This window comes from Streptomyces sp. 3330, assembly GCF_031456635.1.
Taxonomy (GTDB): domain Bacteria; phylum Actinomycetota; class Actinomycetes; order Streptomycetales; family Streptomycetaceae; genus Streptomyces.
This window is the reverse complement of the sequence record NZ_JAVDVA010000020.1, coordinates 115,343-172,136: the sequence shown is the minus strand read 5'-3', so window position 1 is coordinate 172,136 and position 56,794 is coordinate 115,343. Positions and strand designations below refer to the sequence as shown.

Sequence of the window (56,794 nt, the reverse complement as noted above, 5' to 3'; positions counted from 1 at the left end):
GCCTCGGGGTCCGAGTGCCTGTGGTGGGTGAGGGAGGCGGCGAGCCGGTCCAGGCTCGAGTAGATGTCCTCGTCGCGACGCTCGACCAGGCCGTCGGTGTACAGGACGAGGGTGGAGCCCTCGGTGAAGCCGACGTGGGCCTGGGGGCGGGAGAGGTGCTCCGGGCGGGCCGCGAGCGGGGGATCGGTGGCCTCGTCGAGGAAGGAGACGGTCCCGTCCCCGTGCACGAGGGCGGGCGGCGGGTGGCCGGCACAGCTGTAGGAGATGGTGTGGCTGTCCCAGTCGATGAACGTCGTCACGACGGTGGTCGCCTCGGCGCCCTCGACGAACCGGGCGTACAGACCGAGGGCCTCCAGGGCCTGGGCCGGGCCGTCGGCCACCCGGCAGGCCGCGCTCAGGGCGCTGCGCAGCTGCCCCATGGTGCAGGCCGCCGCGAGGCCGTGCCCGACGACGTCGCCGACGGCGATCGCGAGGTTGTCGCCGGGCAGGTCGACCAGGTCGTACCAGTCGCCGCACACGTTCAGCGCGCCGACGGCGGGCCGGTAGCGCACGGCGGTGGCGTGCGGCCCGGTCGGTCCGGGCGCGGGCAGCATGGCCGCCTGGAGGGCCAGCGCGACCTCCCGCTCCTGGGCGTGCGCCTGACGGAGCCGCTCGTTGACCTCCTGCAGCTCGCGGGCCCGGGTGTACAGCTCGGCCTCCAGCACCTGGGCCCGGGCCCCGCCGTTCGCTCCTCCACGCGCGTGGAGGAGCTCGGTGACCTCCTCCACCCGGTGCACGACCAGGGCCACCTGCCCGTCGGGGCCGTGGACCGGCGCGTTCACCGGGCTCCAGTAGTGCTCGCGCCACACGCCGGGCCGTTGCGGGTCCTCGATGTCGTAGCGCAGCAGCGCCATCGTGTCGCGCTCGCCGGAGCCGACCACCCGCAGCATCGACTCCCGGGTCTCCCGCATGCCGGCCGCGGCCGGGTCGTTCGGGTTCTCCGGGAAGACGTCGAAGATGTAGCGGCCCAGCAGCTGCTCGCGGGTGCGTCCGGCCAGCCGCAGGAAGTCGTCGTTGGCGTCGGCGTAGATCAGGTCGGGGGTGAGGAGGGCCACCATGCCGGGCAGGGCTCGGAAGACCGCCCTGTAGTCGATCAGTGGTTTCCCCATGTCCCTGCCGCCTGTCTCGGTGCCGAGCGTCACTGTGCCGTTCCACGTCCACGATAGAAGGGAGATCGCGACGGGGCCCGGAAACGGCGTCTCACGACCCCGACGCCTTCCCCGGCCGCGGGCGCCGCAACCACCCGCGGCCGCACGCCGCCGATGCCTCCTCACCTGGGGCGAAAGCCGCCCGGAAGCAGGTCCTGCGAGGTCGCCGCCGACGTTGACGAGCAGAGCGGGAGGCCGTCGGGGACGACGGCGGGACGCTCCCGGGGCCGGTCCCGGACGGCGCAGGGCGTGACAGTGCGCGGAAGGGGCCCACCGGCCGGACGGCGGGTCGCCCTGAGGGCCCGTGGTCGTCGGGCGCACGGCCCGATCGACGCGCTCGACGGGAGGGGACGCCTGTCGGGAAGGGGCCGTCGGGAGGACGCCTGGCGAGACCGGGCCAGGCCCCCGACGGCCCGGCCCTCGCCAGGGGTGACGCGGCGGCGCGCGTCGGGGCGCGGTCGCGTCAGTCCGGAGCCGTCGGCGGCCGTCCGCCCGGCCCGGACCCGGCGTTGCGGACGGCCAGGAGCGCCGCCCCCATGTCGGCCACCGCGCGCGGGTCGGAAAGGGAACGACCCGTCAACTCCTCGATGCGGCGCAGCCGGTAGCGGACCGTGTTGGGGTGGACGAAGAGACCCCGGGCCGCCTCGGTGGCCGAGCCGGCGGCGGCGAACCAGTGCTCCAGGGTCTCCAGCAGGCGGGCGCGCTCCGCGACGGGCAGGTCGACCAGGGGTTGCAGGACCACTCCCACGAGATGCGCCGCCTCCGCCGGAGCGGCGGCCACCACCATGGCGAGCGGATTGTCGTCGAACCGCGCGACGGCCGGACCGGCGTCCCGCAGTCCGGCCAGCGCCAGCCTGGCGAAGCGCAGCGCCTGGGGAGTGTCCCGCAGGGAGACGAAGCGCGGACTGACGCCCACGCGGGCCCGGGCGCTCCGCAGGACACGCAGAAGGACGTCCTCCGCGGCCGGGGTGGGCAGGGCGATGACCCCGATCTGATGGTCGGGCAACAGCCGCCAGGCCGAAGCGAGCTGAGCCTGGCGCAGCTCGGCCTCGATGCCCGCCAGCGGCTCCTGGCCGGGAGCGCCGGACGCCGCCGCGGCCACCGAGTAGGGGCCGTGCTCGGGCAGACCCAGCTCACGGGCGACCTCCCACAGCGTGGTGCGGTCGGCGAGGACACCGGTGAACAGCGCCTCCACGAGTGCCGAGCGCCGGGCGTGGCGCTGCGCGGTCAACTCGGCCGAGGTCTCCCGGTAGGCCGCCGCCACCGCCTCCGCGTACACCCCGAACAACGCCCAGATCTCCGCGGACTGGGACACCAGCTGGTCGTCGGAGACCTCCGGATGGGTCCGCGACTCCAGCAGGATCTCCGTCCACAGCAGTTCGAAGCCGACCCGGTACGCGTGCAGGGTGTCCGCCAGCGGCACGCCCTGCTCGGCGCGCACCCGGCCGGTCTCGCGGGCCGGGCTCGGGTCCGGGGCGCCCGCGTGACCGAGCTGGCTCAGGACGAGGTCCGCGTTGGCGGTGCAGGAGCGGCGCAGCGAGTCGAAGGGGATCAGCGACTCCTCGTCGTAGGCCTCGACGTCCGAGCGGATACGCTGCGCGATCCGCTCACCCAGTTCCGGGAGTCTGGAGTGCAGCGCCGCAGCCACGCCCGAGGTGTCCATTCCCGCAGCTTAACGCCATGGTTTTGTTCTGAGGAACAATCCGGCGGGGGTGGCGCTGTCCCGTCGCCCATGGTCCGCCGCCGCGTGTGGCAGCACGATGTCGCGGAGGTGAACAGCGGATTTCGACGGTGACGTTCGTGGAGGCGGGTCATGGCCAATCTGGCGCAGTTCCTGGTAGAGACGGCAGAGCGGCAGCCGGGACGCCCCGCGCTGCGCCTGGGCGAGCAGGTCACCACCTACGCGGAGCTGGACGAGCGCAGTGCCCGCGCCGCCGCGCTGCTCCGGGCCGAGGGGGTGCGGCCGGGGGACCGCGTCGCGCTGATGCTGCCCAACGTTCCCGAGTTCGTCGTCCTGTACTACGCCGTACTGCGCGCCGGGGCGATCGTCGTACCGATGAACCCGCTGCTGAAGACGCGGGAGACCGCGTACCACCTCGACGACTCCGGGGCGGTGCTGCTGTGCGAATGGCACCAGGCGCCGGGGGAGGGGGCCGAGGGCGCGGCCGCCGCCGGAGTGCGGCGGCTGGTCGTCGAACCCGCCGCCTTCGCGGAGCAGCTGGCCGGGTACGAGCCGCTGTCCGAGCCGGCCGGGGCCGGCGTCGACGACGTGGCCGTGCTGCTCTACACCTCCGGCACGACCGGCCGCCCCAAGGGCGCCACGCTCACGCACGGCGGACTGCGGCACAACACCGAGGTCAACACGGTCCACGTCCAGCAGATGACGCCGGACGACGTGGTGGTGGGCTGTCTGCCGCTGTTCCACATCTTCGGCCAGATCTGCACGATGAGCGTGGCCGTCCGCGCCGGGGCCTCCCTGACGCTGATCCCCCGCTTCGAACCGCAGACGGTGCTGGACGCCATAGCCCGCGACCGGGCCACGGTCTTCGAGGGCGTGCCCACCATGTACGCGGCGCTGCTTCAGCACCCGTCGCAGGCGGACGTGTCGACGCTGCGGATGTGCATATCCGGCGGGGCCTCGCTGCCGGTGGAGGTCCTGCACGGCTTCGAGCGGCGCTTCGGCTGCGCGGTGCTGGAGGGATTCGGGATGTCCGAGACCAGCCCGGTGGTCACCTTCAACCACCCCGACCGGCCGCGCAAGGCCGGCTCCATCGGCACCCCGATCCGGGACGTGCAGGTGCGGCTGCTCGACGACAAGGGCCAGGACGTCGCCCCGGGCGAGGTGGGCGAACTGGCCGTGCGCGGCCCGAACGTGATGAAGGGCTACTGGAACCGCCCCGAGGAGACGGCGGCCGCCGTCCCGGACGGCTGGCTGCGCTCCGGCGACCTGGCGCGGCAGGACGAGGACGGCTACCTGTACATCGTGGACCGCAAGAAGGACATGATCATCCGCGGCGGCTACAACGTGTATCCGCGGGAGATCGAGGAGGTCCTGCACGAGCACCCGGCCGTCGCGCTGACCGCCGTGGTGGGCGTGCCGCACGGTCACCTGGGGGAGGAGATCGCGGCCGCGGTCGTCCTGCGCCCGGGCGCCCACGCCACCCCGGACGAGCTGAGGGAGTTCGTCAAGAGCCGGGTGGCGGCGTACAAGTACCCGCGCGAGGTGTGGCTCGTGGACACCCTGCCGACCGGCCCCAGCGGCAAGATCCTCAAGCGGGAGATCACCGCGCCCGTCGGCCCCGGCCGAGGCTGAGGCAGGGACCGACGGCAGGCCCCGCGCGGGAGACGGGGATCCAGGGCGGGGGACCGGTGGCGGGCTCCCGGCCGGGAGTCCGGTGGCGGGACCGATGCGGAGGAGGGGCCGGGCGGGCGGCGCACTACGCTGCCGCCATGGCTGAACCGGGAGTTGCCGCCGCGGGCCGGGCGGAACCGGCCGCCCCGGCACCTCGGAACCGCACCCCGCGCACCAGGGAAGAGGAACCCCCGCATGGCCGTCGTCCACCGCACTGTCCTCAAGCCGACCAAGCTGGAACTGCTCACCTCCTGGCTGCCCACCCGGCCGTGGTACGCGGGCGGAACGGGCGCGCCGGAACTGGCCAAGGCCGGTGGCTTCCGGCTGGACGACCCGCAGGGCGAGGTCGGGATCGAGTTCCTGGTGGTCACCGACACCGCCGAGGGCCGTCCGGCCACCTCCTACCTGGTGCCGTTGACCTATCGCGGCGCTCCGCTCGACGGGGCGGAGCACGCGCTCGTCGGCGTCATGGAGCACGGGGTGCTGGGACGGCGCTGGGCCTACGACGGCTGTCACGACCCGGTGCTGGGCGCACAGTTGACGGCCCTGATCGAGGGCCGGGTGCAGGCACAGGACCAGAACGTCAGCGATGCCCCCGACCGCGAGGTCACCCGCTCCCGCACCGGTGAGGGTTCGCCCCTCACCGACCTCACGGACTTCGTGGCCGGCGCCGTGGACGACCGGCTGGGCACCGAACTGCTCGCACCACAGGGCATGACGCTCCGCCTGCACCGGGTTCTGCGCCCCGCCCCGGGCGACGAGCCCCTGCCGCCGCCGCAGGCGGCCGGTCACGTGGCCGGTTCCTGGCAGCTGCCGGACGGCACGCGCGCGCGGGGGCTCTTCGTCGTCCTGCGCACCGGAACATCCTCGGCTTACCGCTGATGAAGTGAGCGGATCGGGGTACTGGCCCCCCATGGCACAGAAAACTGATCATGTCGAATCCGTGCGTGCCGTGCGGCAGCTGCGGCGCATCCGCCCTGTCTACGCGGGCGGTGCGGCCCTGTGGGCCGGGTCGGCCGTCTGGACGGGGTGGGACGACCCCGGGAGTCGGCAGATGTGGGTGTCGGTGCTCTTCCTGGTGGTCTTCGCCAGTCTGCTGTCGGTGACATCGCTGTGGCTGTGGCGTCGGCAGACGGCCGGCGAGGGCAGGTCCGTGCACCACGCCGCCCCGCGCAGGACGGCCACGCGCCGCCACGCCAACGCCTGACAGCTGAAGCAGGGTTCACGGGCTCACAGCCCGCCTCGGCCGCTGGGACCGGTCCGCCGCACCCGCGGCGGGCCCGGTCCTGCGCAGGGGCGGGAGCCCGAGCGGTTCCCGGCGGCCCGGCCGCGTCCGCGCCCGACTCGCGGAGCATCGCCGATTGCCGAGCGCGGTGTTCGATGGTCCCATGGGGTCGCGGTGCCGCCACGAGACGGCGGACGGTGCCGCATGGCCTTCGCGCGCGTGCGACTCGACCGATGGGGAGTTCTCATGTCAGGACAGTTCGAAGCGACGGTGGAGGTCGATCGGGCTGTCGAGGAGGTGTTCGCCTACCTCGCCGACGGGCGCAACGACCCGCAGTTCAGCCCCCGGGTGCTCAAGATCGAGCGGATTCCCGAAACCCCGACCGCGGTGGGCACCGTCTTCCGCAGCACGGTCAAGGACGCCGGGATGAAGACCGCCCGGGAGTTCCGCATCACCACGCTCGAAGCCCCGGCGAGGATCCGGTGGACCGAGGTCTCGAAGAACACCGTGGCGGTACGCGAGGGCGGTTACGACCTGGAGCCGCTGCCCGGCGGCGGGACCCGGGTCCGCATCTTCAACGTCCTCGAAGGCCACGGACTGGGCAAGCTCCTCGTCGGTCTGGCGCTCGCCGCCGCCCGCAAGGACGCCCCCGCCTTCGGGTCCCGCATCAAGGCGGCGGCCGAGGCGGCGATCGCGTCGCGCTGACGCCCGCACGCGCCCCCGGCGCTTCCTCGTCCGGGGGACGCCGGTCAGCGGGCGATACGGTGCCTCCTCCCGCCGCGGCGGAACCGCATCGCGACGTAGCAGAGATCGGCGAGGAGAACGACCGCGCCGATGATCAGCAGGTAGAACAGTCCGTGGACCGCGAATCCGATGATGCCCAGGACGAGGGCCACGAGGATCAGAAACAGAAACAGGCTCATGTGGTCTCCCGGCGGCCTCTGGGGGTCAGCGACGGGCGAGGCGTCGCTCGCCGCCGACGCCCGGTGTGTAGTCCAGTTCGTAGTGCGCGAAGACCTTCGGCTCCTCGGGGGCGTGCAGCTCGCCGTCGAGGTCGATCGACGGGGCCTTCTTCACGGCGTTCTTGTCGTGGGCGACCTTCAGATAGCCCGGGCCGACCGTCGCCCCGAGGAGCGGCACGAACACCAGACGGCGGCGGGTGGGAAGACCCACCGTCACCGTGGCGAAGGAGGGCATGTCGGTTCCGGTGTCCACATAGACCGACTCCAGGACGCCGATCTTGTGCCCCTGCGGGTCCACCACGTCATGACCGCGCCATTCACGGATATCACTTGCCTCGAACATGAACTACCTCCGCAGGTGCGGGTACCCGCGTTCGCGTCTCCGATGTCATGCGCACACGGCACGGCCGCGCATCCGGAGCGGCTTCCGCCGGCGGGACCGCATCTCGGTCGCCGGGAGGCCGTCCGGCAGAAGGGCGGGAGCGCCGTCCGGCCGGAACCGCGGGCGGCCGGGGCCGCCGCCTGAGGATGCGTGAACGGGCCGACGGCGCGAGCCTGTGAGGGGCGGCCGAGCCATTCGTATCGGGAGGGCCCGGACTGCGCAGCCTGTTCGAGGAGAACGACATGCCGAAGAAGGACGACCCGCGCACGGGCGACAAGGTCTCGTGGAAGAGCCACGGCCAGAAGGTGACCGGGACGGTGAAGAAGAAGATCACCGATCGCACCGAAGCCGCCGGCCGCACGGTCGACGCCTCGGCCGAGGAGCCCCAGTACGAGGTCGAGAGCGACAAGACCGGACGCTCCGCCGTCCACAAGCCCGGCGCCCTGCGCAAGAAGGGCGGCCGGTCCTGACGGTCGCCTACCGTGCGGTCTCCAAGGTCACCGACGTGTCCGCGAAGCCGTTGCGCTCGTAGCAGCGGACGGTGTCGACGGCCCGGTCACGGGTTCCCGCGTCCTCGCGAACAGGGCGCGGCCGGACGCCACCAGCGCCTCCACGTCCGCCAGTTCCGCGGTCCGGACCACCACCTCACGCAATCGATCACTCATGGGCCGCGACACCATCCGTCACCACTGTCACCGCCACCACGGACGCGTCCACGGACACCGCCGACCCGCCTCCGCGGCGGTCCGCTCACCGGCGGTCCGGTCCGTGTTTCCAGGTCCCGGGGCCGCCGCCGCGCCACTCGATGAGCGGGGACGACTCGACGTAGGCCTCGTCGGCGTCGTCCAGCCCGGTCCCCCGGAGGAACTCGGCGACGTCCAGCAGGCCGTACGCCATCCCCAGGAAGTGGTCGCCGGCGCGCACCCGTCGCCCGCCGTCGGCGGCGGGCGGATAGATCACGACGGGGTACGCGAGGACCATGCCCTCAGCGTGCGCCCTTCGCCGACCCCGCGCCTGCGGGCCGACGGCGGCGCGGGCGCGCCCGGCGCGGTGGGCGGCCCACCCGCGCCAGGCGCGTGCGCTGCGCCGACCGGGTGAATCGCGGGTCGCGCGCATTCGGGCGTCGCATGGCGGAGGCCCCCCGGGGGAGGAAACCGGCATGTGATGCCGCATCCCTGCGAAAGAGGGAGCCCACGGGTGAGCGCAGTCGTCTTCACCGCTGATTTCTCCTCCGACCGTCAATGGGTGGCGGGCCGTTCCTGGGCCTATCCCGACGGCGGCCCCACCAACCCCGGCGACAACAAACTGGACCACCTCACCGACGATCCCTCCTACTCCCGCACCGGCACGTTCCGCGCCACGCGCAGAGCCGACGGGCTGTGGGACGCGGGCCTGCTGACCACCGAGGAGAGCCCCGAGGGCTTCATGGTCCGCACCGGAGACCGGCTCGACACCAGGGTGCGCCTGCCCGGCGGCTCGGGCGCCTGGCCGGCGATCTGGACCTGGCGGGACGGGGGCAACGAGGTGGACGTCTTCGAGTACCACCCGGACAACCCCGACCTCCTGGAACTGAGCAACCACGTCCGCGAGGGGCACAGTTACGTGCGCGACGAAGCCGTCCGCCCGGGCGCCGTCATCGATCTGAGCGTGACGTTCGGCAGGCGCAGCGTCGTCTGGTCGCTGAACGGGGAGCGGATCTTCGCCGACGGACGGGGCGTCGGCTCCTCCTGGCACGCCTACCTCATCGTCAACCTCTCGGTGTGCGCGGGCCGTTACCACCCGCCCCCCGACGACCACACCACCGAGCTGTCCTACGAGGTGGAGAGCCTGGTGGTGCACCGTTCGGTGAAGCGGGGCTCCGGCCCCTGAGGGATCGGGGCGAGGGGGGGGCGGGGACGTCGCCGTGCGGGCCGACGGTATTCCGGGTGCGGTGGGGTAGAGGGACGTCGATCGGCCCCTCACCGGGGCGGCCGATGTCCCCTGTCGAGAGAAGGAGCCGAGCATGACCGACGAGGCCTACCTGTTTCTGCTGGACGACGGCGCCGTGGAGCTCGGGGTGGCCCCGGCCGCCGTCGGCGACCTCGCCTGCATGGACACCACGGCGGTACGCGCCTGGCTCGACGCGCAGGGAAGTGCCGCGACGTCCCCGCGTCTGCGACTTCTGCCGCCGGAGGAGCGGGAGGCCGTCCCCGAGGGAGCCGAACGGCTGCCGGTGCCGCTGAGCGAGGAGGAACTGAGCCGTGTGCGCCACCACATGGCTCCGGCGGTGCACGCCCGGGTCGAGGAGGAACTGCTCGCCTACCGCGACTGCGCCGACGGCAGGGACGATCTGATCGGACGGGCACTGGCCGTCGGCGTGCCGCCGCACCGCATCGTCGAGCTGACCGGTGTGGACCCCGCGACGGTGACCGCTGCGGCGGGCGGCCGGTGACACGACGATCGCCCGCCGCGGTGGGCGGGCGACGGCGGCGGGGCACGGCGGCCGGCCCGGGCCGGGCGCGTGAGGCGGCGCGTCACGCCCCCGGGCCGGGGTCCGGCCGCACGGCCGACGCGACGCCCGCGCGGGCCGCTTCGAGCTGGGCGGCGAACGCGATGCCGAGGAAGAGCGCGACGGCCGTGAGGTTGGCCCAGAGCAGCAGTGCGATGAACGCGGTGAGCGGACCGTACAGGGCGCCGAACGCACCGCTCTTCTCGACGTACAGGGCGAGCAGCCATGTGGCCGCGATCCACAGCATCAGGTGGACGGCGGATCCGAAGGCCAGCCAGGTGTAGCCCGGCTGGGTGCGCCGGGGCGACCACCGGAAGATCACGGCGGAGGCCACCCAGGCCAGCACGAGGCCCACGGGGATGTCGAGCACGCCCCACCAGTGCGGCCCACCGCCCTCCCACCCCGTGGTGTCCGCGATCGCGTCGCCCACGGCCTCGCCGGCCACGAGCACGACGAACCCCAGCCCCAGCGGCAGCCCGGCCGACATCGCCAGGACCAGCGCCCGGCCGTACTTGCGCGGGAAGGAGCGGTCGCGCTCGATGCCGTAGATACGGTTGGCGCCCCGCTCGATCTGCCCCATGGCCGAGGCGAGGTTGAGCAGGGCGAAGGCCAGGCCGAGCCAGAGGGCGAGCGCGCTCCACGCGTCGCCTCGGGCGCTGCGCCGCGTCCCGTCGAAGGCGTCCTCGACGATGCCGGCGCTGGCTCCCGGCACGATGCGGCCGAGGGTCAGCTCGATGATCCGGCCCACGCTCTCCGTGTGCACCGAGGTGGCCAGCCCGACGAGGGCCACGGTGCACGGCACCAGGCCCAGCACCACCTGGAAGGCGAGCGCGCGGGCGTTGGTGAAGCCGTCCGCGTACCGGAACCGGGCGAAAGAGTCGGTCAGCAGCCGCAGCCCTCCGTAGTGGCGCAGCGCGGCGAACGCCTCGTCCCCGGAGAGCTCCTCCCCGATCATGTCCCGGGTCTGGGGGACGTGGACGGTGGTTCCCATGGCGTGGACGCTCCCTTCTCGCGCGGTCGCTTCCTGTCCGATTGCCCCGTTCCCCCCGATCACGCACGGCCGCCGGGACCGGTTCCCGTCCTGAGCGCGGCACATCGAGGCCCCCTGTTCTAGGTAGACTGGCCTACCTAGAAATGAGGAGGGACGCCATGACCGACACCCCGGCCGCCGCCGCGCGACCCGGCAAGGCACCCGGCACGGCGCGGGCGAAGGGGCCGGGCAGGGCGCGCACGCGCCTGCTCGCCGCCGCCGCGCGCCGCTTCTACGCGGACGGCGTGTCGGCGACGGGGATCGACACCATCACCGCCGAGGCGGGCGTGGCGAAGATGAGTCTGTACAACAACTTCTCCTCGAAGGCCGACCTCGTGATGGCCTACCTGGACGCGCGGCACGAGGAGTGGCTCGGCCTGTACCGGCGGCGGCTCGAAGGGGCCCGGGACGGCCGGGGCGGCGTGCTGGCCGTCTTCGACGCGTACGCCGATCACGCCGCCCTCGCCCACGAGCACGGGTTCCGGGGGTGCGGGCTGCTGAACGCGGCCGCCGAGCTGCCCGCCGGGCACGAGGGCCGGGAGGTGGTGCGCCGGCACAAGGAGGAAGTCGAGTCCCTGCTCCGCGGGCATCTGGGGGAATTGCTGCCCGACCGGCCCGAGGAGGCCGGTGCGTGGGCGGAACAGCTGTCGTTCCTGCTGGAGGGCGCCATGGCACGGGCCGGTCTGGAGGGTGCGGGCACGCGGCTGGAGCATGCGCGGACCATGGCGGCCGACCTGCTGGACCGGCTGTGACGCGGTCCACCGGACCCTCGGCCGGCTCGGTGGGTGCGGGCTCGCTGTGCGTACTCGTGGCGTCGGTGCTGTGGGGCACCACGGGCACCGCCGCGACCTTCGCCCCCGACGTGGGGCCCCTCGCCGTCGGGGCCGCCGCCATGGGGCTGGGCGGGCTCCTCCAAGCCCTCGTCGCCGCTCCCCGTATCGCACGGGAGAGGTCCGCGCTGCGCGCGCAGCGGGGATGGGTCGCGCTCGGCGCGCCGGCGGTGGCGGTCTACCCGTTGGCGTTCTACACCTCGATGCACCTGGCCGGGGTCGCCGCGGGCACCGTGGTGTCGATCGGCTCGGCCCCCCTCGCGTCGGCCGTGATCGAACGCGTCATGGACGGGCGCCGCCTGACCCGCCGTTGGACGACGGGCGCCGCTCTCGGCCTGTCCGGAACCGTTCTGCTGTGCCTGGCCGAAGCGGACCGGGCGCCTTCGGGCGCCGGGGCCCATGCGGTGCGGACGACCGTCCTCGGCGTGGCGCTCGGCCTGGTGGCCGGCTTCACCTATGCCGTGTACTCCTGGGCCGCCCATCGCCTGATCAGCCGTGGGGTCACCTCCGGCGCGGCCATGGGCGCCGTCTTCGGGCTGGGCGGGGTGCTCCTGCTGCCCGTGCTGTGGGCCACCGGCGCCCCGTTGCTCGGCTCCTGGTCCGACGCGGCCGTCGGCGTCTACATGGCGCTGGTCCCCATGTTCACCGGGTACGTCCTGTTCGGCTGGGGCCTGACGCACGTGCCGGCGAGCACCGCGACCACGCTCTCGCTGCTGGAACCCGCCGTCGCGGCCGTGCTCGCCGTGCTGGTCGTCGGCGAACGGCTGCCCCTGCTCGGCTGGACCGGCATCGCCTTGGTCGTCGCCTGTCTCGCCGTGCTCACCCTGCCGACCCGCACGGCTGCGCGGACCTGCGAAGCCCCGGCGGCCCGTACGGTTCCGGTCGGGGCGGAGCGGTGAGAGGCGGGGAGACACAGCGCGGCCGCGCGGGTCGTGCGCCCGATGCCGGCCGCGCCGCCGCTCACGACGGCCGCACGACCTGGAACGCCGGTCATGGGGCGGCGTCCCCCTCGGCGGCGAGGTCGGCGACCCAGAAGACGCCGTCGGGATAGCGGTACTCGGCGAGGGAGGCGGCGTGCATCGCGGCGGAGAAGCCCGGGGCCGGCGGCGCGGTGTAGTGGCCGTCGCGGATCACCACCGGTGTGACGAAGTGTTCGTGCAGGTGGTCGACGTACTCGATGACCCGGTTCTCGGTGGTTCCGGACAGGGCCAGGTAGTCGAACATCGACAGGTGCTGCACCAGCTCGCACAGCCCCACACCGCCGGCGTGCGGACACACCGGGACCCCGAACTTCGCGGCCAGCAGCAGGATCGCGAGATTCTCGTTGACGCCGCCGACGCGCGCGGCGTCGATCTGGAGGACGTCCAGGGCGCCGGCCTGGAGCAGTTGCTTGAAGACGATGCGGTTGTGGACGTGCTCGCCGGTGGCGACCCGCACGGGCGCGACGCCCGCGCGGACGGCCGCGTGGCCGAGGATGTCGTCCGGACTCGTGGGCTCCTCGATCCAGTACGGGTCGAACTCCGCGAGGGCGCGGACCCACTCGATCGCCTCGCCGACGTTCCAGCGCTGGTTGGCGTCGATGGCGATGCGGATGCCGTCCCCGACGGCGGCGCGGGCGGTGCGCAGCCGCCGGACGTCGTCCGCCAGGTCGGCGCCGACCTTGAGCTTGATCTGGGTGAAGCCGTCGGCGACCGCCTCCTTGGCGAGTCGGGTGAGCTTCTCGTCGGAGTAGCCGAGCCAGCCCGGAGAGGTGGTGTACCCGGGGTAGCCGCGCTCCAGCAGCACCGCTTCGCGCTCGGCGAGCCCGGCACGCCCGTTCCGCAGCAGGGTCAGGGCGTCCTCGGGGGTGAGGGCGTCGGCGATGTAGCGGAAGTCGACCTGGGAGACCAGCCACTCGGGCTCGGCGTGCGCGAGCAGGTGCCACAGCGGCTGCCCGGCCCGCTTGGCGGTGAGGTCCCACACCGCGTTCACCACGGCCCCGATCGCCATATGCATGACCCCCTTCTCGGGGCCGAGCCAGCGCAGTTGGCTGTCGCCGATCAGATCGCGGCTGAGCGATCCCGGATCGGCGCACAGCTCCTCGACGGAACGGCCCAGGAGATGGGGGCGCAGGGCTCCGATCGCCGCGACCTGGACGTCGTTGCCGCGCCCGATCGTGAAGGTGAAGCCGTGGCCTTCGAGCCCGTCGCCGGCGTCGGTGCGCAGCACCACATAGGCGGCGGAGTAGTCGGGGTCCGGGTTCATCGCGTCGGAGCCGTCCAGTTCCCGGGAGGTGGGGAAGCGGATGTCGTGCGTGTCGACCGAGATGATCCGGGCGGAAGTTCCAGACAAGGGGGTGCCTTTCACGCTTGGCCGAAGGTCTGCCGCCGGCCGCCGAGCCCGCCGAGCCCGTCGATCTCGGGCTCGACGGTGTCGCCGGGACGGAGGTAGGGGGTGCCGGGCAGGCCGAGTGCCACACCCGCGTGCGTGCCCGTGTCGATCCCGTCGCCCGGCTCCAGGACCGTGTACCGGGAGCCGCGCGGCATCGGCACCTCGTCACAGGGGCCGACGACGGTGCCCGGGTCCTTCATGAAGACCAGCGGGCGGCCCGGGATCGCGGCCCCGGTCTCGGCGGCGTGGTCAGGGTGGTTCAGGCCGACGCAGACGATCTTCCCCGGCCGGGCGACGGGCGCGCCGACGCGCAGGCCCTCCGCGTCGACTTCCGGCAGCCCGCCGGCCCCGGCCGCGGCGCGCGCCCGGTCGGCGCCGCCCGAGGAGAGGAAGAGGCCGTCGATCTCGGGGGTCACCGGGCTCAGGTCCAGCAGTCGGCCGTCGTGGGCGCGGACCGCGGGCCGCTCCTCTTCCGGGGGGCCGGCGCGTAGAAGTTTCACTGAGCAACTCCCTTGTCATGGGTGCTTCGTCCGCGCATGCGTCTCCCCGCGCCGCGAAGGGCCGCCGGGCGAGCCGGTGGTCCGTTCGCGCAGGTGACCGGTCGCATCACGCGAACAGTCCGGAATCAACCCGTATTCATCGGAGGACTGGCGACTCCGTGACTGTAAGGGCTTACAAGCGTCCGGGCAATGCAGTCCTCGGATGTATCCGCCGCGATCCGTTCCTCCTCGCCGAAGCGCGCAGGGACTTGTCCCGGTTCGTCGGGGCGGTTCCGTGAGTCCGGCGCGGGCCATCCGACGAATACGCGTCCAGCGTGCCCTGTGCCGGAACCCCGGCCTCTTCTGTACGGCGACGACTGCCCTTGCCCGTAGAGGAGTTCGGCGCGCCCTGCGCGGTGGGGCCGGCGCCGCGGCCTCCCCGGGGCGCCGGTCCCGGGAGCGGGACCCTGGAGACTCGTGCACTCCGGAGCTTCTCGCGCCGTGGCCGGGCGGCGGCGGATCGGCCCAGCTCAAGGGTGGTCGGTGAGGATTGCTCACGGTCGCCGGCCGGGTTCGTGCCCGCGGGCGGTCCGGCGCCGGGGAAATCGTTGAGGAACGGACCCTTGTCAACGTCGGCAACGCCGTCGTAACGTCCACGTCGTCCCGGATACATCGGAGGAATCAGCTTCGATGCCTCCTCCCGGCTGTCCGACTCCGCCTTTCTCGGCCCTCCGCCCGACCTTCGTCCCATCCCCGTCGGCACCTTCCGCGCATGCCCCCGCAGCGGCCGCCTCCCCGGTTCGAGGTCCCGTCCCGCCACCCGGCGCGAACGCCTCCGCCGCCGCCGTGCACCGCCCTGCCCTGGCTAAGGAGAAACACACGGCCATGAAGCTCGCTCGCACCCGCTCCGCCGCCGCAGCCGCCGGCGCCGTCCTCGTGACGCTCGCCCTCGTCACCGCATGCAACCGCGAGAGCACCGGTTCGGGTGCCGCGGGCGGCGCGGACAAACCCGCCATCGGCATCGACCTGCCGCGCTCCGACTCGGACTTCTGGAACTCCTACGCCGACTACGTGAAGAAGGACGTCAAGGCGGACGGCGTCAACGCGCTGCCGCTGAGCAACTCGCAGAACGACGTCACCAAGCTGGTCGCCAATGTGCAGGTGTTCCAGAACACGGGCGCCAAGGCCGTCGTCATGGCCCCCCAGGACACCGGCGCCATCGCCTCCACCCTCGACGCGCTCGCCTCGAAGAAGATCCCCGTGGTCAGCGTCGACACCCGCCCCGACAAGGGTGACGTCTACATGGTCGTACGCGCCGACAACAAGGCCTACGGCACCAAGGCCTGCGAGTTCCTGGGCAAGCAGCTCGGCGGCACGGGCAAGGTCGCCGAACTCCAGGGCGCGCTCGACTCCATCAACGGCCGCGACCGCTCCGAGGCCTTCGCCGCCTGCATGAAGGAGAAGTTCCCGAAGATCAAGGTTTTCGAGCTGCCCACCGACTGGAAGGGCGACGTGGCCTCCGCCAAGCTGCAGAGCCTGCTCGCCCAGCACCCCGATCTGAACGGCATCTACATGCAGGCGGGCGGCGTGTTCCTGCAGCCCACCCTGGCGCTGCTGGAGCAGAAGGGCCTGCTCGAGCCGGCCGGCCGGGAGGGGCACATCTCGATCATCTCCAACGACGGCATTCCGCAGGAGTTCGACGCGATCCGCAAGGGACAGATCGACGCGACGGTCTCCCAGCCCGCCGACCTCTACGCCAAGTACGCGCTGTACTACGCCCGGGCGGCGGCCGACGGCAAGACGTTCAAGGCGGGGAAGACCGACCACGACTCCACGATCATCGAGATCCCGAACGGTCTCGAGGACCAGCTGCCCGCCCCGCTGGTGACCAAGGACAACGTCGAGGACAAGACGCTGTGGGGCAACAACGTCGGCTAGCGACCGGCCCCGAGGGCTATCGCGCGGAGGGCCGGCGCACCCCGTCCCTCCGCCTCCTCGTCCGTGTCCGTACCCCCGCATCAGGACCAGAAGGACGGTATTCACCATGGCGGACTCCGCGACCGCCCCGGCGGCAGGCACCGGGAGCCGCGCCCCGGTGGCCGAGGCGACCGGGATCAGCAAACGGTACGGCGCCACCGTCGCCCTGCGCGACGCCCGTATCACCGTCGCCGAGGGCGAGTCGCACGCCCTGGTCGGACGCAACGGCGCGGGCAAGTCGACGCTCGTGTCCATCCTCACCGGGCTTCAGCAGCCCGACACCGGCACCCTGCGCTTCTCCGGCGAACCGGCACCCGCCTTCGGTGACATCGACGCCTGGCGCTCCAAGGTCACCTGTGTCTACCAGCGGTCCACGATCATCGGCGAGCTGACCGTCGCCGAGAACCTCTTCCTGAACCGGCAGAGCGACGCCGCGCTGCGCCCCATCCGCTGGAAGGACCTGCGGCAGCGCGCCGAGCAGCTCCTGGGCGAGTACGGAGTGGACGTCGACCCCTCTGTCCGGGCCAGGCATCTCACCGTGGAACAACGGCAGTTCGTCGAGATCGCACGGGCGCTGTCCTTCGGCGCCCGGTTCATCGTGCTGGACGAGCCGACCGCCAAGCTGGACGCCCGCGGCATCGACCGGCTCTTCGGCAAGCTCCGGGACCTCCAGCGACAGGGCGTCGCCTTCCTCTTCATCTCCCACCACCTGCAAGAGGTCTACGACCTGTGCACCACGGTCACCGTCTACCGCGACGCGGCCCACATCCGCACCGCGGCGGTGGCCGGACTCGGCAAGCACGAACTGGTCGAGGCCATGACCGGCGAGTCCGCCACGACGCCGGGCGCCGACGACACGCGGACCGCCGCCCCGGACGGCGGCCGGGAACTGCTCACGGTCGACGGGCTGACCCTGACGGGCGCGTGCCGGGACCTGTCGCTCGCCGTCCGCACCGGTGAGGTGGTCGGTCTCGCGGGCGCGACCGCCAGCGGCAACGTCCAGGTGGGGGAGGCCGTCGCCGGACTGCACCGCGCCGAGGGCGGCAGGATCTCGGTCGCCGGACGGGCCGTCCGCACCGGCAGCGTCCCGGCGGCCCTCGGCGCGGGCGTCGGTCTGGTGCCGGAGGACCGGCACGCCCAGGGACTCGTCGGCAACCGCAGCGTCGCGGAGAACGCGACCCTCACCGTCACCGACCAGCTCGGTCCGTTCGGCATCGTCCTGCCGGCCCGCACCAGGACCTTCGCCCGGCGCATGATCCGCGATCTCGACATCAAGACGCCGGGTGCGGGCACCCCGGTCGCCGCGCTCTCCGGCGGCAACCAGCAGAAGGTCGTCGTGGCCCGGGCCCTGGCCACCGGCCCGCATGTCCTGGTCGCCGTCCGGCCCACCAACGGAGTGGACGTCAGGTCCAAGGAGTTCCTGCTCGCCAGGATCCGTGCGGTCGCGGAAGCCGGGAAGGCCGCGCTCATCGTCTCCGACGAACTGGACGACCTCAGGGCGTGCGACCGGGTCGTGGTCATGTTCCACGGCCGCGTCGTCGCCGAGTTCGACCGCGGCTGGAAGGACGAACAGATGGTCGCCGCCATGGAGGGCGTCGCCGGTACCCCCGCAGCAGCCGACACCGAAGAGCACGGAAGGTAGTCATGTCCGCCACCACCGATGTCACCGACCCCGCAGCGAGCGTGGCGCAGCCGACCGCCGAGGGCCGCCGGCGGGGCCCCGATCTCGGCCGCTTCCGTGAACTGTCCCTCGTCCCGGCCATCCTCGTCCTCGGCCTGATCGGGTTCATCGTCTCCCCGGCCTTCCTCACCTCCGACAACCTCATCGGCGTGGCCCAGCAGTCCACCGAGCTGAGCCTGCTGGTCCTCGCCACCGCGCTGATCCTGATCGTCGGCCGGATGGACCTCTCCCTGGAGTCCACGATCGGGGTGGCGCCCGTCATCGCCGTCTGGCTCGTCCTGCCCACCAGCGGCGGCCGGTTCAACGGCCTGGGGCTCTTCCCGCAGTGGACGGCGATCCCGCTCTGCCTCCTCGTGGGCGTGGCGATCGGCGCCCTCAACGGCTTCCTCATCCTCAAGCTGCGCCTCAACGGCTTCATCGTCACGCTCGGCGGACTGACCATGCTGCGCGGGCTCCAAGTGGCCCTCTCCGAAGGCCAGTCCATCGTGGATCTGCCGCCCTCCTTCACCTATCTGGGCAAGGCCTCCTGGCTGGGCGTCCCGGCCGCCATCTGGATCTGCGCGGTGCTGTTCGCGGTGGGCGGCTGCGCGCTGGCCTGGCTGCGGCACGGCCGGGCGCTCTACGCGATCGGCGGCAACGCGGAGGCCGCCCGGACCGCCGGTATCCGGGTCGACCGGATCGTGTGGGTCGTCCTGATCACCGGCAGCCTGCTGGCCGCGTTCGCCGGCATCCTCTACAGCGGTCACTACGGTTCCATCTCCGCCACCCAGGGCAGCGGCTGGATCTTCCAGGTGTTCGCCGCGACGGTCATCGGCGGCGTCAGCCTCAACGGCGGCAAGGGCTCGGTGTTCGGCGCGCTCACCGGTGTGCTGACCCTCCAGCTGGTCGTCAACGTGATGACGCTGGCGGGCGTACCGCCGCTGTGGAACCAGTTCCTCAACGGAGCGATCATCATCGTCGCGCTGATCATCTCCCGCTTCGCCTCGGGCGAGAAGCAGGAATAGCCCCGGAGCCGGGACCTCGCGCCGGCCCGCGGCCGGCCCGCGCGAGTCCCGCCGACGCTGCCGGCCGTTTCCACCGCGACCGTCCACATGGCCGCCGTCGAGCACTGGCTCGCGGCGAGCCGCGTCGGGACGCACGAGCCGTCAGGTGACGGCCGATCACGATCACAACCCCTAGACATCCGATCTATCTTCCCGGGAGGGTAGATCGGAGTGAAGAAGCCCTCGGCTTATGCCGATGTGGCCGCTACTCCTCCACGAAAGAGCCGATGAATGGGCCGGGAGATCTGACTGTGATCAACGAATCCCCACCGTTGAGACGAAGCGTCCTCAAGCTCGGCGGCGCGCTCGCCGTCGCGCCTCTGGCCACGCAGCTGACGGGCGCCGCACCTGCCGGTCAGGCCGACGCGGCCGAGGCCGACCCGTCGGCGGGCGTCGGCCTGCCGTCCCTGTCGCGCGAGGCGCTGAGGTACTCCGTCCCCGCCGCGGACTGGCAGTCGCAGGCCCTTCCGATCGGCAACGGCCGGCTCGGCGCCATGCTCTTCGCCGATCCCTACGAGGAACGTATCCAGTTCAACGAGCAGAGCCTGTGGGGCGGGGTCAACGACTACGACAACGCGCTGGCGGGCAAGCCGGACAGTGATTTCGACACCGGCATGACCGGCTTCGGCTCGTACCGCGCCTTCGGCGACCTCGTCGTCACCTTCGCCTCCCGTCCCCAGCCCACGGTCACGGCGCCCGGGGGACCGTACAGCTCCTCCTCCACGGAAGGCGTCGACAGGACGTACGACGGCGCGTCGAGCACCAAGTGGTGCATCGAGGGGCCGGGCCCGCAGGTGCTGTGGCAGGTCGAGCTCCCCGACCCCGCCGAGGTCGCCTCCTACCGCCTGACGAGCGCCGACGACGTGCCCGAGCGCGACCCGCGGAAGTGGACGTTCTCCGGTTCCGCCGACGGCGCCACCTGGACCACGCTGGACAGCCGCACCCTGGACGCGCCCTTCGACAGCCGCTTCCAGACCAAGGAATTCCGCTGCGCCGAGAGCGCGGCCTACCGCTTCTACCGGTTCGCCTTCGTCCCCGAGGCGGGGGTCAGCCACTTCCAGGTGAGCGAGATCGGCCTGTCCGGCGTCGACCTGGGCGGGGACACCTCGATGTACCTGTCGTCGCCGAGCGGACACTCCCGGGGTTCCGGCGCCCGGCCCGGGTCCCGGGCCACGGACATCTCCCGTTCGGCCGACCGCGATCCGGCCACCGTCTGGCGGGTCGACGGTGCCGCACCCGTCGTCTGGCAGGCCGACCTGCCCCGCCCGGCCGCCATCACCTCGTACACGCTGACGGCGGCCCCCGACCGCCCCGGGGACGACCCCCGGCGGTGGACGCTCGAGGGGTCACGGGACGGGACCGCCTGGACGACCCTCGACACGCGGAACCCGGGGGCGCCCTTCGCCGACCGCGGCGAGAGCCGGACCTTCCCCGTCACCGACGGCACGGCCTACCGCGTCTACCGGCTCACCCTGACCCCCGGCGCGTCCTCCACCGGATGCCAGATCGCGGAGATCGCGCTGGAGGGCGAGGACTTCGACACCCGCGGCCGGCGCGCGGTCGTCGACTACCGGCGCTCCCTCGACCTCGCCGAGGGGCTCCACGTCACCCGCTTCGGCGCGCCGGGCCGGCGCGTCCTGCGGGAGGCCTTCGCCACCCGGTCCGCGGACGTCATGGTCTTCCGCTACACGTCGGACGGCGCCGAGGGGCTCTCCGGAGCGATCTCGCTGACGTCCGCTCAGGACGCGGCGCCGACGACCGTGGACGCAGGCGCCGGGCGGATCGCCTTCAGCGGGGTCATGGGCAACGCACTGCGGCACGCCTGCGCCGTCCAGGCGGTGCACACCGACGGCCGCCTCGACACCGACGGGACGGTGCTCCGGTTCAGCGGCTGCACGACCCTGACCCTGTTCCTCGACGCCCGCACCGACTACCGGCTCGACGCCGCCGCCGGCTGGCGCGGAGCCGCTCCCGGACCGATCGTCGCCCGGTCGCTCGACCGGACGGCCGCACGGCCCTACGACGAGCTGCGCGCCCGGCACATCGCCGAGACGAGCGCCCTCATGAAACGGGTCTCGGTCACTTGGGGCGACTCCTCCGCCGCCGTCGCCGCCCTGCCCACCGACGCGCGACTGGCGCGCTACGCGGCGGGCGGGGAGGACCCGACCCTCGAACAGACGATGTTCGACTACGGCCGCTACCTGCTGATCAGTTCCTCCCGCCCGAACGGCCTGCCCGCCAACCTCCAAGGACTGTGGAACGACCAGAACCAGCCCGCCTGGGCCTCCGACTACCACACCAACATCAATGTCCAGATGAACTACTGGGGGGCCGAGACGACGAACCTGCCGGAGTGCCATGAGGCGCTCGTCCGGTTCGTCGAACAGGTGGCGGTACCGAGCCGCGTGGCCACCCGCAACGCCTTCGGCCAGGACACCCGCGGCTGGACCGCCCGCACCAGCCAGAGCATCTTCGGCGGCAACGCGTGGGAGTGGAACACCGTCGCGAGCGCCTGGTACGCCCAGCACCTGTACGAGCACTGGGCGTTCACCCAGGACCTGGCCTACCTCCGTACCGTCGCGTACCCGATGATCAAGGAGATCTGCGCGTTCTGGGAGGATCACCTGAAGGAGCGTGAGGACGGTCTCCTGGTCGCGCCGAACGGCTGGTCGCCGGAGCACGGGCCGCGCGAGGACGGCGTCATGTACGACCAGCAGATCATCTGGGACCTGTTCCAGAACTACCTCGACTGCGCAGCGGCGCTCGACGCGGATCCCGCGCACCGGGCCGAGGTCGCGGACCTGCAGGCGCGTCTCGCGCCGAACAGGATCGGCCGGTGGGGCCAGCTCCAGGAGTGGCAGGAGGACATCGACAGCCCCACCGACATCCACCGCCACACCTCGCACCTCTTCGCGGTCTACCCGGGCCGCCAGATCACCCCGAGGACGCCGGACCTCGCCGCCGCGGCGCTCGTCTCCCTCAAGGCCCGCTGCGGCGAGAAGGAAGGTGTCCCGTTCACGGCCGCCACCGTGTCGGGCGACAGCCGCCGCTCGTGGACCTGGCCCTGGCGGGCGGCCCTCTTCGCCCGCCTCCGCGACGGCCGGCGCGCCCAGATCATGCTGCGCGGACTGCTGACCTACAACACGCTGCCCAACCTGTTCTGCAACCACCCGCCCTTCCAGATGGACGGCAACTTCGGCATCTCGGGCGCCGTGGCGGAGATGCTGCTGCAGAGCCACGACGGGGTCATCGACCTGCTGCCCGCCCTGCCGGACGGCTGGAAGGCCGAGGGTTCCTTCACCGGGCTCCGCGCCCGGGGCGGCTACGAGGTCAGCTGCGCGTGGCGGAACGGGAAGGTGACGTCCTACGAGATCGTGGCCGACCGGGCGCGCAACCGGAACGACGTCACCGTGCGGGTGAACGGCGTCGACAGGAGGGTGAGGCCGGCCAAGCCCTGACGGCGGCGCCGGCCCGCCGCCCCGGCCCCGCAGCCGGTGGGCCGGGTGACGGATCCCTCATCGATTTCCCGCGCGCGGGAGTGGACCCGCGACGGCACCCGGGCCGATCGTGGGCGCCATGGATGATCACCGTACGGAACCCGTCGACCCCGGTGGCACCGCCGAACCGACCCCTGTGCGGGAGGAGGCCGGGGAGGTGCGCCGCTTCTGGGAGCGGCTCGGACTCCCCGGCCTCGTCGACGTCCACACGCACTTCATGCCCGAGCAGGTGCTGCGCAAGGTCTGGGCCTACTTCGACGCCCTCGGCCCGCGGACCGGCGGGCTCGAATGGCCGATCACCTACCGGCACGAGGAATCCGAACGGACCGTCCTGCTGCGGGAGTTCGGCGTCCGGGCCTTCACCGCGATGCTCTACCCGCACAAGCCGGGCATGGCCCGGTGGCTGAACGACTGGGCGGCCGACTTCGCCCGCCGCACCCCCGACTGTCTGCACACCGCCACCCTCTACCCCGAGGCGGACGTGGAGACGTACGTCCGGGAGGCCGTCGAGGCGGGCGCGCGCGTCCTCAAGGCGCACGTCCAGGTGGGGGCCTACGACCCGGCCGACGCACTCCTGGACAGCACCTGGGGGTTGCTGGCCGAGGCCGGGATCCCCGTCGTGATCCACTGCGGCTCCGGGCCCGCACCCGGCAAGCACACCGGCCCCGAGCCGGTCGCGCGGGTGCTGGCGCGGCACCCCCGGCTGCGACTGGTCGTGGCGCACCTGGGGATGCCCGAGTACGAGGAGTTCCTCGGCCTCGCCGAGCGGTACGGGGAGGTGCGGCTGGACACGACGATGACGTTCACCGACTTCGCCGAGGAGCTGATGCCGTTCCCCGGCCGCGCCCTGCCCCGGCTGGCCGGGCTCGGCGACCGCGTGCTGCTCGGCTCCGACTTCCCCAACATCCCTTATCCGTACCTCCATCAGCTGCACGCGCTGGAGCGGCTGGGGCTCGGGGACGAGTGGCTGCGGGCGGTGTGCCACGACAACGCCGCCGAGCTGTTCGGCCTGTGAGGGCCGCGTGGACGCTCCACCCCCGCCGGGGACCTTCTGCCGCGGCCCCGGTCGTCCGCTCCGGGCCGACCGGGGGCCGTCGAGGGGGCCGGGGCCGTTGCACCCGGCGGTGCGGCTGACGGCTGCGCCTCAGGGAGCGAGGGGCAGCCGGCGCTTGTGGTGCGTGAGCCGGTAGCGGTCGACGATCGTCCGGAAGACGTCCTCGTCCACGGGCCTGCCTTCCAGGAAGTCGTCGATGTCGTCGTAGCGAATCCCGAGCGCGTCCTCGTCGGTCCTGCCGGGAGTCAGGGTCTCCAGATCGGCCGTCGGGACCTTGTGCACCAGGTCGGCCGGCGCCCCCAGCGCGTCCGCGACGGCTCGCACCCGGCGTTTGGTCAGGCCGGTCAGCGGGACGAGGTCCGCCGCGCCGTCACCGAACTTCGTGAAGAAACCGGAGACCGCCTCGGCGGCGTGGTCGGTGCCGACGACGAGTCCCTGGTGCCCGCCGGCCACGGCGTACTGGGCGATCATGCGCTGCCGGGCCTTGATGTTGCCGAGCACGAAGTCCTGGTGGTAGGCGTCGCGGAAGCTCACCTCGGCGACCAGCACGGCGTCCAGCGCTGCGTCGCTCGCGGGCTTGATGTCCACGGTCAGCACGTGATCGGGCCGGATGAAGGAGAGCGCGAGCTGGGCATGGTGCTCGTCGGCCTGGACGCCGTAGGGCAGCCGCATCGCGTAGAACCGCGCCTCGTGCCCGGCCCCGCGGGCCCGCTCGGCCGCGAGCTGGCACAGACGGCCGGCGGTGGTGGAGTCGACGCCGCCGCTGATGCCGAGCACGAGGGAGGACAGGCCGGTGGAGGTCAGCCGCTCCGCGAGGAAGGCCACCCGTCGCTCGATCTCCGCCTCGGCCTCGAAGGTCTCGGCGACCTCGAGTTCCCGGGCGATCTCCTGCTGAAGGGTGAGGAAGGCCGGGTCGTTCACATCTGCTCCTGGTTCCGGTTCATGAGGTGCCCGCGTCCTGTCTCCGGAGGACCGGGCGCACCGCCGCAGCTTCAGTGTCGGCCAGCCGCGGCCGTCCGGCGCGGGGGCGCACAGGACGGAGTGCCCCGGACCGCGGTCGGGCAGTCGCCCTGGACGCGGGGCGCTCCGGACGGCTGCGGCAGGGCGGGACCGGCGATTACTGTCACGAGCATGGCCGAACACCACACGCTCCGTGTCACCCGCGAGGCATACGACGCCGCTGCCCCCGCCTACGCGCAGCTGTTCCGCGACTCGCTGCGCGACCGCCCCCTGGACCGCGCGATCCTGGTGGCCTTCGCCGAGTCCGTCGGTGCGAGCGGGGGCGGCCGGGTCGCGGACCTGGGGTGCGGACCCGGTCATGTCACCGCCTTCCTGGACGAGGCGGGGCTGTCGGTGTTCGGCGTCGACGCCTCTCCGGTGATGATCGAGTCGGCCCGGCAGGCCTATCCGCGGCTGCGGTTCGACGTGGGCTCGATGGCCGCGCTGGACATCGCCGACGGCGCGCTCGGCGGCGTCCTGTCGCGTTGGTCCGTCATCCACACTCCGCCGCCCGAACTCCCCGTGGTCCTGGCGGAGTTCCATCGTGTGCTGGCACCCGGCGGGCACCTGCTGCTCGGCTTCTCGGCGACCGACGGAGCGTCGCGTCCGACGCAGGTCTTCGATCACACCGTCACCCCGGCCTATCGGTGGTGGCCCGATCATCTCGCCGCGATGCTGCGCGAGTCCGGGTTGGCCGAGGTGGCCCGGATGGTCCGCGAGCCTCAGCCCACCGACCGGCGGCAGTTCCAGGAGGTCCACCTGCTCGCCCGGAAAGCCCCGGCAGAAGCCGCCTGACGCCGGGCGACCGTCCCGTGCGTCGCCTGCGTCCGTGCGTACGCCCCGCTCCCGGCAGGTGCCGTGCCGGGAGCGGGGCGTTCGGGCCGCGGGCGCCGGTCACCGCCGGGCCGCCCGCGCGTGGGGTGGGTCAGGAGGCGATGAAGTCGGCTATCTGGCCGAGCACGACCGTGTCCGTCAGGTAGCCGATGTGGGTCTGGCAGAGCACGTTGTTGTTGGTCGCGCCGTCCAGCCGGGTGCTGGTGTACGGGATGATGACGCCGTCGCACGCCGAGTACCAGGTGGCGTACTCGGTGGTGCCCGGCGTCTCGTCGCCCGCGCTGATCTGGGCGATGAACGACGAGCCCGGGTACATCTGCTGACAGGTCGTGTAGATGAGGCAGGCGCCGGCGAAGGTGGTGCCGTGGTTGGCGCCGGCGATCGAGGCGAGGTGGCTGACGCTCGTGTTGCCGCCGAGGACCTTCAGGTAGTACTGGCTGACGAGGCCGCCCATCGAGTGGTTGACGATGGCGACCTTGCTCGCACCGGTCCGCGCCTTCACCGTGTTGACGAAGGTCGCGAGCCCCTGGGCGTTGGTGATGTTGTTGCCGTAGGAGTTGTACTCGTAGGCGAACAGCTGGGAGCTGGACCAGCCGTTGAGCCGGAAGACGCTCATGGCGGTGGTCCAGTTGGACGCGTTGCCGGTGTAGCCGTGGACGAAGACGACCGGGGTGCTCGTCGACAGCGGCTGGGCGGCCGCCTCGGCCGACCGGGTGGCGGAGGCGGCCGGGACGGCGGTGGTGGCGCCGGCCGTCGGCGCCGCGGAGAACAGGGAGAAGGCGAGGGTGGCGGTCGCGAGAACGCCGAGGAGCCGGCGCGGGGCATGACGACGCATGGGGCCCTCCTGACGAGGATGCGGGTGGCTGGACGTGACCAGAGTCGGGGCGCCGGGCGGGGGAGCAATCGGCGAAATCACCGGTGTGCCGGTGACGCCGGGCGCCCCGCATCCTGGAGCCCTTCGTGCCGGTCGGCAGCCGGCCGGGTGGTCTCCCGCTCCCGAGCCGGGCGACGCCGCCTGCGCGCCCGGCCGGTGTGCGGGCAGGCCCGCCGTCCCTGCCCCGGGCCCGCGCGGTCGGCTGCGCGCGGCGGCTCGTCGCCCGCCGCGCCGCCCTCACTCCGGCCTCGTTCAGTCCACCGAGTAACAGCGGATCACGATGTGCCCGTCCTCCTCCCGGGCCAGGCCCACGAAGACGGTGCGCGCGAGCCAGCGGTGCCGCGGGGCGTCCGTGCGGAAGACGGGGGCGGTGCGGAAGTACGTCCCGGCCTCGGCGAGGCGCAGGGCGCCGTCGTACAGGTCGGGACTGTCGGCGCCCTCGTGGTAGTAGCCGCGGTTGACGATGTCGATCACGGCACCGTCGTCGGCCCGCAGAAGATAGCGAGCCTCCAGTTCGCAGACGGTGCCGCGGGTGTTGGACCAGTCGCCGCCGCCGGCCAGCACGGTGCCGCTGAGCCGGGGACCGTGGACCGTTCCGCCGGTGATGGGGGTGAACTCGGTGCGCTCGCCGTCGCCGTGGCCGATGTGCAGGCTGGGGGCGACCTCCGCGCGGATCTCGAAGGCGTAGCTGAGGGAAGGCGTCACGGTCATGTCTGGCTTCCGTTCTGTGCGGTGCGGCGGGCGGGCTTCCAGCCCCGGCGGGGCACGGAGTCGCGCAGCCGACGGGTGTAGGAGGCTTCGGGGGTGGTCAGGACCGTCTCGGCGGGGCCGCGTTCGACGACGCGGCCGCGGTGCATGACCAGTACGTCGTCGCAGACGTGCCGGACGATGCCGAGATCGTGCGTGATGAACAGGTAGGCCACCTCGGTGCGTCGGCGGATGTCGGTGAGGAGGGTGAGGATCTGGGCCTGGACGGAGACGTCGAGCGCCGCGACCGCCTCGTCGAGGACGAGGAGACGCGGCCGGACGGCCAACGCGCGTGCTATGGCGACGCGTTGGCGCTGACCGCCGGACAGCGCCCGGGGCAGCGCCGCCCCCTGGCGTTCGTCGAGCCCCACCTGGTCGAGCAGTTCGGCCACGCGCTCCGCGAGGGGCGCGCCGCGCAGATCCGTGTGGAGCGCGAGGATCTCGGCCAGGCTGTCGCCCACCTTCTGCCGGCGGTCCAGCGAGGCGTACGGATCCTGGAAGACCATCTGCACCTCCCGGGCGAAGCGCCTGCGCTCGGCGGTCGGGGCCCGGCGGCCCGGATGGGCCCGGCCGCCGAGGAGCACCGTGCCGGCGGTGGCCTCCTCGAGGCCGACGATCATCCGCGCGGTGGTGGTCTTGCCCGACCCCGACTCGCCGACGACGGCCAGGGACCCGCCCGGCCGGATCTCCAGGTCGACGCCGTCGACGGCGACGAAGTCCCCGAACGTCTTGCGCAGGCCGGTGACCTGGAGGGCGGGAAGTGCGGTCGGTTCATCGGCCATGGGTGGTGCTCCTCGCGCCGGGGTGCGGTGTCACGCGGGCCTCGGCGGCCGGGAAGTGGCACGCGGCCAGCCCTTCCCCGGCCGGCGCCAGCATCGGTCGTTCGGTGCGGCAGACGTCCTGGGCGTGCGCGCAGCGCGGGGCGAAGGCGCAGCCCGGGCCCGCCTCGAAGGCGGACAGCGGACGGCCGGGCACGGCGCGCAGCGGCTCGGCGGTGGCCGCCGGGTCGGGCCGTGAGGCGAGCAGCGCCCGGGTGTACGGGTGGCCGGCCCGCTCGTGCAGGTGCCGGGCGGGCAGCTCTTCCACCACACCGCCCGCGTACATGACGGCGATCCGGTCGCAGACGGCCGCGGCGAGCGCCAGGTCGTGGGTGATGAAGAGCATGGCCAGGCCACGCTCGGCCCGTGCCTCGTCGATGATCGCCATGACCTCGGCCTGCGTGGTGACGTCCAGCGCGGTGGTGGGTTCGTCGGCGATCAGCAGGCGGGGTTCGCCCGCCAGCGCCGCGGTGATCATCACGCGTTGCAGCAGACCGCCGGAGAGCTCCGGGGGCCGCTGGCGCATCCTGCGCGGCGCGTCCGCGATGCCGACCTCGCGCAGGAGCGCGGTCACCTTGGCCTCGGCCGCGCGGGGCCGCACTCCCCGGGTGGTGACCAGCGCCTCCGTCAGGAAATCACCGACCGTGCGCACGGGATTGATGTGCGCCCGGGGGTCCTGGAAGATCATCGCCACGTCGTGGGCGCGCAGTCTGCGCAGCCCGGCCGCGCCCAGCGTGGTGACCTCGCTGCCGTCGAAGCGGATCGACCCGGTGGTGCGGGCCCGGGCGGGCAGCAGCCGCAGCACCGCGCGGGCCGTCATCGACTTGCCGGACCCGGACTCGCCCACCAGGGCGACGGCCGTGCCGGCGGGCACCGTCAGGTCGGCCCGGTGGATCACCCGGCGCATGCCGTCGCGGGTCGGCAGGTCGACGCGCAGATCGTCGACGACGAGCAGGGGCGGGGAACCGGTCATCGGTCGTCTCCCAGGAGCTGTCGGGACAGGCCGCCGCCGAGGAGGCTGCACGCGATCACGAAGACGACGATCACCGCGCCGGCGAACAGCGACTGCTCGGCGCGCCCGGCCAGGATCCCCGTGGAGCCGTTCGCCACCATCAGCCCCCACTCGGCGGTCGGCGGCTGGGCGCCGAGTCCGATGAACGAGAACGCGGCGACGTCGAGCAGGGCGTAGCCGAAGGAGGTCGCCACCTGCACCAGCACCAGGGGCAGCAGATTGGGGGTCAGATGGCGCAGGCAGATCCGGCTCCCGGACATGCCGAGCATGCGCAGCGCGGACACGTACGGCAGGTTCCGCTCGCGCAACGCCGCGCTGCGCACGACCCGTCCGATGTAGGGGAGGTAGGCGAGGGACAGCGTCACGACCGCCACGCGCAGGCCCGCCCCGAAGACGGCGGCGGCCACCACGGCCAGCACCAGCCCGGGGAAGCCGAAGACGACGTCCAGCAGGGCGGACACCAGCCGGTCGTACCAGCCGCCGAGCCAGGCGGCGCTCACCGCCAGCAGCGTGCCGCCGACTCCGGCGGTCAGGGTGACGGCGGCGGGCGCCAGCAGGCTGGGCCGGGCGCCGTACAGCAGCCGGGACAGGATGTCCCGTCCGGTGTCGTCGGTGCCGAGCCAGTGCGCGGCCGAGCTGCCCTGGTAGACGGCGGCCGGGTCCACGGCGTCCGGATCGTAGGGGGCCAGCAGGGGTGCGAACAGGGCGGCGAGGAGGGCCGCGACGACGACGGCGCACGCCACGAGGAGCACGGCGCGCCCGCGGGTCAGCCGACGCAGCCGCGGCCACCGGGCGGCGCCCCGTCCGAGTGCGGCGATCTGATACGCGGTCATGCGGCGCCCTCCAGGGAGACCCGGTGGTCGAGCGCGGCCGTGACCACGTCGACCAGGGTGTTGACCACGACGAAGACCACCACGGTGATCAGCGCGAGGGCCTGGACGACGGCCAGGTCCTGCTTCGCGGCGCTCTGCACGAGCAGGGCGCCGATGCCGTTGATCCCGAAGGCCTGCTCGACGATGGAGCAGCCGGCGATCAGCCCGGCGACGGCCACGCCGGAGACCGAGAACAGCGGTCCGGCGGCGTTGCGCAGGACGTGCTTGCGCACGACGAAGCGCTCGGGGACGCCCCGCGCCCGCGCCGTCTCGACGTGCTCCGAGGCCAGTTCGGCGCGCACCGCCGACCGGGTCACCTGGGCGACGTAGGCCAGCCAGGCGGTGGCCAGCGCGAGCGCGGGCAGAGTGAGGTGTTCGAGACGGCCGGTGAAGCCGTCGCCCGCGCCGTAGGCGGGGAGCCAGTCCCACTGGACGGACAGCCACCAGATGAGCACCACCGACATGACGAACGTGGGCACCGCCATGAGGGCGGTGGTCACGACGGTGACCAGGGTGTCGCCGAAGCCGCCGCGCAGGGCCGCGACCGTGCCCAGGGTGACGCCGGGCACGATGATGAGGACGGCCGCGTACGCCACGAGGAACGCGGTGTTGCCGATGCGCGCGGTCACCAGGTGGGTGACGGAGTCCTTGTAGGTGAGCGACTGGCCGGCGTCGCCGTGCAGCATCCCGCTGAGCCAGCGCCAGTAGCCCTGGAGGAACGGGTCGTCGAGGTGGTACTGGCGGTGGATCTCGGCGAGCAGCCGGGGGCTGGGCGGCTTTCCGCCGCCGATGAGGAGCGTGGCGGGGTCGCCGGGGGCGATGAACAGGGCGCCGTACACGGCCACGCTCGCGACGAGCGCGGTCACCACGAGCATGGTCGCCCGGCGGGCCACGAATCGCCCGATCACGACGTGCCCTCGCCCGTGCCGCCGAGCTGGGCCGCCCAGGGCATGTTGATGTAGGCGAAGGACGCGGGGGCGCCGCTGAGGCGCTTGTTGAGGAACACGCGCTCGTAGGGCACCGCGATCGGCACGATCGCCAGGTCCTCGGTGTACAGGGCCTGTGCCCGGGTGAACAGTTCCGCGGACTGCCGGGGGTCCAGTGCGGCGCGGGCCCGGGTCAGCAGTGAGGTCACCTCGGGGTTGTCGTAGCGCGTCCAGTTCATCGGGGACGCGGGCGAGGTGAACATCTCGGCGTACGACAGCGGGTCGGGGATCTCGACGTAGCCGAGGGCCATCGTGGCGTCGAGGCCCTCGCGCAGCGACGCGTCGTAGAACAGGCCGGACATCTGGGTGGGCTGGAGCTGCTTGATGACGACCGTCAGACCGATCTTCTTCGCGCCCGCCTGGAGGAAGGTGAGGGTCTGCAGCGACTGCTGGTCGCCCGCCCCCATGGCGATCGTGACGGTGCGCTTCTCCGGGGCGGCCTGCGCGACGAGCTTCCGGGCGCGGGCGACATCGGTGTCCGGGACGGCGGGCAGGGCGGCGTAGCCCTTGGCGTAGACGTCGGACGCCTCGCCGGTCTTCCACACGAGGGACGGGATGAACGTCTTCTCCTTGCGGGCGGCGCCGTCGAAGACGTTCCGCACCAGGGCGTCGCGGTCGAGCACCAGGGAGAGCGCCCGGGTGACGCGCGGGTCGGCGAGGGGCGAGTCCGGGCCGGTGGGGGCGACGAACACGGTCTGCGCGGAGGGCCCGTAGTAGAGGGTCCCGGCGTCGGAGGAGCGCAGGGCCTTGGCGACGGTGGAGGGGATCTCGTAGCTGCCGTCGATCTGCCCCGACAGCAGGGCGCTGGTGAGGGTGCTCGCGTCGGTGATGAACTTGAAGGTCAGCTCGGCGGCCTTGGGCCTGAGAGCGGTGTCCCAGTACGCGTCGTTGCGGACGGCGGTGAGGGACTCGCCGGACTTCCAGGTCTTGAGTTCGAAGGGCCCGGTGCACATCAGGCCGCCCTTGGCGGTCCCGTAGGCGGCGCCGGCCTTCTTCAGGTACGCGGCCTCGCTGACCGCCCCGAAGCCGTTGACGAGGTACTTGAGGAACAGCTCGTCGGGGGTCTTGAAACGGACGGTGACCTGGTGGTCGCCGGTCGCGGTGATGGTGCCGACGGTGGCCAGGACCTGGGTGTTGACGCTCTGGGTGGCGGGGTCGCGCTGCCGTTCGAGGCTGGCCACGACGTCCTTCGCGGTCATGGGGTGGCCGTTCCAGAAGGTGACGTCGTCCCGCAGCTCCAGCACGAGCGTCTTCGGGTCGGGGCGTTTCCAGGAGGTGGCCAGACCGGGGGCGACGGAGTAGTCGGCCTTCAGCCGCAGCAGCGGGTCGCAGAGGTTGGAGACCACGGTGCTGGGGGAGTAGTCGCCGACCTTGGCCGGGTCGAGGGTGGTGGGCTCGCCCAGGGGCAGGTTCCAGGTGACCTGGTCCAGAGCGCCGGACGCGGCGGGCGTGGTGCTGGTGAGCGTCAGGCTCCGGGGCGAGGACGATGTGCCGCCTCCGCCCGACGAACAGGCGGAGAGGGTGAGGAGAGTGGACAGGGCGGTGAGGGCGAGGGCGGTTCTGGGAGCGTGCATGGTGGTGCTCCTGAGGCGACGGTGGGCCGGTTGACGGGTCCTTCGGCGTGGGGGAGTGCGGGCGCTCGGGGGCCCGCGCGGTGCGGGCGGGTCAGCCGGCGGGCGGGGTGAGGACGGTGACGGTCAGCCGGGACGGGGTGGCGCCGCCGGTGGCCAGGGTCTGCGTGCTGGGCTTCGGGGCGAGGGTCGTCCAGGGGTTCTCCTCGCTGCCCGAACACGGCAGGTACATGGGGTAGTCGCTGCTCGCCAGGAGCAGCGCCAGCCGGTGTCCGGCGCGCAGCCGGTAGCCGGTGTGCCCGCACTCGATCCGCACCTCGCGGGGGGCGCCGTCGCCCCGGACGGAGACCTGGCCGCGCACGACGAGCCGTGCTGTGCCGTCGGGGGCGAGGTCCAGCACCTTGGCGAAGACGTCGAACACCGGTGCCGTGCAGGCGAGATGGAGGTCCAGGCTGACCGGTCCGGCGAGGTCCAGCGGGTCGGTGAGGAGCGGGCCGGTGAAGGCGAGGACGTCGTCGCGGGCGGCGAGGGGGGCGGCGTCCGGGTGGTCGCGGAGGTAGGAGAAGGAGTCGGCGACCAGGGACGGGACGAGGTGCTCCGGGTCGTAGGCCCACTGCGCGTGTTCGTCGTCCGCGACGGGGGCGCCGGCGAGCGTCCCGCCGGGCAGGGGTCCGGCCGCGGTGGCCGGGCCGGTGAGCCAGAACGTGCGCTCGCCGCTGCGGGCGGGCGGCCAGGCGGTCGCCGTGCGCCAGCCGGCGTGTCCGAGTTCCCAGGTCACCTTGGCCAGGGCGGTCACCGGGCGGCTGCCCTTGAGGAAGACGTCGAAGAAGTCCAGCGCCGGGCCCGCGTACTCGGGCAGCAGCCGGTCGAGGGCGGTGTCGCTGGCGGCGTGGTCGGTGTCCTCGGTGACGGGCGCGTGGTCGAGGCGGTAGTTCTCGTGGTCGACGGCGCCGGCCCACAGGTACTGGACGGCGTCCCAGCCCGGCCGGGCGGCGAGGGCGAGGTAGTCGTTCATGTGCGGGATGCCGATGTTGTCGTACCAGCCGACACAGTGCAGGACGGGCACGGGCCGGGAGTCGAAGGGGTGCCTGCCGAGGGCGTGCAGGACGTCGGTCTGGCGCGGGGCGAGGAGGTCGAACCAGGCGGAGCGGGCGCCTATGGCCTCGAAGGCACGCTCGTACTGGTCGATGACCGGGCGGACCCGGCGGTCGGGCTCCCACTCGTAGGCGTCCTGGTCGACCCAGTGGTGGGCGTAGTACTCGATGCCCTCCACCCAGACCGGCCGGCCGACGCCGGTGTCCGTGGCAAGCGGGTCCAGTGCGGTGGTCGCGTTGAAGTCCACGGTGGTCACGCGCGGCACGATGGCGCGCAGGGCGGGGTGCTGGGAGGCCACGGCGGCCCACTGGGTGAAGCCGTAGTAGGAGTCGCCGAACATGCCGACCGCGCCGTCGGACCAGGGCTGGTGGGTGATCCAGTCGATGGTGTCGTAGCCGTCGTCGGGCTCGCGCAGGAAGGGCAGGGTACGGCCGCCGGAGCGGAACTTGCCGCGCACGTCCTGCACGACGAGCGCGTAGCCGCGGGCGGTGAAGAGGCGGGCCGCCTTGTCGAAGTAGACGTAGCGGCTGTTCTTGTCGTACGGGAGACGGACCAGCACGGCGGGCAGGGCGTGCTCCGTGGCGGCGCCGTCGGGCAGGTAGACGTCCGTGGCCAGACGCGTCCCGTCGCGCATCCGCACCAGATGCTGGACGGCGTGATCGGGGACGGGAGAGGCCCCCGTACGTGCGAAAGGAACTCTCATCGCGTGCTCTCCGGGGAGTTCGGGCTCGGAAACCGGGCGTGGCTCGGAAGGACGTGCGTGGCTCGGAACCTCGGGCGCGGGCTCGGGATGTGAGCCCGGACGCTGGGGGCGAGCCCGTGATCCGGGCACGGGGATCCGAAATAAAACGACGTTGTGTAACGGCGTTGTATGACAACATTGCAGCTCCTTGTCAACGGGGTCAACCCTCTGCGTTAAGGTCTGCGACATGCCGATCGAGGTAGACGAGGCGCGACGGCTCGACGAGATCGCCGCCGCCACCCTCCACGTCGCCCGGGAACGGGGCGTCCGTTCCGTCACCATCCGGGCCGTCGCCGCCCGGCTGGGCGGCTCGACGGCCATGGTGACCAACTACGTGGCCAGCCGGTCCGCGCTCATGATCAATGCCATGCGGTGGGCGGAGCGGGAGTGGGGCGCCCAGATGGACGGCGCGCTCGTCGGTCTGACCGGTGAGGCCCGCCTGGAAGCCGCCCTGAAGTGGATGTGCACCACCGAGCCCGACGACGAGATCCTGCGCCGCCTCCTGATGGAGATCGCGAGCGAGGGGCCCGACGCCGGTCCGGCGGTCGAGGACGTCCGGCGCGCCACCTCCCGGCGCAACCGCGACGAGCTGAGCGCCCTCGCCGCCGAGGCCGGGCTGCCCGACGCCGCACTCGCCGGCGACATCCTCCACCTGCTCACCCGGGGGTACTGGCTTACCACCCTGGAGGATCCGGAGGGGTGGCCCGAGGAGCGCGCCGCGCGGGCCCTGCTCGCGGTGGCCGCCCTGCTGCGGGGCGCGCCGCCCGCGGACTGACGCGGCGGACGGGGCTTGACACCCGAGGGTGCCCGGGCGCAGGCTGGCCGCGAAATAAAACGTTGTTTTATGACGGGTGGCGCCGACACCCGCGCCACGCCGTGCCGGCGAGCGTCGGCGCCCCCGGCTCCGGAGCTCGCGGGCCGACCGGCACCCCCGCACGGCCTCCGCGTCGGTGCGGCCGTGCCGCGGCCCCGTCCCGGCCGCGACCGGCCCGCCGAGCGAACCGCCCGGGTGCCGCTCCGCCGGACCCTCCCCGCCGCTCCGACCATGTCCCCCGTCCTCACCCCGGCCTCACCCACCGATGCCCGTCCCCGTGCCGCCGCCGGGCCGGGCCCCCGCAAGCGAAGAGGTATCCGATGGCGACTTCTCCCCGCCCGACGCAGCCGTGGCAGCTTTCCGCGACCGAGCTCGCCGCCGCCGTCCGGGCCCGCGAGATCTCCTCCACCGAACTGGTGCTCTCCTGCCTGGAACGCGTCGAGGAGACCAACCCCAGGCTGAACGCACTGGTCGACCTGCGGCCCGAGGAAGCGCTGGAAGCGGCCCGACGGGCGGACGAGCGGACCGTCTCGGGCGCCGAGCTGGGGCCTCTGCACGGCGTGCCGGTCTCCATCAAGATCAACACAGAGCAGCGCGGGCACGCCACCAGCAACGGGGTCCCCGCCCTCGCCCACCGCCCCGCCGGGGGCGACGCCGCCTGCGTCACCGCCCTGCGCACCGCCGGCGCGGTGCCGCTCGGCCGGAGCAACTCACCCGCCTTCTCCTTCCGCTGGTTCTCCACCAACGAACTGCACGGGCGCACCCTCAACCCCTGGGACGCCGACCGCACACCCGGCGGGTCCAGCGGCGGAGCCGCCGCGAGCCTGGCCGCCGGGATGACCCCACTGGCCCAGGGCAACGACATCGGCGGCTCCATCCGCTTCCCGGCCGCCTGCTGCGGCGTCGTCGGGGTGCGCCCCACCGTCGGCCGGATCTCCGACTGGGCCCCGCCCGCCTACGCCGACACCCCCGCGGGGCCGGTCGAGCTCGACTTCCCGCCCACCGTGCACTCCTGCGCGGTGCAGGGGCCCCTGGCCCGCACGGTGGCGGACGCGCGGCTCGCGCTGCACGTCATGACCACACCGGACCTGCGCGACTCCGCAGGCGTGCCCGCCGTCCCCCTGCGCCCCCGCCCCGCGGGCCCCGCGAAGGTGCGGCTCGTCCGCGGCAACGGCACCGTCAAGAACCACCCGGCCGTCGACCGCGCGCTCGACCGGGCGGCCGCGCACCTCGCCGACGCCGGTCACGCGGTCGACGAGGTGGCCGAACTGCCCCTGCTGGCCGAGGCCGCGCGGCTGTGGGCGCTGCTGATCACCGAGGACATCCGCCCGATGCTGCCCGTGGTCCACCAGCTCGGCGGGGACGACATCCGCACCGCGCTGGAAGGCCACTTCGCGGCCGCCGCCGAACTGTGGGGCGAGCGGCCCGATCTGGAGACGTACATCAACGGCTGGGCGCGGCGGGCGACGCTCGTCACCCGGCTCCAGGAACTCCTGGGCGGCGACCGGATCCTGCTCACCCCGGTGTGCGCCGAACCTCCCTTCGAGCAGGACGCCGACATCACGGATCCGGACCGCGCGCGGAGCCTGTTCCCCGCGATGTGGCCGATGACCGCCGTGCCCGTCCTCGGCTTCCCCGCCGTCACCGTGCCCGTCCACGTCGAGAACGGACTGCCGTTCAGCGTGCAGTTGATCGGCGGCCGCTTCGAGGAGGACCTCGTCCTCGACGCCGCGCAGGCCGTCGAGGACCGCGCCGAGGTGCCGCGGCTCCAGGACTGACCGCGGTGCGGCCCGGCGTCCGGACTCCGGGGCCGGAGCGCAGGGGGAGCGCAGACCGAGGGACCGACCGGGGTGGCGGGCCGACGACCCCGGCCCGCCGCCGTCCCGCTCTGCCCGTCGGACGCGCCCCGTTCGACGCGTGCGACGGGTGCGACGTGCCCGGCACGGCGCGACGGACCCGGGCCCGGCGGTCGTCGCCGCCGGGCGGAATCTCCGTTGCCGGGACGCCGCACGGCCCGCGATCATGAGGCCATGAGGCTCCACGTATGCGGCTGAGGCTGCAACAGTTCCGGCCGAGGACCGGGCCGCACGAGCACCGTGTCGTCCAGCCGAGGAAGTCCCTTCGCCACACATCGCTGACCGCCCCCGAGCCCATCGGCCTGCTGCTCGGCGACCACGACGGGCTGAGCCGGCTCGCGGGTCTCTTCTCCTTCGCCGCCCGCTCCCGGTACACGATCGTCCATGTGCCGCTGCGCGACGGCGTTCCGCCCGACGAGGGCTCCGGCACCCCGGTCGACCTCGTCCTGGTCCACGACACGCTCGGCCTGCGCCCCAGCAGATGGCCCGAGGTGCGGCGCAAGCTGGTGAACGGCACTCCGCTGACCGTCCGCACGCTGGAGGAACGCACGGCGAGTCTTGCCGCAGGCCGGCAGGGGCGGGGTCCACGCGCCGGCCGGGACGAGCTGCGGCACGCCACCCACGCCCGCACGTTCTTCCTGTTCGGCGACCGGGAGGTGTTCGCCGAGACCGCCGTCCATCTGGCCCACGCGGCGGGTCGGGGCCCTCGCCAGAAGGGCGTCGGGCAAGGGCGCGCGGTACTGATGGCGTCCCTCCCGACGCTGGTTCAGCAGCCGGGCGGCGGGCACCCCACCGAGGTGCTGATCTGCTTCAAGCCGTACCCGCCCTACGCGCACTTCCGGCGGCCGGGACGATGAGTGCGCGGCCGAACCCGCCCCGGCCGGGCGGTCCTTCGCCCGCGACGGCCGGGGCGCTGCGATGATCGCCGCCATGGGCATGCAGATCGCACCGGCCGACATCGCCGACTTCCACCAGGTCCTGACGGATCACGCCCGTTACTGGGGCGAACGCGACCTCCGATCGCTGCACCTGGCGGCCATGGTGCAGGAGTTCGGCCCCACCTGCCTGGTCGCCCGGGCCGAGGACGGCATCCGTGGCTACGTCTTCGGCTTCGTCACGCCGGAGGGCACCGGGTACGCCCATCTGATCGCCACGCGGGACGACGCCCGGAGCACAGGTCTCGGGCGCCGTCTGTACGCGGCGTTCGCCGAAGCCGCGGCACGGCAGGGTGCACGGCGGCTCAAGGCGATCACATCGGTCACGAACACCGGCTCGATCGCCTTCCATCGCCGTCTCGGCTTCGAGGTGAGGATCGTCGACGACTACAATGGCCCAGGCCTGGCCATGGCCGTCTTCGCCCGCGATCTGCCCGCGCCCGAAGGCGTGCCGTAGCCCGTGCGCAGCCGGCGCCGCAGTCCCGGCGTGGCCGGGCGGAGGCTCAGCCGCGGGCGAAGGCGAGGAGGTCCTCGTTGAACTTCTCGGCGAACTTCGGCACCAGGGACAAGCCGTGGGGCGCGCCCGAATACACCTTGTACACCGCGCCCTTGACCAGTTTCGAGCTCTTGTCGCCGGAAGCGACGAGGGGAACGATCTGGTCGTCGTCGCCGTGCACGATCAGCGTCGGGACGTCGATCTTCTTGAGGTCCTCGGTGAGGTCCGTCTCGGAGAAGGCCTTGATGCAGTCGTACGCGCCCTTGATGCCCACCGTCATGCCCCAGAGCCAGAACTCGTCGCGCGTCCCCTGGGTGACGGTCGAATCGTCACGGTTGGCGCCGAAGAACGGCGCGCTGAGGTCCTGGTAGAACTGCGAGCGGTCCGCTGCCACGCCCGCGCGGATCTCGTCGAAGACCTCGATCGGCAGCCCCTCCGGATTGGCGTCCGTCTTCAGCATCAGCGGGGGGATGGCGCCGAGCAGGACGGCCTTGGCGACCCGGCTCGAACCGTGGCGCCCGATGTAGCGCGTCACTTCACCGCCGCCGGTGGAATGACCGACCAGAATCGCGTCGTGCAGGTCGAGTTCCTCGATGACCGCGGCGAGATCGTCGGCGTAGGTGTCGAGGTTGTTGCCGTCCCAGCTCTGTCCCGAGCGGCCGCCGCCCCGGCGGTCGTGGGCGATGGCCCGGAATCCGTTGTCCGCCATCAACTTCAGCTGCGGATCCCAGGCGTCGGCGGTGAGCGGCCAGCCGTGGGAGAACACGACCGGTTGGCCCGATCCCCAGTCCTTGAAGAAGATGCTCGTGCCGTCCTTGGCGGAAGCAAAGGGCATGACTTTTCCCTCTCGTGCCGTTCCGGGACCCGCGGTGGGCGGGTTCGATGCTCGAATCGGGTGGTGGGGAAACGTGCCGCGCCGCCCGGCAGAGGAGCGCACGCGGGGCCGACGGCCGGTCAGCGGCGAAGGGCGACCGTGGCAGCACGTCCCAGGAGAAACTGTAGTCGAGGGGCGGGTGCGCGGCGCGGCGGCCGTGACGCCGGACCGCGACGGGAGCCGCGGAGGTCCGCGAGCCGGCCGGCCACCGCGGGCGCCCCCCGTGGCTTCGCGGCCGTAGACCGGCGGCCCCTTCACGGACCACACTTCTCCCGGTCGTGAGGTGGCGCCCCGACCCGGAGGTCCGGCACGTCGGACGGGCGTTCGCACCCCCTGCCGCGGCGTTCGTCACCCGCCTTGTCAGTGTGGCGAGGACGCCTGTATAACGTTGTAAAAGTCAAGTATGGGGCTCGGCGCTCGCCCACGGTGACGACCCCGTAGCCGCACCGACCGTCATCCCGTCGGGACGCTGCGAAAGGGAATGCCGTGCGGGTCAGCCTCAAGGACGTCGCCGCGCACGCGGGGGTCTCCATCAAGACCGTCTCCAACGTGGTGAACAACTACCAGCACGTCACGCCCGCCATGCGCGAGCGGGTCCAGCGGTCCATCGACGCGCTCGGCTACCGGCCCAACCTGGCGGCCCGGCATCTGCGCAAGGGGCGTACGGGCATCATCGCGCTCGCCCTGCCCGAACTCGGCAACCCCTATTTCGCCGAGCTGGCGGCCGCCGTCATCGACGCGGCCGCCGCGCACGACTACATCGTGCTGCTCGACCACACCGGAGGGCATCGCGAGCAGGAGATCCTGGTCAGCCAGGGCTTCCGGGCGCGGGTCATCGACGGCCTCATCCTCAGCCCGATCGAGTTGGAGGCCGAGGACCTGCGCGACCGGGCGGAGAACGTGCCCCTGGTGCTGCTCGGCGAACGCGACTACGACCTGCCGTACGACCACATCGCCATCGACAACGTGGCCGCCGCCCGCGCCGCCGTCCGGCATCTGAACGGGCTCGGGCGGCGCGAGGTGGCCTTCATCGGCGCCCGGCGCGGCCGCAGTGAGCCCGCGCAGCTGCGCGTGCGCGGCTGGCGTGAGGAACTGACCGCGGCCGGTCTCCCGGCCGACGACGGGCTGGTCGCCGCCACCGACGGGTGGGGCCACGCGGACGGGGCGGCCGCCATGAACCGCATCCTGGAGTCCGGCCGGCGCCCCGACGCGGTCTTCGCCTACAACGATCCGATGGCCATCGGCGCGATGCGCGTCCTGCACGAACGGGGACTGCGCGTTCCCGAGGACATCGCCGTCGTCGGCTTCGACGACGTGGTCGAGGGGCGCTTCGGCGCGGTGACCCTCACGTCCGTGTCTCCCGACAAGGAGGCCATCGGCCGTCTCGCGGTCGAGTCGGTGCTGGCCCGGCTCGGCGGCAACGAGGTCCCCGAGCCGCGCCGGGTCCGGGCGGACCACCGCCTCGTGGAGCGGGAGAGCACCCTGGGGCGGGCGGCGGCGCACGGCGACGGCCGCGGGTGACCTCGGGGCCGGTGCGGGAGCGAACGGCCTTGTGCCCGTACCTGGGCGCGACGGCGTGACGCGCCCCAGGTCCCGCTCCCTCCGTCAACCGCGTTCATCTCCAGCAGAGTCGGCGGGTCGATCGCGCCTCCTGTGACGTCCGCAGTCGGGCGAACCGTCGACTCCGCCGCGCCGATCGGCCGTTGCTCTTTGCTGGTGCGGCCGTCGGCGGGGTGGTTTCGCGCGATGCGTTCTCGCGCGCCCGCCGGTCCGCCGACGCCTCCTCCGGGCATCCGAACGCGCCCCTCGTGACGTGATGCCCGCCGCCCCTGACGGGACGGCAGAGACGGGTGAGGTGCGCCGCCTCGCTCGCGGCGCGCTCCGCATGGTGCGTGCACAGGGGGTTTACAGCACTCTTCCAACGATGTAAAAACCTCTGTGCGGCGGGTCGAACGACCTTTCCCGCCAGGGGAGAAGCACTTATCTCGGCACGGCTACTGCTCGGCTACGGCACGACCTGCTCGACCTTGCTCGACCTCTGCTCGCTCACCACCTCCCCAGTGTTCTTTCCGCGTCGCCCGGATCGGGGTCACCATGCAGCGCACCACTCACCGTCGTCGTCTCCTCGCCCGTCCCGTGGTCGTCTCCCTGGCCGCGGCGGTGGCGTTGACCGCCACCTCCTGCGCGAAGTCGGAGGACGACACGTCGAGCGACACCGCGTCCTCGGCCACCGCCGACGCCGCGCAGAAGGTCGCCACGCCCGCGGCGGGCGGCAAGACCTGCACCGTCGACGCGTACGGCGGCAAGAAGCTCGACCTCGCGAACGCCACCGTCGGCTTCTCCCAGTCGGAGAAGGAGGCGAACCCGTTCCGCATCGCCGAGACGCAGTCCATCAAGGACGAGGCGAAGAAGCGGGGCGTCAAGCTGCTGACGGCCAATGCCCAGTCGCAGTTCTCCAAGCAGATCAGCGACGTCCAGGACCTGCTGGCGAAGGGCGCGGACCTGCTGGTCATCGCCCCGCTCAACTCCGACGGATGGGACCCGGTGCTGCAGGCCGCCGCGGCCAAGAAGGTCCCCATCGTCACGATCGACCGCAAGATCAACGCCACGGCCTGCAAGGACTACGTCTCCTTCATCGCCTCCGACTTCGTCGAGCAGGGCCGACGCGCCGCCGACCAGATGATCGAGGCGACCGGCGGCAAGGGCGAGGTCGCGATCCTCCTGGGCTCGGCGGGCAACAACGTCACCACCGAGCGCACCAAGGGATTCAAGGACCGGATCGCCGAGAAGGCGCCGGACCTGAAGGTGGTGTTCGAGCAGACCGGCGACTTCGCCCGTGAGAAGGGCCAGCAGGTCACCGAGCAGCTCATCCAGTCGAAGCCCGGCATCAAGGGGATCTACGCCGAGAACGACGAGATGGGGCTGGGCGCGGTGGCCGCGCTGAAGGGCGCGGGCAAGAAGGCGGGCGACGTCGAGATCGTCACCGTGGACGGCACCCGCAACGCGGTCCAGGGCATCGTGGACGGCTGGATCAGCGGCGTGGTCGAGTCCAACCCGCGGTTCGGACCGCTGGCCTTCCAGACCCTGGACAGCTTCACCCGGGGCGAGAGCGTCGCGCAGGACATCGTCATCGAGGACGGCGCCTACACCCAGGCCAACGCCAAGTCCGGCATAGGCAAAGCCTACTGATCATCCGTCAGGGGCCCGCTCGCGCGGCGGGGCCCTTCTCCCTCTCCGTCACTTCTCGCACCACACCGCACCGCTCTGCACCGCACCACACTGCACCGCACCACACTGCACCGCTCTGCATCGCACCGCATCGCACCCTGGAGGCACAGGTGGCACCCCCCGCCGAAGTGCTCGCCGTCCGCGGACTGAGCAAGACCTTCCCCGGCGTCCGGGCCCTGGACGACGTGGACCTGACCCTGCACGCCGGTGAGGTCCACGCCCTGATCGGCGAGAACGGCGCCGGCAAGTCGACCCTCATCAAACTCCTCACCGGTGTGTACCGACCCGACGCCGGCGAGATCGTCTTCCAGGGCCGCACGGTCTCCTTCGCCACCCCGCTGGAGGCCCAGAAGGCCGGGATCTCGACCATCTACCAAGAGGTCAACCTGATCCCGCTGCTCAGCGTGGCCCGCAACCTGTTCCTCGGCCGCGAGCCGCGCAACCGGTTCGGCGTGCTCGACATGGGCCGCATGAACCGCGAGGCCGAACAGACCCTGAGCGCCTACGGGGTGCGGGTGGACGTCCGCAGACCGCTGCGCACCCTCGGGGTAGGCGCCCAGCAGATGGTCGCCCTGGCCCGGGCGGTCGCCACCGAGGCGCGCGTCGTCGTCATGGACGAACCCACCTCCTCCCTCGAACCGCGCGAGGTCGAGACCCTGTTCTCGGTCATCCGGAGCCTGCGGGACGCGGGCATCGCGGTCGTCTACGTCAGCCATCGTCTGGACGAGCTGTACGCCGTGTGCAGCACCGTCACCGTGCTGCGCGACGGCCGGCGGGTGCACCGGGGCCGGCTCGCCGACCTCGACCGCCTCTCCCTGGTGTCGACGATGCTCGGCCGGGACCTGGGGGAGGTCCGCGAGGAGGGCCTCACCAAGTTCACCGGCGACCACGGCACGGCCGACGCCGAACCGGTCCTCACGGCCTCGGACCTGACGGTGCCGCACAAGCTGCACGGCGTCTCCCTCAGCATCCGGCCGGGCGAGGTCGTCGGCCTCGGCGGCCTGCTCGGCTCCGGACGCACCGAGACCGCGAAGACCATCGCCGGGGCCCTGCCCGCCCGCTCGGGCGGCGTCACGGTGGCCGGAGTGCCGCTGCGCGCCGGTTCGACCCCGGCGGCGATCCGCGCGGGGATCAGCCTGCTGCCCGAGGACCGCAAGAGCGAGGGCATCGTCCCCGGCCTGTCGGTGCGGGAGAACATCGCGCTGGCCGCGCTGCCCCGGCTCTCCCGCTTCGGCCTGGTCTCCGAGGCCCGGGTCGACAGCGTCGTCGACACCTTCATCGCGCGGCTGCGCATCAAGGCGTCCTCGCCGCACCAGAAGGTGGGCGAACTGTCCGGCGGGAACCAGCAGAAGGTGCTGCTCGCCCGGTGGCTCGCGATGAACCCCAAGGTGCTGCTGCTCGACGAACCCACCCGCGGCATCGACGTGGGCGCCAAGGCAGAAGTGCAGAAACTCGTCGACGAACTGGCCGCCGACGGCCTGGGCGTCCTGCTCATCTCCTCCGACCTGGAGGAACTCATCGAAGGGTCCGACCGCGTGGTCGTACTGAAGGACGGCGCCGTCGTCGGCGAGCTGACCGGCGACGACGTCACGGAGGACAAGCTCATGCGGACCATCGCAGGGAACGCCCCCGCGCGGGACGCGGACGAGGAGGCGGCCGTCGATGGCTGAAGCCGCCCTGCGCACCGCCCCGCTGGACAGGACGCGCCTCGTCCAGTGGCTCCAGACCTACGGCGTCTACGCCGGTGTGGCGGCGCTGCTCGTCGTCAACACCGTCATCACCCCGCACTTCCTGACCGCGGAGAACTTCCGCACCCAGGCCGTCCAGGTCGCCCCCGTCATCATCGTCGCCCTCGGCATGGCCCTGGTCATCGGCACCGAGGGCGTCGACCTGTCGGTGGGCGCCGTGATGGCGCTGGCGGCCTCGGTCACCGCCCTCTACCTCGGCTACGGGCTGCTTCCCGCGCTGCTGGTGGTCGCGCTGTTCGCCGCGGGGGTCGGGCTGGCCAACGGCGTGCTGGTCGCGTTCGTCGGGGTGCAGCCGATCGTCGCCACGCTGGCGCTCATGGTCGGCGGTCGCGGACTCGCCCTGGTGCTGCTGCCGCAGCTCAAGGACCTGCGCAACCCCTCGCTGGCCTCGCTGGGCTCGGGAGACGTCCTCGGGGTCCCGTACCTGATCCTCATCGCCGCGGCGCTGGCCCTGCTGGTGGCGTTCGTGGTGCGCCGCACCACCTTCGGCCGTCAGCTCCTCGCCGTCGGCGACAGCCGCCCCGCCGCCCAGCTCGCCGGCCTGCCCGTGCGGCGCGTGCTGATCATCGTGTACGTCGTCTGCGCGCTCCTCGCCGCCGTCGCGGGCGTGCTGGCCACCGCCCGCCTCCAGGCCAGCGACCCGACCTCGCTGGGCAACCTGATGGAGCTGTCCGCGATCACCGCGGTGGTCGTCGGCGGGACCCCGCTGACCGGCGGCCGGGTCAACATCGGCGGCACCGTGGCGGGAGCCGTCCTCATCCAGCTCCTCACCGCGACCCTCATCAAGCACGATCTGCCGCCCTCCTGGACCCAGATCGCCCAGGCCATCGTGATCGTCGCCGCGGTCTACGCGGCACGGGGACGGGGGAAGCGTTGACCACGACGAACACGGACGTGCCCGTGACCACTGCCCGCATCGCACCGTCGAAGAACGCCCGCCCGGTGGGCTCCGCACGCTCCGAACGGCTGAGCGCCCTGGTCCAGCAGCACGGCGCGTCGGCCGTCCTGCTGATCGTCTCCCTGGTCGCGTCGTTCGCCTTCGACTCCTTCGCCACCGGCGACAACATCAGCAACATGGCGACCAGTTCGGCCTTCCTGGCGATCGTCGCCCTCGGCATGACGTTCGTCATCATCACCGGCGGGATCGACCTGTCGGTCGGCTCCCTGTTCGCCCTCGGCGGCGTCCTGGCGGCCTGGGGGTCGCGCCACGGCACCCTGGTGGCCCTGCTGCTGCCGCTCGCCGTCTGCGGGCTGATCGGCGTCGTCAACGGCCTGCTGGTCGCCCGTTCCCGCCTCGCGCCCTTCATCGTCACGCTCGCCGCCATGCTCGGCGCGCGCGGACTGATGCTGGCGCTCACCGACGAGGGCGCCGACACCTACCTCATCGGCAAGCGCTCCTTCCTCGCCGAACTCGGCCAGGGCAGCACCCTCGGCCTCGCCAACCCGGTGTGGATCACGCTGGCCCTGTTCGTCGCGGGAGCCGTCGTCCTGCGCCGGACCCGCTTCGGGCAGCACGTCTACGCCGTCGGCGGCAACGAGGACGCCGCCGCCCTGATGGGCGTGCCGGTGGCCCGCACCAAGATCCTCGTCTACGTCCTGTCGGGACTGCTCGCCGGACTGGCGGGCGCCCTCAACGCCGCCTGGCTCGCCTCCGGCGTGACCATCCTGGGCGGCGGCATGGAACTGGAGGCCATCTCCGCCGTCGTCATCGGCGGCACCCTGCTGACCGGAGGCCTCGGCTACGTGAGCGGCTCTCTGGTCGGGGTCCTGCTGCTGAAGGTGATCCAGAACGTCATCAACCAGATCGGCTCGCTCGACTCCTCCTACCAACAGGTCGTCAGCGGCGCCTTCCTGGCGGTGGTCGTCGTCGCCCAGACCTGGCTGGGCCGCCGCCGACAGCTCATGTGACGGACCTGGACCGGCCCCGGACGGCGGCATGGCCTCGCAGGGCCCCGCCGCCGCTTCCGGTCCCGGCCGGCCGGACCTTCTCCGGCCGGCCGGCCCCTGCACGCGCACGTCTCCCCACCCCACGAGTCAAGGAGGCACGATGCGTCGAGTACCCGCGGGCCGATGGCCGTTCGCGTGGATGGGACGGCGAGCGCGGTGGGCCACCACCGCGCTCGCCGCGCTCAGCCTGGTCGTCGGCACGGCACTGACGGCGACCGCCCCCGCGGCCGCCGCCGCACAGGCGCGGACGCCCAAGCCGTCGCCGATGACCACCCCGTGGACCGATCAGGTCCCCACCGACACCCCGCTCCCCGAATACCCCCGCCCTCAGCTGACCCGCCCGGACTGGGCCAACCTCAACGGCATCTGGGACTTCGCGGTCACCTCGGCGGACGCCGGCCGGCCCGCCTCGTTCACCGAACAGATCCGGGTCCCGTTCGTCGCGGAGTCCGCCCTCTCCGGCATCCAGCGCAAGATCACCCAGAACGACAAGCTCTGGTACAAGCGCGCCTTCACCGTCCCGTCGAACTGGAGCGGCCGCCGCGTCCAGCTCCACTTCGGCGCCGCTGACTGGCGGACGACCGTCTGGGTCAACGACCGCCAGGCCGGGGCCGCCCACAGCGGCGGCTACGACGCCTTCTCCTACGACATCACCGACCTGCTGAACGGCGGCGCCAACACCCTGGTGGTCTCCGTCTGGGATCCCACCGAGACAGGCGGCCAGGCCGTCGGCAAGCAGCGCATCCGCGACGTCGCCCCCCACTCCGGCGGCGGCATCTTCTACACCGCCGCCTCCGGCCTCTGGCAGACGGTGTGGCTGGAACCGACCGCGGCCGCCCACGTCAGCCGCCTCGACCTGGTCCCCGACCCTTCGAACGGCCGCCTCAAGGTGACCGTCCGCGGGGCCGGCACCAACGGCCACCAGGCCCGCGTCACCGTCTCCACCGGCGGCGCCACCGTGGGCACGGCCACCGGCGCCGTCGGCACCGAGTTCACCGTGCCCGTCCCGAATCCGCACCTGTGGAGCCCCGACGACCCCTTCCTCTACGACGTCAGGGCCGACCTGCTCTCCGGCACCACGACCGTCGACTCCGTCGGCAGCTACACCGGCATGCGCACCATCGCCCTGGCCAGTGTCGGTGGCATGCAACGGCCCGTCCTGAACGGCCAGTTCGTCTTCCAGACGGGCACCCTCGACCAGGGCTACTGGCCGGACGGCATCTACACCGCGCCCACCGACACGGCCCTGCGGTACGACCTCCAGAAGCACAAGGACCTCGGATTCAACATGGTCCGCAAGCACATCAAGGTGGAGCCGCAGCGCTGGTTCTACTGGGCCGACCGGCTCGGCCTGCTCGTCTGGCAGGACATGCCGGCCATGGACCTGCGCACCCCCGACACCGCAGCGCGCACCCAATGGGAGGCCGAGTACGACCGCGTCATCGACCAGCACCGCAGCTCGCCGTCCCTGGTGATGTGGGTGAACCAGAACGAGGGCTGGGGCCAGTACGACCAGGCCCGCATCGCCGACGAGGTCAAGGCGTACGACCCGACCCGCCTGGTGAACAACATGAGCGGCGTCAACTGCTGCGGCTCGGTCGACGGCGGCAACGGCGACGTCGTGGACCATCACGTCTACGTGGGCCCCGGCACCACCGTGCCCGGCGCCACGCGTGCCGCCGTGCTCGGCGAGTTCGGCGGACTCGGGTTCAAGGTCGCCGGACACGAGTGGTACCCCGGCGGCGGCTTCAGCTACGAGGACCAGCCCGACCCGGCGCACCTGGACAACCGGTTCGTGGGCCTGCTGGACGCGATCCGCGACGTGCGCATGCCGCGCGGTCTGTCCGCCTCGGTGTACACCGAGATCACCGACGTCGAGAACGAGGCCAACGGTCTGCTCACCTACGACCGTCAGGTGGTCAAGGTCGACGAGGCCCGGGTCAGGGCCGCCAACCGCGCGCTCATCGACGCCTCCCGGGCCTCGACCGCCCCGGTCACCCTGCCCGTCGACCAGTACAGGTCCCTGCGGGTGACGACACCCGGCTACACCGACCGCTACCTGCGCCACAGGGACGGCGCGGCCTTCACGGAGGTCGTCACCGGCGGCAGTGACACCTTGCTGAAGAACGACGCCACCTGGAAGATCGTGCCCGGTCTCGCCCGGAGCGGTTGCTACAGCCTCGAGTCGCGCAACTACCCCGGCCAGTACCTCCGCCACCGCGACCACCGCGTCTACAAGGAGTCCGGCAGCACCGACCTGTTCCGCGCCGACGCCACCTTCTGCCCCGTCCGGGGTGCGAACGGCGCCGTGCGGCTGTCGGCGTACAACTTCCCCGAGCAGTATCTGCGGCACTACAACGCCGAGTTGTGGCTGGCCACGCCGGGCGGCACGCACACCTGGGACAACCCCGCCCTGTTCACCGAGGACACGACATGGTCCGTGGAGGCGCCCTGGGCGCCGTGAATCCGAGGTGTCCGCGACGGCGGCGGTCCCGGTGACGGGGGAGAGCGTGACCCTCTCCCGTCACCGGGACCGGTCCGGTGCTCGCCGTGGGCCGGTCAGAGGTCGAGGACGACCTCGGTCACCGGAGTGCCACAGCACACGAGGGCCGTGCCGGGCTCGGGGAGTTCCAGGGGCGGGGTGGTGTACCTGACGTCGCCCGCCCGGAGAGGCGTGACGCAGGTGTGGCAGACGCCGGTGCGGCAGGACCAGCGGGTGGGGACGTCGCACGCCTCGGCGAGTCCGAGGAGCGAGGCGTGCGCGGCCGACCAGGGGGTGGCGAGACCGCTGCGGGCGAAGGTGACCAGGGGGCCGGTCCCCGTGGGGCCGGGTGGCTGGTGCGGCCGGAGCGCGGCGCCGGCGGTGACGCCGGGATGGACGGGGGGCAGCGCTCCGAACCGCTCCCGGTGGATCCGCTCGGCCCGCACTCCGTGCGCGCGCAGCGCGCCGTCGAGGGCGTCCATGAAGGCGTCGGGGCCGCAGAGATAGACGTCGGCGTCGGCGGGTAGGCCCAGGGCCTCGAGCGATCCGGCGGTCGGCCGCCCCCGCACGACGCGGGGGTCACCGGGCCGCGGGGCGGGCCCCGCGGTGTAGTAGAGGTGCTCGTGGGCGTCGGGGAGCCGTGCCAGCAGCGCGCGGGACTCGTCGGCGAAGGCGTGATGAGCGCGGTCGTGCGCGGTGTGGACCCACCACACCGGGCGCGGATCGCGGGTGGCGGCGAGCCGGTGGAGCATGGCGAGCACGGGGGTGACGCCGATCCCCGCGGAGACCAGGACGACCGGGCGGTCGCCCTCCTCGAGGACGAACGACCCGCGCGGACTCGCGACGTCGACGAGGTCGCCGGGGTGCAGAGCGGAGTGGAGGTAGCCGCTGGCCCGCCCGTGCGGCTCGTGCTTGACGCTGATGCGGTAGGCGCCGGCATCGGGCGCGGAGGACAGGGAGTAGCTGCGCACCGCGGGGACTCCCCGTCGCCGACGGGGAGTCGCAGGGACAGGTACTGACCGGGTCGGTACGGGGGCAGCGGGGCGCCGTCGGGGGCGGTGAGGGAGATCGACGAGACGGTGGGGGTCTCCGCGACCACGCGCGCGACGCGCAGCGGCCTGAAGCCGGGCCACCCCGGCTCCTCCTTCCCGGGCTCCCCGGCGGCGAGCAACTCCCGGAAGGACCGCTGCCAACCGGGGCTCAGCGCCGGGATGTCGAGCGCTCTGCGCAGGTCGGCCGGGTCGCGGCCGGGCAGGTAGAGCAGCGCGTCGACGTCGGCGACGCTCAGTTCCCGCGGGCCTTTGCGCACCAGGGTGATCTCGTCGCCGGCCTCGACGAGGCCTTCGGTGATCACTCGGAGGTAGAAGCCGGGCCGGTGGTGGGCGACCAGCAGCGAGGCCATGGCGGGCTCGCCCAGGCGCATGCCGACGCGGTAGCAGGTGACACGGGGCTGCGTGACCTCGAACTCGGCTCCGCCGACGCGGTACCGGTCGCCGATGCACACCTCGTCGTCGGGCAGGCCGTCGACGGTGAAGTTCTCCCCGAAGATCCCGAAGGTCAGGTCGTCGCGGCCGAGCTGCTTACGCCAGTACTCGTAGGACCGGAGCTGATAGACGAGGACGGCACGGATGTCCCCGCCGTGGCCGGCGAGGTCGCCCTGTCCGTCCCCCTCGACGTTCAGCCGTCGCACCATCCGCGGGCCGTCCACCGGGGACTTCCAGGCCGAGGTGTGCACGGTCCTGCCCTGCCAGGAGACGTCCCGGGGCAGGCCTACGTTGACGGACAGCAGCGTCACCATCGCGGACCTCCCGGGGATGTCCGGCCGGGGCAGCCCCCCCCACGGCGCTGTTCGGCGCGCCGGATCCGATACTAGTTCGCGAACCGACGGGGCCGCGATACGGCGACGGCACGGTGCGACCGCCGCCGTGTCCCGGCGGCCGGCGGCGGCTTTCCGGGGGGCGGACCCGGTGCGCTCCCTGCCGAGGGCCGGCATCAGGGAGCCTCGGACCGGAACCTCGAAGGGGCGGCGCAAAGGAACCACGTCCATCGATGGGGCGTGCGAAGGCGAACGGGGCAACTGCGGTCGGCGCACGCGAGCGCCGTCGCGGCGGTCCGGCGCCGCGACCGGCCGGTGCCACCGTCGAGCTGCGACGGCCCCGCCCCTCGACGGGGCGGGGCCGCAACCGCTCAGCCGGGGCGACGCCTCACGGCTTCTCCTCCGTGTGGAGGGCGCTCACCTCCTCGGCGGTCAGCGCCCGGTCGACCGCGTGCACCTCGTCGACCGCGCCGTTCCAGAAGTCGACGTTCGCCCCGCCCCAGTGGGCCCGCCCCACGGTGAGCGGACCGGTGCTCGGGAGCGCGGCGCCCCCGGTGGCCGTCGCCGCGAGCTTTCCGTCGACGTACAGCCGGATCTGGTTGCTGGTGGCGTCCCGCACGCCGACCAGGTGGTACCAGCGGCCCGTCTCCGCGGGGACGGCCACCTGGGCGCGGTGCTCGCCGGGCGTGCTGAAGGCGAACGTGCCGTGGCCGTACTGGAGATAGAAGGAGTTGGCCGTGGCGCGGGAGTCCTGACTGACCGCGGTGGCGTAGTTGCCGGGGACGGCGTCGAGCCGGACCCAGGCGGACACCGAGTAGCTGCCGCCGGTGTCGAGCACCGGTCCGGCGGTCTCGGCGTACTGCGTCCGGCCGTCGAACTGCAGAGCGCTGCCGCTGACGCCCGGGGTCCAGGAGGCGCCCTCGCGGAGCGTGAGAGGCCTGGCGTTCGGTCCCTCGTCCTTCGCGGTGGTGCCCGCGCCCTCGTCGAGGCTCCACCGCCCGCCGCCCTTCAGTGTCCCCGCGCGGCCCGCGGCGGCGCCGGCGGCGATCACCTTGCGGTTGACCTTCCGCACCTGGTCGGGATCGACCTTGATCTCGCGGCGGTCGTAGGTGTACAGGCCGTTGAGCTCGTTCTCCAGGTCGGTGATCTGCGTGTACACCGACCCCGACAGTTCGGCGCCGGCCTGCTGGACGTAGAACTGCTCCGTGTTCTCGACGTACTTGCGGGTCAGTTCCTCCTTGGTGGTGACACCGCTGTAGATCACCGTCGGGGCGCCCGGCCACATGTGGCCGGGGCTGCGCAGGGTGAAGCCGCCGTGCTCACCGTCCATGGCCGCCCGGCCGTCGCCCTGGGGGAAGGCGGGGTCGGTGTTGTTGTAGTCGTGGTGGTCGACGATGTCGCCCTTGCCCGAATCACCCTTGGAATTGCAGCAGTTGACGCCGCTGTGGGCGTTGACGACGCGGGACGGGTCGGCCGCCCGGACCGACTCGGTGATACGGCCCGTCTCCTCCCGGTTCCATTCGCCCCAGCCCTCGTTGAAGACGATCCAGCCGATGACCGAGGGCGAGTTGTGGTGCTGGCGCACGATCTCCGTGCCCTGGTCCACGAACGCCTTCTGGCCCGTGCTGTTCGTGAGGTTCCCGGAGACGAAGTCCTGCCAGACCAGCAGGCCGAGCCTGTCGGCGTGGTAGAACCAGCGCTGCGGTTCGACCTTGATGTGCTTGCGGACGGCGTTGAAGCCGAGCTTCTTGTGCGCCTCCAGGTCGAAGGAGAGGGCTTCGTCGCTGGGCGCGGTGTACAGGCCGTCGGGCCAGAATCCCTGGTCGAGCGTGGCGAGGGAGAAGATCGGCTTGCCGTTCAGGACGAGCTTGTCGAAGCCGCCCACCTTCGCGATGCCGACCTCGCGCATGCCGAAGTAGCTGCGCACCCTGTCGGTCGACCCGCCGTCGGTGAGCGTGACGTCGAGGTCGTAGAGGTAGGGGTCGTCGGGGGTCCACAGGTGCTGTTTCGCCACCGGCAGGCGCAGCTCCCGGCCGGCCGGTCCGCCGACCCTGCCGACGACCTTGCCGCGGGCGTCGCGCGCGACGGCCTCGACCCGGGCGGTGGGGGAGGCGTCCTCGGAGTTCACCGTCACCGCGAGGGAGCCGGTGCCGATGTCGGGCGTCGTGACGAGGCCGTCGACCGAGACGGGCGCGACGGGCTCCATCCACACGGTCTGCCAGATGCCGGACGACTCGGTGTAGAAGATGCCGCCCGGGTTCGTGGACTGCTTGCCCGTGGGCTGGTCGGCGCCCGTGGTGTCGGTGACGGCGACGACGATCTCCTGCGGGCCGGTGCCCTTGAGCGCGTCGGTGATGTCGGCGCTGAAAGCGTTGTAACCGCCGGTGTGTTCGGCGACCTTCGTGCCGTTGACGTAGACGCGGGCCTGGTAGTCGACGGCGCCGAAGTTGAGCCTGAGCCGGTCGGACCGAGCACCTTTGCCGACCTTCCAGCTCTTGGGCACGTCGACGAGCCGGCGGTAGAACATGTGGTCCTCGTGCCGCTCCAGACCGGACAGCTGGGACTCGACCGGGAACGGCACGATGATCTTCTCGTCGAGGTTCCGGCCGAAGACCGGCTCCTGACCCGCCTCGGCCGCGCCGAACTGCCAGGGACCGTTGAGGTTCTTCCACTTGGACCGCACCTGCTGCGGGCGCGGGTACTCCGGCAGCGGGTGCTTCTCGTCCAGTTCGTCGCCCCACTCGGTGGTGAGGCGATGGGTGGAGGCGTTGTCGGCGTAACGGATCACCTTCGGCACACGCGCGCCGCCCGCCGTCAGCGTGCCCGCACCGTCGTAGGAGGCCCTGACCAGTTGGTTCCGCTGGATCGGCGCCCCGAGGTCGACGTTCAGGGAGGTGGGGTCACCGGGGACGGCCGTCACCGACGTGACCGGCATGGCGGTCGTGTCGGCCTCGACCTTCAGATGGTCCTCGAGGCCCCGGAGGCCGTCCACCCTGCCGTCGAACCGGGCGCGCAGCCGCCGTCCGTTCTCGGCGACGGACATCTCGACCGGGTACACCTCGAAGTCGGCCGGCGGCGTGAACGCGGACATCGGCACGATCTGCTTGGCCAGCGTCGGCGTCGACCAGCGCAGGTACATGTTGGCGCCGCCGGTGTCCTGGAACAGCTCCAGACGGAAGTCGTGCTGCTCGCCGGCGGTCAGCCGGACGGCGGCGCTCGTCTGTTCCCTGTCCCAGTCGCCCACCCAGTGGTCGATGACGGGCTCACCGTCGATGAACAGGCGGAACCCGTTGTCGCCGATCGCGTAGAAGGTGTAGTCACCGGTGGCCGGCGCCTCGATCCGGCCCGTCCAGCGGGCGGTGGTGTGCTCGGTCCTGCCGGTCAGCTCCTCGAAAGTGCCGGTCAGTCCGGAGAAGTTGATCTGCGGGTCGAGCAGGGTGCCGCCGAGCCGGTCGAAGTCCCGGGCGCCGGGCGCCGACATGCTGAAGTACTCGCCCTTCAGACCGTGTGTCTCGACGGCCGCCTGGTCGGCGACGGCCGCGGCCGACGCGCTGCTCGGCCGTTCAGCGGCCGCCGCGGTGGGAAGCAGCCCGCTCGGGGGCAGGATCAGGGCCGCCGCGGCGAGCAGCGCCCACACTCTGGCTCTGGGACGGGTGTCGTGTCGTGTCATCGAACCTTTCCTCGTACAGAGGCCGTGGCCGCGCATCGGGGACGGCGGGCAGCAGGGGAACGAGGGCTCCTGGCCGGGAGCCGGGGGAGGACAGCTGCACACCGCTGACGGGACGCTCGGCCGGTCGGCCTTTTCAACGTTGGAAATCCTGTGACAGCGGTATGACAGCACGCTCACAGAGGCGTGTCCAGACCTCACGCAGCACTCCGTCGCCCTGCCGTCACGCGGTACCGCGCGCGCATCGGTCCGCGTCAAGGACGGTTCCGGGGGCTTGAGTTCGACGCGGGCCGCGCCCCACCCGGCCGGGGACCGTCGGCGGCGTCGGCTGCCCGTGGCGGGTCCGGCCGGTCCCTCGCCGTCACCCGGGAGCGCGGCCCGACGGGCCCCCACCCGAGACCCTGCCCGGCGGGTCGAACCGTGAGACAGTCGTATGAGGCGCCGGAGCCGGCGAAGCTCGGGCGCAGCGGTCCGGGGCGGTGGCCCCCGCCCGGAACCGTACGCAGAGGGTGCCGCAGCGGAGGGATCCGTCATGTCCGAGGCGAGTGAGGCGACCCGGGCGGACCGGGCCTTGAAAGCGAAGCATCGAGCCATGTGGGCGCTGGGCGACTATCCCCTGGTGGCCGCGGACGTCATCCCGGCCCTGGGGCCGGAGCTCGTGCGGGAGAGCGCCGTGCGGCCGGGGGCCCGGGTCCTCGACATCGCGGCCGGTTCGGGGAACGCCGCCATCCCCGCCGCCCTCGCCGGGGCCGACGTGGTCGCCGTGGACCTGACCCCGGAACTGCTGGAGGCCGGCCGTCGGCTCGCCGCGGAGCGCGGCGCCGAGTTGGAGTGGCGCGAGGGCGACGCCGAGGAACTGCCCTTCGCGGACGCGGACTTCGACACCGTGGTGTCCTGCGTCGGCGTCATGTTCGCCCCGCACCACCAGCGGGCCGCCGACGAACTGGTCCGCGTCTGTCGACCCGGCGGGAGGATCGGCCTCGTCAACTGGACCCCGGAAGGGTTCATCGGCCAGATGTTCGCCGCCATGCGCCCGTACGCGCCCCCGCCGCCGCCCGGAGCACAGCCGCCGCCGCTGTGGGGCGACGAGGGGCATGTGCGCGCGCTGCTCGGCGACCGGGTGACCGGCGTCGACGCCCGCCGGCAGTCGCTGCGCGTCGACATGTTCTCCGGCCCCGAGGACTTCCGGGACTTCTTCAAGCGCTGCTACGGCCCGACCCTCGCCGTCTACGCGTCCCTCGCCGACGACCCCGACAAGGTCGCCGCCCTCGACACGGCGCTCACGGATCTGGCCGCCCGTCACCTGGCGGACGGGTCCATGGACTGGGAGTACCTGCTGGTCACGGCGGACCGGGCGGCCGCCTAGGGCCTGTCAGACAGGCCCTGGCGCGGGTCACGCGCGGGCGGCGTCCGGGCGCGAGGTGCGCGAGGGGGGCCGAGCCGGGCCCGGAGGTCCGCCCGATGATGGCCGCCCGGTTGTCCGCCCGGTGGTGTCCGTCGAGCGGTGGAGAGCGAAGGCGGTGGGCCCCCGTTCCCGGGAGCCCACCGGTCGTGCTCAGTAGGCGTCGCGCCGCCCCGCCGCCCCGTTCGGGGTGCCGGTGATCGTGAACTGCGAGCCCGGTTCGACGAGTACGTCACCCTGGGCCGAGCCTGTGATCGTCACGCCGGACAGGGTGGCGCTGCCGCGGGCCCCGCTCATCGCGAGGATGCCGGAGCCGTTGTCGGACTTGTCGATGCGCACGTTCGTGATCTTCACGCCCGGCATCGCGCCGCCACCCGTCTTGAACTGGATGCCGTCGTACGTCGAGTCGTGGATCTCGGTGTCCCGGACGGTGACGCCCGGGATGTCCTGGCCCTGGGCGAACAGGGTGATCGCGCCGAACTCCTGGTCCTCGTTCCAGAACGCGCCGCCCGTGCGGTACAGGGCGTTGCCCGCGATCAGGGTCTCGCCGCTGAACGGCAGCGGGTCGTGGTCGGTGGCCAGCATGATGCCCGGGTAGTTCATGGTGTCGGAGACCACGTTGTTCTCGATGGTGTTGCCGTGACCGCCGTACACCGCGATGCCGTTGGCCCGCCAGGGCAGCTGGATCGTGTTGTTGCGGAAGTGGTTGTCGTGACCGACGTCCACCGAGGTGTCCTTCACGTACTTGCTGGCCCACACGGCGAGCGCGTCGTCGCCGGTGTTGCGGAAGGAGGAGTTGTAGACGGTGGAGTTGCGGGTGCCGTTGGCGAAGTTGATGCCGTCGGCGTAGGTGTCGCGGATGCGCACCCCGGAGAACTCCAGCCCGTCGCCGGGGCCCCACAGTTCGGGGATGTTGGAGTAGTCGCGGCCTGCCCAGACACCGACGTTGGCGTGTTCGATCCAGACGTTGGTGATCTTCGTGCCCTTGCCGAAGCGGCCGTTGAGACCCACGCCGCCCTCGGCGTTGCCGTCGCCGCCGCGGATGGTGCCCGAGCCGAAGATGGCGAGGTCGGAGATCTGGGTGTGGGAGTCGATGTCGAAGCCGAAGTTGCCCTCGTGCGGGTGGTTGATGCCGCCCGCGTCCTGCGGCGCGGTGAGCGTGTACAGCTGGGAGTGCCACATGCCCGCGCCGCGGACGGTGACGTCCCGGATGCCCACCTGGTTGTACTGTCCCCGGTTCAGGGGGTCGTCGGTGAGGATCTTCTGCTCCTGACGCCACTGCCCGGCCGGGATCCAGACGCAGGCGATCTGGCCGTTCTGGTCGGCGGTGACCGCCCGCTGGAGGGCGTCGGTGTCGTCCAGGCCGTCGTTGGGCACGGCGCCGTACTCGGTGATCGAGGTGCACTCGGCCGGCCTGGACGC

The 56,794-nt window shown here is 72.5% G+C and carries 47 protein-coding genes and 1 pseudogene (2 of these 48 cut by a window edge); 26 read left to right on the top strand and 22 right to left on the bottom strand.

Annotated elements, in window-relative coordinates; genetic code table 11:
* Both J2X68_RS29425 and J2X68_RS29420 read right to left on the bottom strand, forming a co-directional pair.
* A protein-coding gene (locus J2X68_RS29425) for a SpoIIE family protein phosphatase (protein ID WP_310435624.1) crosses the window boundary here: on the bottom strand, positions 1 to 1,148 show its 5' portion. It extends 82 nt beyond the left edge of the window; the window shows 1,148 of its 1,230 coding nt (coding positions 1–1,148); it begins with the start codon at positions 1,146 to 1,148; its stop codon lies off the left edge, out of view.
* A 502-nt stretch (positions 1,149 to 1,650) separates the two neighbouring features.
* Positions 1,651 to 2,850, bottom strand: a complete 1,200-nt coding sequence (locus tag J2X68_RS29420) for a PucR family transcriptional regulator (protein WP_399041124.1) — start codon at positions 2,848 to 2,850, stop codon at positions 1,651 to 1,653.
* A gap of 150 nt (positions 2,851 to 3,000) precedes the next feature.
* On the opposite strand from J2X68_RS29420, the gene J2X68_RS29415 reads away from it, so the two are divergent.
* The 4 genes from J2X68_RS29415 (at position 3,001) to J2X68_RS29400 (ending at position 6,469) form a co-directional block, all read left to right on the top strand.
* Positions 3,001 to 4,500: a long-chain fatty acid--CoA ligase gene (locus J2X68_RS29415; protein ID WP_310435623.1), complete on the top strand. Its 1,500-nt coding sequence runs from the start codon at positions 3,001 to 3,003 to the stop codon at positions 4,498 to 4,500.
* 234 nt (positions 4,501 to 4,734) lie between these two features.
* Positions 4,735 to 5,421 (top strand): maltokinase N-terminal cap-like domain-containing protein, encoded by a 687-nt coding sequence (locus J2X68_RS29410; RefSeq protein ID WP_310435622.1) that lies wholly within the window; start codon positions 4,735 to 4,737, stop codon positions 5,419 to 5,421.
* 31 nt (positions 5,422 to 5,452) lie between these two features.
* A complete protein-coding gene (locus tag J2X68_RS29405; protein WP_310435621.1) occupies positions 5,453 to 5,746 on the top strand; it encodes a hypothetical protein in 294 nt (97 codons plus the stop codon).
* A gap of 264 nt (positions 5,747 to 6,010) precedes the next feature.
* Complete coding sequence (locus J2X68_RS29400; RefSeq protein WP_310435620.1) at positions 6,011 to 6,469, top strand: SRPBCC family protein; 459 nt, start codon at positions 6,011 to 6,013, stop codon at positions 6,467 to 6,469.
* A gap of 44 nt (positions 6,470 to 6,513) precedes the next feature.
* Here J2X68_RS29400 and J2X68_RS29395 read toward each other — a convergent pair whose 3' ends face one another.
* Positions 6,514 to 6,687: a hypothetical protein gene (locus J2X68_RS29395; RefSeq protein ID WP_310435619.1), complete on the bottom strand. Its 174-nt coding sequence runs from the start codon at positions 6,685 to 6,687 to the stop codon at positions 6,514 to 6,516.
* Between the two features lie 25 nt (positions 6,688 to 6,712).
* The gene (locus J2X68_RS29390; protein ID WP_310435618.1) at positions 6,713 to 7,069 is read right to left on the bottom strand and encodes a PRC-barrel domain-containing protein; all 357 of its coding nucleotides are present in this window, start codon (positions 7,067 to 7,069) and stop codon (positions 6,713 to 6,715) included.
* A gap of 281 nt (positions 7,070 to 7,350) precedes the next feature.
* Between J2X68_RS29390 and J2X68_RS29385 the strand changes: the two genes are divergently transcribed.
* Positions 7,351 to 7,578, top strand: coding sequence for a DUF2945 domain-containing protein (locus J2X68_RS29385; RefSeq protein ID WP_310435617.1), 228 nt, complete (start codon positions 7,351 to 7,353; stop codon positions 7,576 to 7,578).
* Positions 7,579 to 7,858: 280 nt separating this feature from the next.
* Here J2X68_RS29385 and J2X68_RS29380 read toward each other — a convergent pair whose 3' ends face one another.
* Positions 7,859 to 8,089, bottom strand: coding sequence for a hypothetical protein (locus J2X68_RS29380; RefSeq protein WP_310435616.1), 231 nt, complete (start codon positions 8,087 to 8,089; stop codon positions 7,859 to 7,861).
* Positions 8,090 to 8,305: 216 nt separating this feature from the next.
* Here J2X68_RS29380 and J2X68_RS29375 point away from each other — a divergent pair, with 216 nt between their 5' ends.
* Both J2X68_RS29375 and J2X68_RS29370 read left to right on the top strand, forming a co-directional pair.
* On the top strand, positions 8,306 to 8,977 hold the full coding sequence (locus J2X68_RS29375; protein ID WP_310435615.1) for a beta-glucanase: 672 nt from the start codon (positions 8,306 to 8,308) through the stop codon (positions 8,975 to 8,977).
* A 133-nt stretch (positions 8,978 to 9,110) separates the two neighbouring features.
* Positions 9,111 to 9,539: a DUF6003 family protein gene (locus J2X68_RS29370; RefSeq protein ID WP_310435614.1), complete on the top strand. Its 429-nt coding sequence runs from the start codon at positions 9,111 to 9,113 to the stop codon at positions 9,537 to 9,539.
* An 82-nt stretch (positions 9,540 to 9,621) separates the two neighbouring features.
* Here the strand turns inward: J2X68_RS29370 and J2X68_RS29365 are convergent, their stop codons facing one another.
* The gene (locus J2X68_RS29365) at positions 9,622 to 10,587 is read right to left on the bottom strand and encodes a YihY/virulence factor BrkB family protein (protein ID WP_310435613.1); all 966 of its coding nucleotides are present in this window, start codon (positions 10,585 to 10,587) and stop codon (positions 9,622 to 9,624) included.
* Positions 10,588 to 10,745: 158 nt separating this feature from the next.
* Here J2X68_RS29365 and J2X68_RS29360 point away from each other — a divergent pair, with 158 nt between their 5' ends.
* Both J2X68_RS29360 and J2X68_RS29355 read left to right on the top strand, forming a co-directional pair.
* The gene (locus J2X68_RS29360) at positions 10,746 to 11,378 is read left to right on the top strand and encodes a TetR/AcrR family transcriptional regulator (protein WP_310435612.1); all 633 of its coding nucleotides are present in this window, start codon (positions 10,746 to 10,748) and stop codon (positions 11,376 to 11,378) included.
* A complete protein-coding gene (locus tag J2X68_RS29355) occupies positions 11,375 to 12,355 on the top strand; it encodes a DMT family transporter (RefSeq protein WP_310435611.1) in 981 nt (326 codons plus the stop codon). Before J2X68_RS29360 ends, J2X68_RS29355 begins: the two co-directional genes overlap by 4 nt.
* Before the next feature lie 91 nt (positions 12,356 to 12,446).
* Here the strand turns inward: J2X68_RS29355 and J2X68_RS29350 are convergent, their stop codons facing one another.
* Both J2X68_RS29350 and J2X68_RS29345 read right to left on the bottom strand, forming a co-directional pair.
* Positions 12,447 to 13,787: an L-fuconate dehydratase gene (locus J2X68_RS29350; RefSeq protein WP_310435610.1), complete on the bottom strand. Its 1,341-nt coding sequence runs from the start codon at positions 13,785 to 13,787 to the stop codon at positions 12,447 to 12,449.
* An 11-nt stretch (positions 13,788 to 13,798) separates the two neighbouring features.
* Positions 13,799 to 14,326: a fumarylacetoacetate hydrolase family protein gene (locus J2X68_RS29345; protein WP_310435609.1), complete on the bottom strand. Its 528-nt coding sequence runs from the start codon at positions 14,324 to 14,326 to the stop codon at positions 13,799 to 13,801.
* An 864-nt stretch (positions 14,327 to 15,190) separates the two neighbouring features.
* Between J2X68_RS29345 and J2X68_RS29340 the strand changes: the two genes are divergently transcribed.
* The 5 genes from J2X68_RS29340 to J2X68_RS29320 all read left to right on the top strand — a co-directional run bounded on the left by J2X68_RS29340 (position 15,191) and on the right by J2X68_RS29320 (position 23,518).
* On the top strand, positions 15,191 to 16,243 hold the full coding sequence (locus J2X68_RS29340; RefSeq protein WP_310435608.1) for a sugar ABC transporter substrate-binding protein: 1,053 nt from the start codon (positions 15,191 to 15,193) through the stop codon (positions 16,241 to 16,243).
* Positions 16,244 to 16,349: 106 nt separating this feature from the next.
* Positions 16,350 to 17,924, top strand: a complete 1,575-nt coding sequence (locus tag J2X68_RS29335) for a sugar ABC transporter ATP-binding protein (RefSeq protein ID WP_310435607.1) — start codon at positions 16,350 to 16,352, stop codon at positions 17,922 to 17,924.
* Positions 17,925 to 17,926: 2 nt separating this feature from the next.
* Positions 17,927 to 18,967, top strand: coding sequence for an ABC transporter permease (locus J2X68_RS29330; protein WP_310435606.1), 1,041 nt, complete (start codon positions 17,927 to 17,929; stop codon positions 18,965 to 18,967).
* A gap of 311 nt (positions 18,968 to 19,278) precedes the next feature.
* Positions 19,279 to 22,464: a glycosyl hydrolase family 95 catalytic domain-containing protein gene (locus J2X68_RS29325; protein WP_399041114.1), complete on the top strand. Its 3,186-nt coding sequence runs from the start codon at positions 19,279 to 19,281 to the stop codon at positions 22,462 to 22,464.
* Between the two features lie 118 nt (positions 22,465 to 22,582).
* Positions 22,583 to 23,518, top strand: coding sequence for an amidohydrolase family protein (locus J2X68_RS29320; protein ID WP_310435604.1), 936 nt, complete (start codon positions 22,583 to 22,585; stop codon positions 23,516 to 23,518).
* Positions 23,519 to 23,647: 129 nt separating this feature from the next.
* Here the strand turns inward: J2X68_RS29320 and nadE are convergent, their stop codons facing one another.
* The gene (nadE, locus tag J2X68_RS29315) at positions 23,648 to 24,478 is read right to left on the bottom strand and encodes an ammonia-dependent NAD(+) synthetase (RefSeq protein WP_310435603.1); all 831 of its coding nucleotides are present in this window, start codon (positions 24,476 to 24,478) and stop codon (positions 23,648 to 23,650) included.
* Between the two features lie 210 nt (positions 24,479 to 24,688).
* Here nadE and J2X68_RS29310 point away from each other — a divergent pair, with 210 nt between their 5' ends.
* On the top strand, positions 24,689 to 25,351 hold the full coding sequence (locus J2X68_RS29310; RefSeq protein WP_310435602.1) for a class I SAM-dependent methyltransferase: 663 nt from the start codon (positions 24,689 to 24,691) through the stop codon (positions 25,349 to 25,351).
* Positions 25,352 to 25,481: 130 nt separating this feature from the next.
* On the opposite strand, the gene J2X68_RS29305 is transcribed toward J2X68_RS29310, so the two are convergent.
* The 8 genes from J2X68_RS29305 to J2X68_RS29270 all read right to left on the bottom strand — a co-directional run bounded on the left by J2X68_RS29305 (position 25,482) and on the right by J2X68_RS29270 (position 34,068).
* Positions 25,482 to 26,225 (bottom strand): alpha/beta fold hydrolase, encoded by a 744-nt coding sequence (locus J2X68_RS29305; protein ID WP_310435601.1) that lies wholly within the window; start codon positions 26,223 to 26,225, stop codon positions 25,482 to 25,484.
* A 291-nt stretch (positions 26,226 to 26,516) separates the two neighbouring features.
* Entirely contained in the window at positions 26,517 to 26,975 is a 459-nt protein-coding gene (locus J2X68_RS29300) for a DUF3237 domain-containing protein (RefSeq protein WP_310435600.1), read from the bottom strand.
* Positions 26,972 to 27,793, bottom strand: coding sequence for an ATP-binding cassette domain-containing protein (locus J2X68_RS29295; RefSeq protein WP_310435599.1), 822 nt, complete (start codon positions 27,791 to 27,793; stop codon positions 26,972 to 26,974). Before J2X68_RS29295 ends, J2X68_RS29300 begins: the two co-directional genes overlap by 4 nt.
* Positions 27,783 to 28,802, bottom strand: a complete 1,020-nt coding sequence (locus tag J2X68_RS29290) for an ABC transporter ATP-binding protein (RefSeq protein ID WP_310435598.1) — start codon at positions 28,800 to 28,802, stop codon at positions 27,783 to 27,785. The genes J2X68_RS29295 and J2X68_RS29290 overlap by 11 nt, the downstream gene beginning before the upstream one ends.
* Positions 28,799 to 29,674, bottom strand: coding sequence for an ABC transporter permease (locus J2X68_RS29285; RefSeq protein WP_310435597.1), 876 nt, complete (start codon positions 29,672 to 29,674; stop codon positions 28,799 to 28,801). The genes J2X68_RS29290 and J2X68_RS29285 overlap by 4 nt, the downstream gene beginning before the upstream one ends.
* Entirely contained in the window at positions 29,671 to 30,621 is a 951-nt protein-coding gene (locus tag J2X68_RS29280) for an ABC transporter permease (RefSeq protein ID WP_310435596.1), read from the bottom strand. Before J2X68_RS29280 ends, J2X68_RS29285 begins: the two co-directional genes overlap by 4 nt.
* The gene (locus J2X68_RS29275; protein ID WP_310435595.1) at positions 30,618 to 32,273 is read right to left on the bottom strand and encodes an ABC transporter substrate-binding protein; all 1,656 of its coding nucleotides are present in this window, start codon (positions 32,271 to 32,273) and stop codon (positions 30,618 to 30,620) included. The genes J2X68_RS29280 and J2X68_RS29275 overlap by 4 nt, the downstream gene beginning before the upstream one ends.
* Before the next feature lie 91 nt (positions 32,274 to 32,364).
* Positions 32,365 to 34,068: a CocE/NonD family hydrolase gene (locus tag J2X68_RS29270; RefSeq protein ID WP_310435594.1), complete on the bottom strand. Its 1,704-nt coding sequence runs from the start codon at positions 34,066 to 34,068 to the stop codon at positions 32,365 to 32,367.
* A gap of 226 nt (positions 34,069 to 34,294) precedes the next feature.
* On the opposite strand from J2X68_RS29270, the gene J2X68_RS29265 reads away from it, so the two are divergent.
* From J2X68_RS29265 to J2X68_RS29250, 4 genes are all read left to right on the top strand, one after another.
* Positions 34,295 to 34,882: a TetR/AcrR family transcriptional regulator gene (locus J2X68_RS29265; RefSeq protein ID WP_310435593.1), complete on the top strand. Its 588-nt coding sequence runs from the start codon at positions 34,295 to 34,297 to the stop codon at positions 34,880 to 34,882.
* A 359-nt stretch (positions 34,883 to 35,241) separates the two neighbouring features.
* On the top strand, positions 35,242 to 36,699 hold the full coding sequence (locus J2X68_RS29260) for an amidase (protein WP_310435592.1): 1,458 nt from the start codon (positions 35,242 to 35,244) through the stop codon (positions 36,697 to 36,699).
* 266 nt (positions 36,700 to 36,965) lie between these two features.
* Positions 36,966 to 37,634: a hypothetical protein gene (locus J2X68_RS29255; RefSeq protein WP_310435591.1), complete on the top strand. Its 669-nt coding sequence runs from the start codon at positions 36,966 to 36,968 to the stop codon at positions 37,632 to 37,634.
* A 61-nt stretch (positions 37,635 to 37,695) separates the two neighbouring features.
* Positions 37,696 to 38,169: a GNAT family N-acetyltransferase gene (locus J2X68_RS29250; RefSeq protein WP_310435590.1), complete on the top strand. Its 474-nt coding sequence runs from the start codon at positions 37,696 to 37,698 to the stop codon at positions 38,167 to 38,169.
* A gap of 46 nt (positions 38,170 to 38,215) precedes the next feature.
* Here J2X68_RS29250 and J2X68_RS29245 read toward each other — a convergent pair whose 3' ends face one another.
* The gene (locus tag J2X68_RS29245) at positions 38,216 to 39,043 is read right to left on the bottom strand and encodes an alpha/beta hydrolase (protein WP_310435589.1); all 828 of its coding nucleotides are present in this window, start codon (positions 39,041 to 39,043) and stop codon (positions 38,216 to 38,218) included.
* A gap of 525 nt (positions 39,044 to 39,568) precedes the next feature.
* On the opposite strand from J2X68_RS29245, the gene J2X68_RS29240 reads away from it, so the two are divergent.
* From J2X68_RS29240 to J2X68_RS29215, 6 genes are all read left to right on the top strand, one after another.
* Positions 39,569 to 40,603 (top strand): LacI family DNA-binding transcriptional regulator, encoded by a 1,035-nt coding sequence (locus J2X68_RS29240; RefSeq protein ID WP_310435588.1) that lies wholly within the window; start codon positions 39,569 to 39,571, stop codon positions 40,601 to 40,603.
* Positions 40,604 to 41,176: 573 nt separating this feature from the next.
* A complete protein-coding gene (locus J2X68_RS29235; protein WP_310435587.1) occupies positions 41,177 to 42,271 on the top strand; it encodes an ABC transporter substrate-binding protein in 1,095 nt (364 codons plus the stop codon).
* A gap of 149 nt (positions 42,272 to 42,420) precedes the next feature.
* Positions 42,421 to 43,980 (top strand): sugar ABC transporter ATP-binding protein, encoded by a 1,560-nt coding sequence (locus J2X68_RS29230; protein WP_310435586.1) that lies wholly within the window; start codon positions 42,421 to 42,423, stop codon positions 43,978 to 43,980.
* The gene (locus tag J2X68_RS29225) at positions 43,973 to 44,935 is read left to right on the top strand and encodes an ABC transporter permease (RefSeq protein WP_310435585.1); all 963 of its coding nucleotides are present in this window, start codon (positions 43,973 to 43,975) and stop codon (positions 44,933 to 44,935) included. The genes J2X68_RS29230 and J2X68_RS29225 overlap by 8 nt, the downstream gene beginning before the upstream one ends.
* Positions 44,932 to 45,966 carry an ABC transporter permease gene (locus tag J2X68_RS29220; RefSeq protein WP_399041103.1) on the top strand — a complete coding sequence of 345 codons (1,035 nt, stop codon included), beginning with the start codon at positions 44,932 to 44,934 and terminating at the stop codon, positions 45,964 to 45,966. The genes J2X68_RS29225 and J2X68_RS29220 overlap by 4 nt, the downstream gene beginning before the upstream one ends.
* A 139-nt stretch (positions 45,967 to 46,105) precedes the next feature.
* Positions 46,106 to 48,469 (top strand): AbfB domain-containing protein, encoded by a 2,364-nt coding sequence (locus J2X68_RS29215; RefSeq protein WP_399041101.1) that lies wholly within the window; start codon positions 46,106 to 46,108, stop codon positions 48,467 to 48,469.
* 95 nt (positions 48,470 to 48,564) lie between these two features.
* Here the strand turns inward: J2X68_RS29215 and J2X68_RS29210 are convergent, their stop codons facing one another.
* From J2X68_RS29210 to J2X68_RS29200, 3 genes and pseudogenes are all read right to left on the bottom strand, one after another.
* Complete coding sequence (locus tag J2X68_RS29210; protein WP_310435583.1) at positions 48,565 to 49,458, bottom strand: 2Fe-2S iron-sulfur cluster-binding protein; 894 nt, start codon at positions 49,456 to 49,458, stop codon at positions 48,565 to 48,567.
* Positions 49,459 to 49,706: 248 nt separating this feature from the next.
* Positions 49,707 to 50,180: pseudogene (locus J2X68_RS29205) on the bottom strand (MOSC domain-containing protein); the annotation flags it as partial.
* 511 nt (positions 50,181 to 50,691) lie between these two features.
* Positions 50,692 to 53,973, bottom strand: a complete 3,282-nt coding sequence (locus tag J2X68_RS29200; protein ID WP_310435582.1) for a LamG-like jellyroll fold domain-containing protein — start codon at positions 53,971 to 53,973, stop codon at positions 50,692 to 50,694.
* 529 nt (positions 53,974 to 54,502) lie between these two features.
* On the opposite strand from J2X68_RS29200, the gene J2X68_RS29195 reads away from it, so the two are divergent.
* A complete protein-coding gene (locus J2X68_RS29195; RefSeq protein WP_310435581.1) occupies positions 54,503 to 55,336 on the top strand; it encodes a class I SAM-dependent methyltransferase in 834 nt (277 codons plus the stop codon).
* Positions 55,337 to 55,525: 189 nt separating this feature from the next.
* Here J2X68_RS29195 and J2X68_RS29190 read toward each other — a convergent pair whose 3' ends face one another.
* On the bottom strand, positions 55,526 to 56,794 hold the final stretch of the coding sequence (locus tag J2X68_RS29190; RefSeq protein WP_310435580.1) for a CARDB domain-containing protein. Its footprint extends 2,160 nt past the window's final position; 1,269 of the gene's 3,429 nt are visible here — the last part of the coding sequence; its start codon lies beyond the right edge, outside the window; the stop codon is at positions 55,526 to 55,528.

What these genes read in the sequence shown, in the direction of transcription:
- J2X68_RS29420 (WP_399041124.1), bottom strand. Translation starts at nt 2,850, where the DNA reads ATGGACACCTCGGGCGTGGCTGCGGCGCTGCACTCCAGACTCCCGGAA.
- J2X68_RS29415 (WP_310435623.1), top strand. Translation starts at nt 3,001, where the DNA reads ATGGCCAATCTGGCGCAGTTCCTGGTAGAGACGGCAGAGCGGCAGCCG.
- J2X68_RS29410 (WP_310435622.1), top strand. Translation starts at nt 4,735, where the DNA reads ATGGCCGTCGTCCACCGCACTGTCCTCAAGCCGACCAAGCTGGAACTG.
- J2X68_RS29405 (WP_310435621.1), top strand. Translation starts at nt 5,453, where the DNA reads ATGGCACAGAAAACTGATCATGTCGAATCCGTGCGTGCCGTGCGGCAG.
- J2X68_RS29400 (WP_310435620.1), top strand. Translation starts at nt 6,011, where the DNA reads ATGTCAGGACAGTTCGAAGCGACGGTGGAGGTCGATCGGGCTGTCGAG.
- J2X68_RS29395 (WP_310435619.1), bottom strand. Translation starts at nt 6,687, where the DNA reads ATGAGCCTGTTTCTGTTTCTGATCCTCGTGGCCCTCGTCCTGGGCATC.
- J2X68_RS29390 (WP_310435618.1), bottom strand. Translation starts at nt 7,069, where the DNA reads ATGTTCGAGGCAAGTGATATCCGTGAATGGCGCGGTCATGACGTGGTG.
- J2X68_RS29385 (WP_310435617.1), top strand. Translation starts at nt 7,351, where the DNA reads ATGCCGAAGAAGGACGACCCGCGCACGGGCGACAAGGTCTCGTGGAAG.
- J2X68_RS29380 (WP_310435616.1), bottom strand. Translation starts at nt 8,089, where the DNA reads ATGGTCCTCGCGTACCCCGTCGTGATCTATCCGCCCGCCGCCGACGGC.
- J2X68_RS29370 (WP_310435614.1), top strand. Translation starts at nt 9,111, where the DNA reads ATGACCGACGAGGCCTACCTGTTTCTGCTGGACGACGGCGCCGTGGAG.
- J2X68_RS29365 (WP_310435613.1), bottom strand. Translation starts at nt 10,587, where the DNA reads ATGGGAACCACCGTCCACGTCCCCCAGACCCGGGACATGATCGGGGAG.
- J2X68_RS29360 (WP_310435612.1), top strand. Translation starts at nt 10,746, where the DNA reads ATGACCGACACCCCGGCCGCCGCCGCGCGACCCGGCAAGGCACCCGGC.
- J2X68_RS29340 (WP_310435608.1), top strand. Translation starts at nt 15,191, where the DNA reads ATGAAGCTCGCTCGCACCCGCTCCGCCGCCGCAGCCGCCGGCGCCGTC.
- J2X68_RS29335 (WP_310435607.1), top strand. Translation starts at nt 16,350, where the DNA reads ATGGCGGACTCCGCGACCGCCCCGGCGGCAGGCACCGGGAGCCGCGCC.
- J2X68_RS29330 (WP_310435606.1), top strand. Translation starts at nt 17,927, where the DNA reads ATGTCCGCCACCACCGATGTCACCGACCCCGCAGCGAGCGTGGCGCAG.
- J2X68_RS29320 (WP_310435604.1), top strand. Translation starts at nt 22,583, where the DNA reads ATGGATGATCACCGTACGGAACCCGTCGACCCCGGTGGCACCGCCGAA.
- J2X68_RS29310 (WP_310435602.1), top strand. Translation starts at nt 24,689, where the DNA reads ATGGCCGAACACCACACGCTCCGTGTCACCCGCGAGGCATACGACGCC.
- J2X68_RS29305 (WP_310435601.1), bottom strand. Translation starts at nt 26,225, where the DNA reads ATGCGTCGTCATGCCCCGCGCCGGCTCCTCGGCGTTCTCGCGACCGCC.
- J2X68_RS29300 (WP_310435600.1), bottom strand. Translation starts at nt 26,975, where the DNA reads ATGACCGTGACGCCTTCCCTCAGCTACGCCTTCGAGATCCGCGCGGAG.
- J2X68_RS29295 (WP_310435599.1), bottom strand. Translation starts at nt 27,793, where the DNA reads ATGGCCGATGAACCGACCGCACTTCCCGCCCTCCAGGTCACCGGCCTG.
- J2X68_RS29290 (WP_310435598.1), bottom strand. Translation starts at nt 28,802, where the DNA reads ATGACCGGTTCCCCGCCCCTGCTCGTCGTCGACGATCTGCGCGTCGAC.
- J2X68_RS29285 (WP_310435597.1), bottom strand. Translation starts at nt 29,674, where the DNA reads ATGACCGCGTATCAGATCGCCGCACTCGGACGGGGCGCCGCCCGGTGG.
- J2X68_RS29275 (WP_310435595.1), bottom strand. Translation starts at nt 32,273, where the DNA reads ATGCACGCTCCCAGAACCGCCCTCGCCCTCACCGCCCTGTCCACTCTC.
- J2X68_RS29270 (WP_310435594.1), bottom strand. Translation starts at nt 34,068, where the DNA reads ATGAGAGTTCCTTTCGCACGTACGGGGGCCTCTCCCGTCCCCGATCAC.
- J2X68_RS29265 (WP_310435593.1), top strand. Translation starts at nt 34,295, where the DNA reads ATGCCGATCGAGGTAGACGAGGCGCGACGGCTCGACGAGATCGCCGCC.
- J2X68_RS29260 (WP_310435592.1), top strand. Translation starts at nt 35,242, where the DNA reads ATGGCGACTTCTCCCCGCCCGACGCAGCCGTGGCAGCTTTCCGCGACC.
- J2X68_RS29255 (WP_310435591.1), top strand. Translation starts at nt 36,966, where the DNA reads ATGCGGCTGAGGCTGCAACAGTTCCGGCCGAGGACCGGGCCGCACGAG.
- J2X68_RS29250 (WP_310435590.1), top strand. Translation starts at nt 37,696, where the DNA reads ATGATCGCCGCCATGGGCATGCAGATCGCACCGGCCGACATCGCCGAC.
- J2X68_RS29245 (WP_310435589.1), bottom strand. Translation starts at nt 39,043, where the DNA reads ATGCCCTTTGCTTCCGCCAAGGACGGCACGAGCATCTTCTTCAAGGAC.
- J2X68_RS29235 (WP_310435587.1), top strand. Translation starts at nt 41,177, where the DNA reads ATGCAGCGCACCACTCACCGTCGTCGTCTCCTCGCCCGTCCCGTGGTC.
- J2X68_RS29225 (WP_310435585.1), top strand. Translation starts at nt 43,973, where the DNA reads ATGGCTGAAGCCGCCCTGCGCACCGCCCCGCTGGACAGGACGCGCCTC.
- J2X68_RS29215 (WP_399041101.1), top strand. Translation starts at nt 46,106, where the DNA reads ATGCGTCGAGTACCCGCGGGCCGATGGCCGTTCGCGTGGATGGGACGG.
- J2X68_RS29200 (WP_310435582.1), bottom strand. Translation starts at nt 53,973, where the DNA reads ATGACACGACACGACACCCGTCCCAGAGCCAGAGTGTGGGCGCTGCTC.
- J2X68_RS29195 (WP_310435581.1), top strand. Translation starts at nt 54,503, where the DNA reads ATGTCCGAGGCGAGTGAGGCGACCCGGGCGGACCGGGCCTTGAAAGCG.